Consider the following 55,734-nt stretch of genomic DNA (forward strand, 5'->3'; position numbering starts at 1 on the left):
GTCGACCGAGTATTCGCCGCTTGTGGGCGGCACGCGTTCTCCATTGATTAGCAGATCATGCTGTTGAAGGTCGGATTCAATGCCCATGGTAGTACTCCTTGCAAAGACAAGTCCCGGGCCTACCGAAGCGTCGGATTTTTTAAGCTTGTCTGGACGTACGCAGCGGCGCTGCGTTGCCGGATGCGGCCGGCGCAGGCGCGACCGGCGCGGATGCGGCCGGTGCGGGCTCGGACGACGCATGCCCGTCGGCGCGCGTCGCACCGGATGCGCGCCCCGATGCGCGGCCGCGGTCGCAGAAAAGCGACCACACAGCCTCGGCATTGGGCCGCAACGTCCGGTTGCGGTGCCGCACGAGCATCGTCGTGAACGATACTTCGGGCAGCAAGGGACGCGCCACGAGCCGTGCGGAGGGCGCCGGCCAGTGCGCGCCGATCGGCAGCACGCCGATTCCGAGCCCCAGTTCGATCATACGCATCACGGCCGCGACATGCCCGCATTCCTGCATGCGCCGCACGTGCACGCGATGCGCGCCGATCGCACGCTCCAACGCGGCACGGCTGCCGGCGTCGGCATTGAGCGTGACGAGCGATGCGTCGCCGAGCGCGCTCCACATCAGCGTCGTGCCGCGGGCGAGCGCATGCGTGTCCGGCAGGACCGCGCAAAGAGGGGTGGAAAAGAGGGGTTGTGCAAGCAACGTGTCACTGCTGTATGCGTCGACGTCCGAGACGACGCCGAAATCGACATCGCCCTGCTCGACACTTGCCAGCACGGCGTCTTGCGATTCATCTTTGACATCGACGACAAGACCGGGAAAGGCCGCCGCGCAGCGGGCGATGCATTCCGGCACCCAGCTCGACGACAACACCGGATTGCTCGCCACGGTGACGACACCGGTATGACCATGGTGCGCCGCGCGCTCTTCGCGCAGCGTCAGGTCGATTTCGTCGAGCAGTTGCCCGATGCGGCGCGCAAGACTCGCGCCGGCCAGAGTCAGCTCGACCTGGCGCGTCGTGCGATCGAAAAGTCGCAACGAGATCGCTTCTTCGAGTTCGCGAACGCAGCGGCTGACCGCCGACTGCGTCAGATCGAACTCGCGCGCCGCGCGGGTAAAGCTGCGCTGGCGCGCGACAGCGACGAACACCTTCAGTTGCTGCAATGAAACGTTCATGTGTACGCCGCTATGCTCCTGAGAGGCCAGGCGGCCGGCCTGTTATTGCTGCCCGTGTGTCATACCGGGTTGCAGGCCGGCTCATCTGCCTCGTCGTTATTCGCCCGTTTGCTCGGGCCACGTGCTCAGTCGTGACGGGCCACCACTTTTGGTGGCGTCACTCACGAGCGGGTCGCTCGCCTCGATCCAGCGTGCACGCATCGGTGCAAGCACGAACTTCGCCGATACGCCGGCCGCGATCGTAATCACCGCCGACACGATAAACACGAGGTTCCAGCCGCCCGTGACAGCAAGCACCGATGCGATCGGCACGAGCAGCGACGCGGTGCCCTTCGCGGTGTACAACGTGCCTGCGTTGGACGCTGCATACTTGCTGCCGAACGTGTCCGCGCAAATAGCCGGGAAGATCGAGAAGATCTCGCCCCAGAACAGGAAGATCAGCGCGGCAAACGTCATGAACGCATACGGATTCGTGCCGTATTCCATGAGCCCGAGAAGCGCGAGACCTTCGCCGATGAAAATCGCGAACATCGTGTTTTCACGGCCGATCTTGTCCGAAATGAAGCCGCACAGCGGACGCGTAAAGCCATTGCAGATGTTGTCGATCGACAGCGTCATCGTAAGCAGCGGCAGCGTTGCACCGAACACCGTCACCGGAATCTTCGCGAGACCGAAGTCCTTCGCGATCGGGCCGATTTGCGCGGTGGCCATCAGGCCGCCCGCCGCGACCGCGACGAAGCACAGGTAAATGACCCAGAACACCGGCGCCTTGATCATCTGGCCAGGCGTGTAGTCGGTCTTCGACACCGCGAACTTGCGCTTGATCGCCGGCCCCTTGTGCGCTTCAGGCTTCCTGAGCAGCATCGAGAGGATGAAGATCACCACACCCTGCAAGATGCCGAAGAACAGGAACGTATGCTCGTAGCCCTGCGCCGTGATCATGTTCGCGATCGGAATCACCGTCACGGCCGCGCCCGCGCCGAAGCCCGCTGCGGTCAGCCCCGCCGCGAGTCCGCGACGGTCCGGGAACAGCTTCAGCGCATTGCCGACGCAGGTGCCGTACACGCCGCCCGCACCGATACCCGCGATCACCGACGCGACGTACAGTTCGGGAAGCGTAGTCGCAAACGAATTCATCACCCAGGCAAGACCCGCGCAAAGCGCGCCGACCGCGACCACCGGGCGCGGACCGAACCGGTCGACGAGATAACCCTCGAGCGGAACGAGCCAGGTTTCGGTCAGGATGAAAATGGAGAACGCAAGCTGAATCGAAGCCTGGCCCCAGTGATGACGCGCATTCATCGGTGCAACGAACAGCGTCCATGCATATTGCAGATTGGCGACCAGCGCCATGCACAGAACGCCGATGATGAGTTGGCACCAGCGGTTCCGCCAGAAGGCGGGGGCCGGAGCCTGTCGAGAAATGTCTTCCATTGCTTTGTCTCCGATATGTTTTCTGCAACCGGCCGGATTGCCGGATTACATGCATGCCACCTTGTAGTGCTACCCCGATCGATACGCCGGGTCTGAAAACGGCAATTGCCGGTTCACTGCCATACAAAAAACGGTTTAGCGCGATGCGTCATTCCGTTAGTCCAACAAATCAGCGACTAAAGCAAAAGGCGGCATCAGGCGACCTGTCCTTCCGCTTTAGCTCATTCATTCTGGGCCTAGGCGTTAACCCGAGCATCAAGCAAGCTGTAAACCACATGTGCACAGGCGGACGCCGCCATTTACATCGATGCTAGGGTCATTGCTGAATTACGGATAATTAAATCTTGTTACCATGTCGATTCATTCCAGCTTATACATCGGCCATGACGATGAGAAACGCGACACTCCGCCAATTGAAGGTGTTCGAGACTGTCGCCCGGCATTTGAGCTTCTCGCGCGCCGCGGAAGAACTGCATCTGACGCAACCCGCGGTATCCACCCAGGTCCGCCAGCTTGAAGAGCACGCCGGCTTGCCGCTCTTCGAACAGCTCGGCAAAAAGATCTACCTGACCACGGCCGGCAACGAGATGCTTCACTACAGCCGCACCATCATCCAGCAGTTCCACGAAGTGGACGAAGCGATGAGTCAGCTCAAGGGCATCTCGGGCGGCAAGCTGAACGTCGCGGTGATCAGCGCCGGCGATTACTTCTTTCCGCGGCTGCTCGCCGAATTCACGCACCGCTATACCGGTGTCGAACTGAACCTTGCGGTGCATAACCGCGACGAACTGCTGCACCAGCTCGCGACGAATCAAACCGACCTTGCGGTGATGGTGCGCCCGCCGCACGAAATGGACGCCATCAACGAAGCATTCGCGCCGCACCCGTATGTGATCGTTGCGCCGCCCAGCCATCCGCTTGCGGGCAAGCGTCACATCAAGATGGCCCAGCTCGCCGAAGAAGCGTTCATCGTGCGCGAGCGCGGCTCGGACACGTGGAATTCGATGGAAGAAGGCTTCGCGGGGCGCCTCACGAACCTGAAGATCGCGATGGAGATCAAGAGCACCGAGACCATCAAGCAGGCCGTGATCGCCGGCATGGGCATCGCGTTCCTGTCCGCGCATACGATCAGCCTCGAACTGCAGGTCGGCAACCTCACGGTACTCGATGTCGAGGGGTTTCCCGTGATGCTGAACTGGTACGTCGTCCACAGGAAAAACAAGCGCCTGCCCCCCGTCGCGGTTGCGTTCAAGCAGTTCCTGATGGAAGAAGGCGCGAATCAGATCGAGGAGATCACGCGCGTCACGCGGCTGATCACCCATAAGTGATTCCCTATGGAATCCAAATAAAACTTTAACTATTGCAAATCCATCAGGGCTTCTATGCTTGAGTCGAGTCTTATCACTCGCCAGCTCAGGAGTCCCGTCATGAATCACACTTCGGTTGCCATGCTCACCGCTTCGCCCGCTGCTCGCGTCGCCGCGAACAGCCCCGAAGATCCCAGCCTGTGCGCGTATAACAGCGCCTTCAGCGATCTCGGCCTGCGTTTTCGCTGGGACAGCGAAACGCTTGACGTGCTGAAGCAGGAGTTCAACAGCGAAATCGCGCGAATCACCGCTTATATCGAACGGTTCCATGCGCATCTGCTGAAGGCGTACGACGCCGACTTTCTCGCTCAACTGATTTTCCAGAAGAAAACCGAGTTTTACCGCGAAGCGGCCGCTGAATGAGGTGGCCAGCACTGCGCGAGCATCGGTGGGCAGGTGCGCTATGGTGCGCACCAGTCCACGCCGGGTGAATTCGCGCAGGCATCGCTTCATCGTGCGACGCTCCGCTGGTGTATGCGTGCGTGGCCACGCGTCGGGTCGTTATAGCGTTGCCCACCATGACGTCGTGCGCGATCGCGTGTCATGCCGTTGATGTTTACGCCGCTTCGGCTGCGCTTCGACGCAACAGTGAGTGTCCAGCGCTGCGTGAAGTCATCGGCGGGCCGCATGTCCATTGCATCGGCACGCCATTCGACACGAAACAGCGTCTCGCGCCGGCTCGGCATGCCGCAACGCGCGCTCGCTGTTCGATGCGAGGCACGCTGCCCACGTCCATTGGCCACCGCGTGCAGCAATCCGTAGCGGTCATCGACCGTCACCGCGAGATGCACACCCAACGCGGCAGCGAGTCCGCCCGCCGCCAGCAGAACCGCCAACCCGATTACGGGCGACGCTTCGGTCACAAAGCCATAGCCAAGCCAGATACACAATAGCAAGGCGGCGAAATCGACGACTGCACAACCCGGACATGCGCTGATATGCGCATGCACCGCGTCGCGCATCGTATTACGTAGTCTGAAGAATGCGATGGCCGATGCGGCCAGCAGTAACGCGCCGGCAAACACCGCGACGTAAAGACCGATCCGTTCACCGCTATCTTTTGCCGCCAGCACCGACGCCGAAGAAAAATATCGCGCGAAGGCACCAGCGAGCGACACGAGTCCCACGCCGCAGCAGCCGATCGTTGCGAGCGCAACCATCGACTGCCGCCGCCTGCCGCTCAATTCACCGATGCCACGCTGGCCGGAACCGGTCACTCCATTCGGCATGCTGTCTCCTCGATCCGTGTTACCGGTCTTCTGTTCATGCCGTATCAGACCGCGTTTGCAGCGGCAAGCGTTGCTTGCCGCACCGTATTGCCCGCCGCGGTGAGCCTGTTCGTCAAGGTGCCGATCCCGTCGATCGTGATCGACACCGACGTGCCGTCCTTGATCGAGCCGACGCCGAGCGACGTGCCGCAGGCGATCACATCGCCGGGTTCGAGCGTCATATCCTGGGAGATCAGGCTGACCTGCTCCGCCGGCGTGAACACCATGTCCGATAGCGGATAGTTCTGACGTTCGACACCTTCGAGTGTCGTCACGACGTGCGCCGACCGCCAGTCGAAATCCGTCGCGATCGCGGGCCCGATACAACAGAAAGTATCGAAGCCTTTCGCTCTGCACCATTGAGGAAAGTGCGGATTTTCGTTAAGCAGTTCCGCGGCTGTCACGTCGTTGACGATCGTGTAGCCGAAGATCGATGCGGCCGCTTCTTCGACGCTCGCATCGCGGCAACGCTTGCCGATCACGATACCGAGTTCGCCTTCGTAGGCGATCTTGCCGGCGTAGTGCGCCGGCCGCAGAATCGGCTCTTCAGCGCCGATCACCGATTCAGCCGGCTTGATCAGAAACAGCGGATGCGCAGGCACCGGCTTTTCGAGTTTCGCGGCGAGCGCATGGAAATTGTTCCATAGCGCCACCACTTTTCGCGGCACGCATGGCGCCAACGGTCTAAGCGCGCGCACGGGCAGCACCGCGCCGGTCGGCACCGGATGCTCGAGACTCAGGTGCTCATACAAATTTCCGCCTTCCACCTTGCCGAACACAATACGATCGTCGCTCGACAAAAAACGCATCCACGTTTCCATACAGACTCCGTTGCGCAACCGGCGCGGCCTCTATAAGCGAGAGCGCCGCGCCGCCGCTTGTTGCATACACAACGATCCAGCGCGCGTCAGATTTTCCCTGCGCCACGCGCCCACTTGTACTTCGCGCCGAGTACCGCCACCGGAATTTCAGTCGAATACGTGCAGGCGGGCACGCCGTGCTCGTACAGGTATTCGGCCGCTTCCTCGACCTGCACGTCGCCGGCGAGCGACGCAACGATCGGCTTCTCAATGCCCTTCGCTTTCATCTCCACCTTCACCACCGGCTTCTTCTTCGACACGCGCGCTGCCGCTTCCGCGAATGCGCGGCCGTCTTTCAGATCCTCGCAGTGCTGCGCGAAGATCTCCGTGTGATCGTCCTGTTCGAAGAAGGTCAGCAGATCGTCTTCGTCGATATCCGATTTATTGCCGAGGCCGACAATCGCGGAAACGCCCATCTTCGCGGAGCGCGAGAAGCCGATAATCGCCATGCCGATGCCGCCCGATTGCGACGACAGCGTGGCCTTGCCCCGCACGTCATACGGTGTACAGAAGGTTGCGCACAGATTCTTCGGCGTGTAATAGAAACCGTAGCGCTTGGCGTTGTCCATGACCGTCGCGAAGCCGTGTTCGACTTCGGCTTCGCTTGTCACGCCGACCAGCACGTCACCGGCCTCGGTCTTGTGCAGAATCTCGGGCGAGACGAATTTCAGCACCACTGGAAAACCCATTTGCGCCGCGATCTGCGCGGCCTCGCGCGCATCGGTCGCAAGCCCTTCCTTCGGCACGGCAATACCGTAGACGTCGCACACGAGCTTGCCTTCCGGCGCCGTCAGAGACGTTCGGCCTTCCGCTTTCACGTTGCCGAGGATGTGCTGCACGACCGCCTTGTTCGGTTCGGCCGCGCCGTGCGACAAGTGAGCGCCGCCGCGTTCCCGCAGCGAAAGGGAGTCTTCGTAGGCCATATCGTGTCGTCTCCGATTCTGGTTATGAAGCCGCCCGGCCTGTCAACTGCCGGTTGAAGCACCAACAGGCGACACGTAAAACACGCGCGCCTGTCGGCCTCCTGCCATCGAACCTCGTGCATCGAACCGCGCACCACTACCGCTCAGATCGCGCCCGCGGTGCGCAACGCCGCGATCTGTTCCGCCGAATAACCGAGCTCGGTCATCACTTCGTCGGTATGCTCGCCCAGCAGCGGCGAACGTGTCACATCCGTGGGGCTATCCGACAGCTTGATAGGATTGCCGACGGTCAGATACTTGCCGCGCACCGGATGATCGACTTCGACGATGGTGCCCGTCTTGCGCAGCGATTCGTCTTCGGCGATTTCCTTCATCGACAGGATCGGGCCGCACGGGATGTCGTACTTGTTGAGGATTTCCATCGCCTCGAACTTCGTCTTCGTCATCGTCCAGCGTTCGATCTCGGCGAAGATGTCCTTGAGGCGCGGCAGACGCGCATTCGGCGTCGCGTAGTCAGGATCGGTCGCCCACTCTTCCTTGCCGATCACGTTGCAGATCTTTGCCCACACGGGCGCCTGCGTGATGAAGTAGATGTAAGCGTTCGGGTCCGCTTCCCAGCCCTTGCACTTGAGAATCCAACCCGGCTGGCCGCCGCCCGACGCATTGCCGGCGCGCGGCACGGCCTCGCCGAACGTGCCGTTCGGATACTGTGGGTACTCTTTCATGACGCCGGTGCGTTCGAGACGCTGCTGGTCGCGCAGCTTCACGCGGCACAGGTTCAGTACGCCGTCCTGCATCGCGGCGAGTACCTTCTGGCCGCGGTTCGTCTTCGTGCGCTGGAACAGCGCGGTGACGATGCCGAGCGCGAGGTGCAGCCCCGTGCCGCTATCGCCGATCTGCGCACCGCTCACAACAGGCGGGCCATCGTCGAAACCGGTCGTGGAGGCCGCACCGCCCGCGCATTGCGCGACGTTTTCGTAGACCTTGCAGTCCTCGTACGGCCCGGGACCGAAGCCCTTCACCGACGCGACGATCATCTGCGGATTGAGTTCCTGAATATGCGCCCACGTGAAGCCCATGCGATCGAGCGCGCCCGGCGCGAAGTTTTCGACGAGCACGTCGCAGCTTTTGATCAGCGTCTCAAGAACTTTCTTGCCTTCGGGGTTCTTCGTGTCGATCGTCACCGACCGCTTGTTGTGATTGAGCATCGTGAAGTAAAGGCTGTCCGCATCGGGGATGTCGCGCAGTTGCTCGCGCGTGACGTCGCCGGTACCGGCCTTCTCCACCTTGATCACATCGGCGCCAAACCATGCGAGCAGCTGCGTGCAGGTCGGACCGGATTGCACATGCGTGAAATCGAGAATGCGCACACCGTCAAGTGCCTTAGCCATGATTTGTCTCCTTCCCTTGCTTCATCTGTTCATGGTCGGATGAAACGGGCAGCGCGCGATGCCGGGCTTCGATGCCGGCGTTGGGGGATAAAACGTCTGCGGACATAAGTCGTCTCCTATGCGTTATCTGGCGGTTATCGATGACGTAGCCGAACTTGCCAGGCCTCGTATATGACGCGCATCTCGCATGCCCCGGTCAATACGGTATGTGATATATCACAACGCATCAAGCGTATTTTGATACTGCGGCGCGCCAGTCCGAATCGCGTCAAGTCCTTTTCTGGCTTGGTTTTCCGCCCGCCTCGTCCGCGCTTTCGACGTCCGACCGAGGGAAAATACCGACCATCTCCATCTCTTGAACCATTCTGATATATCACATACCATATTTCACAGCCCGTCAAGAGAAGTCTTTCCCCACTGCCCCAATCCCGAAACACATCCAGTGAGGAGGAGTCTGTGAACATTCACGAATATCAGGCGAAGGAACTGCTGAAAGGCTACGGCGTCGCCGTGCCGAACGGCCGCGTTGCGTTCACGCCGGACGACGCGGCCGCAGCGGCCCGCGAACTCGGCGGCGCGGTGTGGGTCGTCAAATCGCAGATTCATGCGGGCGGCCGCGGCGCGGGACGCTTCGCGAACGATCTCAATGGCGCGGGTGGCGTGCGCGTGGTCAAGACAATCGACGACGTCGCGAAAAATGCGGCGCAAATGCTGTCGTCGGTGCTCGTGACGAAGCAGACCGGCCCCGCCGGCCGCGAAGTGAAGCGCGTCTATATCGAGGAAGGCTGCGCGATCGAACGCGAGCTGTATCTCGGCATGCTCATCGATCGCGCAACGTCGCGCATCACGGTGATGGCGTCGACAGAAGGCGGGATGGAAATCGAGGAAGTCGCGGCACACACGCCCGAGAAGATCCTGAAGGTGGCCGTCGACCCGGCCACCGGCTTGCAGCCGTTCCACGCGCGAAAAATCGCGTTCGGTCTCGGCCTCGCCGGCAGTCAGGTCAAGTCGGCCACGCAGTTCATTCTCAACGCGTACCGCGCCTTCATCGAACTCGATGCGTCGATCGTCGAGATCAACCCGCTTGTCGTGACCGCGTCGGGCGACATCGTCGCGCTCGATGCGAAACTCAACTTCGACGACAACGCCCTGTTCCGCCATCCGTCGATCGAAGCGCTGCGCGACGAAGCCGAAGAAGATCCGGCCGAGCTCGAAGCCGCCAGGCACGGGCTCAACTACGTGACGCTCGACGGCAACATCGGCTGCATGGTCAACGGCGCCGGCCTCGCGATGGCGACGATGGACATCATCAAGCTCTACGGCGGCGAGCCGGCGAACTTTCTCGATGTCGGCGGCGGCGCAACGAAGGAGCGCGTGGCGACCGCGTTCCGGCTGATTCTGCGCGACCCGAAGGTCGAAGCGATCCTCGTGAATATCTTCGGCGGCATCATGCGCTGCGACGTGATCGCGGAAGGCGTCGTCAGCGCCGCACGCGAAGTCGACCTGCGCGTGCCGCTCGTCGTGCGCCTCGAAGGCACGAACGTCGAACTCGGCAAGCAGATTCTGCGCGACTCGGGCCTGCCGATCCTGTCAGCCGATCATCTTGCGGATGCAGCCGACAAGGTCGTCACCGCCGCCGTCCAACACTCGGGAGCGCACTAATATGGCCGTTCTGATCGACCGCAATACCAAAGTCATCTGCCAGGGCTTCACCGGCTCGCAAGGCAGCTTCCATTCCGAACAGGCGCTCGCTTACGGCACGCAAATGGTCGGCGGCGTGACGCCGGGCAAAGGCGGCTCGACGCATCTCGGGCTGCCGGTGTTCGACACCGTCGCCGATGCCGTCGATGCGACCGGCGCGAACGCATCGGTCATCTACGTGCCGCCGCCCGTCGCCGCCGATGCGATTCTCGAAGCCGTCGACGCGCAAGTGCCGCTCGTCGTCTGCATCACGGAAGGCATTCCGGTCATCGACATGGTGCGCGTGAAGCGCGCGCTCGCCGGCTCGGGCACACGCCTCGTCGGGCCCAACTGCCCCGGCGTGATCACGCCGGGGCAATGCAAGATCGGCATCATGCCGGGCCATATTCACCGGCCGGGGAAGATCGGCGTCGTATCGCGCTCGGGCACGCTCACCTACGAGGCGGTTGCGCAAACCACCGCCGCGGGTCTCGGGCAAACGACCTGTATCGGCATCGGCGGCGATCCGGTGAACGGGACGAATTTCATCGACTGCCTCGAGATGTTTCTCGCCGACGACGACACGCACGGCATCATCATGATCGGCGAAATCGGCGGTTCGGCCGAGGAAGACGCCGCGCAATTCCTCAAGGACGCACGCGCGAAAAAGCCGGTCGTCGGCTTTATCGCCGGCACGAGCGCGCCGCCTGGACGCCGCATGGGTCACGCGGGCGCGATCATTTCGGGCGGCAAAGGAACGGCAGGCGCGAAGATCGATGCGATGCGGGAAGCCGGAGTGCATGTCGCGCAATCGCCGGCAGCGCTCGGTGAAACGATGGTGCAGGCATTGCGCGGGCATTGAACGACGCGTACGGCAGGTCGAGTCAGGCAGCAACGGCGCACACAAGATAAAACATGCGCCTTCTAAAAAAGATAACGAAACAAGCGGGTTCGCAGATGCAAAAAAGCCAGCGGGCGACGCGCCCGCTGGCTTTCCTTCTTTCCTTCAGCACCGTGGCGACCGCGACGCTACACGCAAGCGCCCTGCGGACGCTCAATCAAGAAAGTCGCAATTCGCCTCGACGAAGTCGGCAAGATCGAGCGAATGCTGGCGCACGAGCCGCTCCGCGAGCTCCGTATCGCGCTCTTCGAGCGCCTCGATAATGCGCAAATGATCGACGATCGAGCGCGACGCGCGGTCGCTCTGCGAAATCGTCAGCCGGCGAATCGCGCGCACGTGAATAAAAATATTCTTGATCGTCTCGAGGATGATCTGCGACCTCGACAGTTCGACAATCGCCTGATGAAACGCGATGTTGGCGTCCGAATACTCGGCGATGTGCTCGGCCGGCGTCGTGTCGCGGAAGCTGTCGAACATATGGCGCAGCCGCGCGATTTCCTCGTCCGTCGCGTGCAGCGTGGCGAGGCGCGCGGCCATGCTTTCAAGCGCCGCCCACATCTGGATCATCTCGACGATTTCGCGCTTGCTCTTGCGCACTATATAGATACCGCGGCGCGGCACCATACGCAGAAAGCCTTCCTGCTCGAGCAACGTCATCGCCTCACGCACGGGCGTGCGGCTCACCCCGAGCGTTTCGCTAAGCAAACGCTCGTCGAGCCGTATTTCGTCCTTCGACTGATAGATGTCCGCGTCGGCAATCGCCTGGCGCAGCATCGCATAGGCCTGGTCGCGCAGGCTGGCGCTTGCATTGATGGGCTGCAGCGCCAGCGTCAACGGCGAAGCCACTACGTTTTCAGTTTGAAGTTCCGACGACATTCATCGCCTCTTTCTTGACGGAAGCACGGACCGGAGCCGGCACAATCGCGTCGCCATAAGCGCCCGCAAGGCCAGCGTACCGGCCATGCTTCGCGGCGAGCGATGCAACATGCAACGGAATCATATTAGTCAGCAAAACGGTCGCGGCAGCGCCGAGACCCACGAAACCAACAGCAAGCAGCGCCAGAGAGACGAAATCCATTTCAAACTCCATACGATTGAGTGTTCACAATGACTCAATCATATGCTGCGCTGCCACATACGTCAATAACTTTGTATGTAGTATATCAAGCACTGTTGCTTTTTAAACTCGGTGAAAAACCTAACATGCCAGCGACGGGCGCGCTCGCGAAATTCAGCAAAACGCATCGACAAGTCACGGTATGCGAGATGTTTCGCTGCATCGCGAGATACTGGGATCGGGCACGTTGCTTATGCCTGACAGCCCTGACATACGCCGCCACGCATCACCGGAATTTCGCAGTGCGTCATGATCCGGACGCATCAGTTATATGTTTGCCGACCTCATATTGCCAACCACGACCGTACACAATATCGTTCCGCAAATCGGCACGACGGCGTTTCGCGTCGTACCGTCATATGTGCTCAACCTGCATATGAACGTCATGAGTTTTAAGTTCGCATTCTGGTCCGATAACAGGCCGTCCGCCTCAAAAGCTCAAGTTAAACAAGCTGACGACCGATAACGAACAAGACGCACCCCATCGGAGACCGACCACATGAGCAGTATTGCAAAACCCGGCGATAAATCCGGTTCGCCGTCCTTCTTTTCCAAGCAGGCCACCGTCGCCCGCCCAGGCTTCTCGCGCTGGATGGTGCCGCCAGCGGCCCTCGCCGTGCACCTGTGTATCGGCCAGGCCTACGCGTTTTCCGTGTTCAACGGACCGCTGACGAAGGTCATCGGCATTACGCAGTCCGCACCGGATGACTGGACGCTGACCACCCTCGGCTGGATCTTCTCGCTCGCGATCGTGTTCCTCGGCCTGTCGGCCGCGTTCGCCGGCAAGTGGCTCGAGCATGTCGGCCCGCGCCGCACGATGTTTACGGCGGCATGCTGCTTCGGCGGCGGCTTCCTCGTCTCCGCCGTCGGCGTGTGGACGCATCAGATCTGGCTGCTGTATCTCGGCTACGGCGTGATCGGCGGCATCGGTCTTGGCCTCGGCTACGTCTCGCCGGTCTCGACGCTGATCCGCTGGTTCCCGGACCGCCGCGGCATGGCGACCGGCATGGCGATCATGGGCTTCGGCGGCGGCGCGATGATTGCCGCGCCGTTGTCGGTCGCGCTGATGAACCACTTCAAGAGCGCCACGAGCATCGGCGTCGCCGAAACCTTCGTCGTGCTCGGCATCGCGTACTTCATCTCGATGACGATCGGCTCGCTCGCGATCCGCGTGCCCCCGGCGGACTGGAAGCCGGCCGGCTGGACGCCGCCCGCGACCACCACGACGAAGATGATCACGCGCAACCACGTGCATATCGACCAGGCGCTGAAGACGCCGCAGTTCTACCTGATCTGGCTCGTGCTGTTCCTGAACGTGACGGCCGGCATCGGCATTCTCGGTCAGGCCTCGGTGATGATTCAGGAGAGCTTCAAGAGCACGGTGACGGCCGCGGCCGCGGCCGGCTTCGTGGGCCTGCTGTCGCTGTTCAACATGGGCGGCCGCTTTATCTGGGCGTCGGCGTCGGACTGGGTCGGCCGCAAGAACACGTACTTCATCTTCTTCGTGCTCGGCGCGGTGCTGTACTACTTCGTGCCGACCTTCGCGGATGCGGGCAATATCGCGCTGTTCGTGCTGTCGTACTGCGTGATCCTGTCGATGTACGGCGGCGGCTTCTCGACCGTGCCGGCGTATCTCGCCGACATGTTCGGCACGGCATTCGTGGGCGGCATCCACGGTCGGCTGCTCACTGCATGGGCCGCGGCCGGCGTGGCGGGCCCGGTGCTTGTGAACTACATCCGCGCGTATGAAGTCGCGCACGGCGTCGCGAAAGCCGATGCGTACACGCTGACCGTGCACCTGATGGCCGTGCTGCTGGTGGTCGGCTTTATCTGCAACCTGCTCGTGAAGCGCGTCGACGACAAGCACTATATGACCGACGCCCAACTGGCGGCCGAGAAATAACCGAGGATCCTTATGAACACCACGACTCAGGAGCATCCGTCCAACAAGGGCCTGCTCGCCATCTTCTGGCTGTACGTGCTGATTCCGCTCGCATGGGGCGTGACCAACACGCTGTTGCAGGCGGTCAAGCTGTTTGGCTAGGCAAGCCTGATACTTCGCGCAAGCGAATGAAAAAAGGCCGGGCGCGCTGCCCGGCCTTTTTCGTTTGATTTTCGATTTGCGCGTCGCACATCAATCGACATCCGCCGCATCGTCCGTATCGAGCCGCAGCGGAAAGACAATCTCGAACGTCGTCCCCTCGCCCTCGTGCGACGCAAAGCGCAAGTCCCCGTGCAGCGTGCGGCACAGCTCGCGCACAATCGCAAGACCGAGCCCCACGCCCGGCACATCCTCCTGATTCGCGCGCTCGAATTCCTTGAACACGCGCTGCTGATCCGCCTCCGCAATCCCGACCCCGGTATCGGACACCCGCAGGCACCACTGCGTCTCGCCGCACAGGTGCATATCGAACTCGACCTCGCCCGCCTTCGTGTACTTGGCCGCATTGGACAGCAAGTTGAGCGCGACCTGCTTGAGCTTGAGCCGGTTCGACACGATCGTCCCGAGCTCGCGATCGAATCGTTGCACGAGGCGCAAGCCTTTCGCCTCCACCGTCGGGCCGCATGATGCGATCAGCTCGTCGAACAGCGCGCGCAGATCGATGGCTTCGGTGGCAAACGGATTCGTGTCGCCGAGCACGATCGAATATTCGACGAGCTCATCGACCAGCGTCTTCATATCGCCGACCTGCCGGTTCGCGAGCGCAAGCGCCGTATCGGTCTTCGCCGGCGCGCGCGCAATCATCTGCAGCGCCATCGAAAACACATTGAGAAAATTGCGCAGATCGTGCACGACGCTGCGTGTGAGCTGCATCCGCGATTCATACAATTCGCCGACGAGCTTCTGCTTGAGCAGCAGTTCCTGATTCGCGCGTTCGAGCTGGCCTGTGTATTCGTCGATCTTGCGGTCGCGCTCGGTCATGACCTCGCGAATCGAGGTGAGCGTCACGAAGCTGATCGCCTCGTCGATAAAATGCCGGGCGTGCTCCTCGTGCCGCCGCGTAAACGCCGGATACTGCTCCGCGTAGCCAAAAATCGCGCCCAGCAGCACCTGGCGCAGCAAATCGAGTTCGCGCACGAGTTCGTCGATGCGATAGCCCTGCTTCCAGCGCAGCCGTCCGTGCAGTTTCGCGTTACGTTCGATCGACGGCTCGACCTGATCGAGATCCTGATCTTCGAGCGCGCTGCAAAGCTCTTCGAGAATAGCGGGAACGTGATCGGCCAGTTGTTCGTAAGTAAGCCGGTCCGATTCCGACAGGTCCGCATCGTTGAACACCGCCTTCATCCATCGCTCGGTCAGATCGATGCGCTGTTCGCGCAGATGATCGGCAAAGAGGCGCAGCGGTCGTGATGGTTTGAGAGCCATGACGGCACCTCGCGACGGAGCACAGCGAAGGCGAACGGGCCGGCAACGACTGTGCCTGGCCCGCGACGAACGTCCATCGTACTACGACTTCAGACGGTAGCCCGTTTTGAAGATCCAGGCGATAACCACGAGAAACACCGCGAGAAATAGGGCCGTCATGCCGAGGCTGATGCCGACGCTCACATCGGCGAGCCCGTAAAAGCTCCACCGGAAGCCACTGATCAGATAGACGATCGGATTGAACAGCGCCACGATGCGCCAGCCCGCCGGCAGCATCGCGACCGAGTAGAAGCTGCCGCCGAGAAACGTGAGCGGCGTGATGATCAGCAGCGGCACGATCTGCAGCTTCTCGAAGTTATCGGCCCAGATGCCTATGATGAAACCGAGCAGACTGAAGGTAACCGACGTCAACACGAGAAACAGCACCATCCACAACGGATGCTGAATCTGCAACGGCACGAAGAGGCCCGCGGTCGCGAGAATGATGAGCCCGAGAATGATCGACTTCGTTGCGGCGGCACCGACATAGCTGATCACAATCTCGAGATACGACACGGGCGCCGAAAGCAGTTCGTAAATGGTGCCGGTGAAGCGCGGAAAATAGATGCCGAACGACGCGTTCGAGATGCTCTGCGACAGCAGCGACAGCATGATGAGCCCCGGCACGATAAACGAGCCGTAGCTGACGCCTTCGACTTCGCGAATCCGCGAGCCGATCGCCGCGCCGAACACGACGAAGTAAAGCGAGGTGGAAATGACGGGCGCGACGATGCTTTGCATCAGCGTGCGCCCGGTGCGCGCCATTTCGAAGCGGTAAATCGCGCGGATCGCATGCAGGTTCATGATGATTGGCCTCGCACGAGGCTCACGAAGATATCTTCGAGCGAGCTTTGCGATGTCTGCAGGTCCTTGAAGCGGATGCCCGCATGGTTCAGATCGTTGAGCAGCGCGGCGATGCCGGCGCGCTCGCGTTCCGAGTCGTAGGTGTAGACGAGTTCGGCGCCGCCGTTGGCGATTTCGAGCCCGTACTCGGCAAGCGCCGCAGGCACGGCCGCCAGCGGTGCTTCGAGATGCAGCCGCAACTGCTTCTTGCCGAGCTTGCGGATCAGTTCGCGCTTCTCTTCCACAATCACGATCTCGCCGGCGTTGATCACGCCGATGCGATCGGCCATCTCCTCCGCTTCCTCGATGTAGTGCGTGGTCAGCACGACGGTCACACCGCTTACGGTCAGCGAGCGCACGAGGCGCCACATATCGCGCCGCAACTCGACATCGACGCCCGCGGTGGGCTCGTCGAGAAACAGCACGCGCGGCTCGTGCGACAGCGCCTTCGCGATCAGCACGCGGCGCTTCATGCCACCCGACAGCGTCATGATGCGGTTATCGCGCTTCTCCCACAGCGACAGATCGCGCAACACCTTTTCGATATACGCGGGGTTCTTCGGCTTGCCGAACAGTCCGCGGCTAAACGATACGGTGGCCCACACGGTTTCGAACGCATCGGTGGTGAGTTCCTGCGGCACGAGGCCGATCAGCTCGCGCGCCGCGCGGTAATCGTGCTGGATATCGTGCCCGTCGACGACGACAGACCCGGCGGAGGCCCTGACGATCCCGCAGACGATGCTGATCAGCGTCGTCTTGCCGGCGCCGTTCGGCCCGAGCAGCGCAAAAATTTCCCCGCGCCCGATCGACAGGTTGATTCCTTTGAGCGCGTGGAAGCCGGATGCGTAGGTCTTGGATAGATTGGAGATCGATATGATTGGCGGCATGCCCGCGACGATAGCAGATATGGCCCTGCCATGTGCAAGGCATGCAAGGCAGTCATTGAAGATTTATCGTCGCACTCACGATGCGCATGGCCGCCCGCGCCTCACGCGCAGGCGCGAGCATCGCCGCAACCGTAGGGGTGCGCATTACTGCGGGAAGCCGAGCGACGTCGCCTTCGCGCGCAGATCGGAAAAGCGCCCGCCCGGCACACTCTGCTTGAGCTCGCTCGCGGCCGGCGTGCCGGACGCCGGCGTACCGGATGCAGCCGTGCCCGACGCCGGCGTGCCGGTCCGCTGCGCATTGTCGATCGAACCGATGCCGCTTCCGCCCGACGGCACGAGTGGGCACGCCGCGCCGAACGGCCCCTGCGCAACAGTAACCGTCGGCGCATCGGTGCGCGGCGGATTGGTCAGATCGAGCGCATAGGCAAGATTGAACGTAGTCGGATCGCTCGCGCGCACGCCGAGCGGATCGAGACCAAAACGCCATTGCAGCAGTTGATGGATCGAGCTCGGGTCGAACGGATAGCGGGCGACCTGGTTCGCGCTCACGCGCGGACCGAGCAGCATGCACGGCACACGAAAGCCCAGCCGCCCGTCGTTGCCGAGCGCCTGCTCCGCCGACGACACCGGCTTGACCGGCGACGCGACGTGCTCCATGAACCCGCCCCACTCGTCATAGACGACGATCATCAGCGTCGAGCTCCAGGTCGGGCTCGTGCGCAGCGCCTCGTAAATCTGCCCGAGCAGCACCTGCCCGTTGCGCACATCGGCATGCGGATGGTCGTCGTTCGAGATGCCCTGCTCTTCGCCGGCGAAGCTCGGATCGACCATGCAGAACGACGGCAGCGAACCGGCGGCCGCGTCCGACAGAAAATCGTTGAAGAGCTTCGAACGGCCCACATAACGCGCGCCGTAGAGCGCGGTAAACGGCACGTCGTGAAAGTAGTAAGCCGACGTGATGCCCTTCGCGTCGAGCCGATCCCAGATGGTTGGCAATTGCGACGTATCGAGCGTATCGCTCAGGCGGTCCGTTTCGCCGCTATGCAGATATACGCGATTCGGGAACGTCTCCGCGAGAATGCCGCTCATGTAGTAGTCGCAGACCGTGTAGAGCGGCACCGCGCCGCGATAGAAATCAAGATCCGTTTGCTGGAAAAAGCCGATCGGCAGCAGGTCGCCGCGCGTCTGGTTCGTATCGGGCGTCAGCAGGAAGCCGTTCATGGCACCGTTGGCCAGGTGCACCCGTCCGGCGTCGTACGCGTGATCGGGGTCGGCGAACGAGCAAGCCTGAAAACCGTACGACGGGTCGGCCGATAAGGCAAACGGCGTCTGCACTTCGCCGAATGCATCCGTGAATTGCCGCCCCGCGGGCATGCCCTCCGCGTTCGGCACCCAGCCGAGCAGATGATCGAATGAGCGGTTCTCCATCGTGACCAGCACGATATGGTCGATGCCCGACGCGCCCGGCGCCGGCAGCGCCGGGCGCGGAAGATTTGCGCGGTCCGGCGGGATCTGGCCAATGGCCTGATTCGGCGGCGTGCTCGACCCGGGATCGCCGCTTCCACCGCCTCCCCCGCCGCCGCATGCCGATAGCGCGAACGATCCGACGATCGCCGCGACGATTTGCCTGCGTACCAGATCGGGTTCGCCGGCGGCCTGCGCCGATTCGGTCTGCTTGTCGAAAGACGGCGCGCTCATCTTAAGTTCCTTTTGTGTGCTGACCGCGTGCGAAGCGCGAACGCAAGCGCACAGCGCGGGGGATCCGCGAACCCAGCATTTGACATACCTGCCCATGCGAACCGGACAGATCCGGTCGCTTTACGAAGAGCGTATGAACGGGCGCGCGTAAATGACGACACGTGACTTGAAGTTTGTACCGCACGGTTCGACGACTGTGGTTCGACCCCGCCCGCTGCGCCGATTTGCCGCGCAGATACGTGAAGCCCTTGCCGCGCGCCGGCCCCGCTTCTGTCGCACGCTCGCATTGGAACGGCCGTCGCTTGACACACGAGGTTGCGGAACTAGCCTTGGAATGGAGGACCTAAGTTTTGCCTGGATTCGAATTCGAGAATGCGCCTGAAGACGTGCTTGAAACGCACGCCAACCGCATGCCGAAAGCACGCAAAGCGCAAGGCACACGAACGGTGTTAAGCAGGACAGCGACAGACGTCACCGCCGAACCACCGACTTACTTCACGCGGAGGCTATATGCGTCTGTCGATTCTGATCAATACCCCCGACCCGACAGCGGGCCACGACTACGCGGTGCTGTGGCTCGACACAGTGAATCGCGACTGGGTCGTCGATGCGCGCCGCGGCATCGAGTTGCCCGCCACGGGTGAAATGCGCGATATTGATGGGGTGCTCACACTATGCGAACACGGCTGCGATGAACCGTTCGTCACGCTGTACGGCATGCGTGTCGACCGTCGCGGCAATGTCGCGTCCGCGCAAGGCGCAGCACGCTGGCTGTCTGCGCGCATGCGGCATGAAACGGTCGACGGCTACTGGCGGCTGCGTGCGGTCGAACGGCCCGCCGGTGCGACGCACATGCCGTCGGCGGCCAGATTGCCGGGCACGCATGCGGGCGAATCGGACCGGCCGGGCGGCCGCTAGGATAGTACGCGGTGGCGGCAAATCCCCGCCACCGCTCGCGCGCCTGCTCGATCGTTTTACGCCGGCACTGTCTCGGCCATCGCGCGCCGCGACCACACGCGGTGCTGGCCCGCGGCTTCGATAAACTTCTTCAGCACGGCGTCCACGTCCCCGTCCCCGCCGGTCGCGACGCCATCGGCCTGATCGGGCAAATGCGCGGCCTTCAACACGTCGCGGCCCGCGCCGAGCGCCGCAATCGCCTTCAGATGCTTGAACGCTTCGAGCACGAAGTGCCGCGCATCGCCCGACTGCGCGAGCGCCTTCGCGCTCGCCTCGCCGCCGCACACGATCACCGCGTCGACCATGATCGATGGCATTCCCGCGATCGTCGCATCGGGATGCGCGCCGGCAACCGGTGCAAGCGTAGGCGCAATCAGCAGCGGCGCCGCGCCTTCGTCTTCGAGCTGCTTGCGCAGTGCCTTGAACGAAGCCTCATCGACACCCGGCGCCGCGAGGAGCGCAATCTTGCGTGTCCTGATGCCCGGCTTGACGCGATTCAGCAGGCTCAGCGCCGGTGACGGCTGCTGCCTGCCCACCGCTTTGGCGCCCTTCGCAGGCGCGGGAAGACCGAGCCCTTGCGCGACCTGCTTTGCGAGATCGAGGTCGTAATTTGCGAGGATTTCATTGACGACTCGCGCGCGAATCTCCGGCCGCGTCACCTTGCCGAGTTCGAACTGGTAGGCCGCCGCGATATGCTCTTTTTCGACGTCGCTCATGCTCTGATAGAACAGCGCCGCTTGCGAAAAATGATCGGCAAACGACTCGCTGCGCACGCGGATCTTCGTTCCTTCGACGGCCTCCGGATAACTCTCGAAGCCCCCATCGCGCGGTGCCGGATCGGTTTCCTTCGGCCACGCATCGTTCAACGAATTAGGCTCGTATGACGCCTGCCCGACGTCGATCGTCTGGCGGTGCATGCCGTCGCGCTGATTGTTCACGTTCGGCGAGAGCGGCCGGTTGATCGGAATCTCGTGGAAATTCGCACCGCCGAGCCGGCTGATCTGCGTATCGGTGTATGAGAACAAACGCCCTTGCAGGAGCGGATCGTTCGAGAAGTCGATGCCCGGGACGACGTGGCCGGGGTGAAACGCAACCTGTTCGGTCTCGGCAAAAAAGTTATCCGGATTGCGGTTCAACGTCATCTTGCCGATGATCCTGACCGGCACGATTTCTTCAGGAATCAGCTTGGTCGGGTCGAGCAGATCGAAACCGAGCGTGTGCTCGTCTTTCTCTTCGATCAGTTGCACGCCAAGTTCGAATTCAGGGAAATCACCGCGTTCGATCGCTTCCCACAGGTCGCGCCGGTGGAAATCCGGGTCCTTGCCGGCAATCTTCTGCGCTTCGTCCCACAGCAGCGAATATGAACCGAGCACGGGGCGCCAGTGGAACTTCACGAAACGCGCCTTGCCCTCGGCGTTCACGAAGCGGAATGTATGCACGCCAAAGCCTTCCATCGTGCGCAGGCTGCGTGGAATCGCGCGGTCCGACATGGTCCAGAGCACCATATGCGTCGATTCGGGCACGAGCGAGACGAAATCCCAGAACGTATCGTGCGCGGAGCCGCCAGTCGGCATTTCGTTCGGCGCCTCGGGCTTCACTGCATGAACGAAGTCGGGAAACTTGATCGCATCCTGAATAAAGAACACCGGCACATTGTTGCCGACGAGGTCGTAGTTGCCTTCGCTCGTATAGAACTTCACGGCGAAGCCGCGCACGTCGCGCACCGTGTCGGCCGAACCGCGCGGCCCCTGAACCGTCGAAAACCGCACATACACAGGCGTTTGCACGGCCGGGTCCTGCAGGAAGGCCGCTTTTGTAAATTCAGTCATCGGCTCGTAGACCTGAAATACACCGTGCGCCGCGGAACCGCGCGCATGGACGATGCGCTCCGGAATGCGCTCGTGATCGAAGTGCGTGATTTTTTCACGCATGATGAAATCTTCGAGCAACGACGGACCGCGCGCGCCCGCGCGTAACGTGTTCTGGTTGTCGGCGATCTTGACACCTTGATTCGTGCGAAGGGCCTCGTTCGCCGGTCGCACACGCGACGCTTCAAGGGCCTGCGATTTGGCATCTGCCATGGAAGAACCGGACCGGGCGTTGCGGGGTTTGCTTGCCATTCGATGTACTCCTTCTTCATGAGCGGGACGCATGCTGCGTTCAAGGGCGCAAAGCGGCTGAAGCGGCCCGCTGATCGCGCATCCACCGGTCGCGCCGCAACCGCTGTTCCCGGAAGACGATCTGCTAGGTGCGCGCGGCTTCCTCGAGCATGGGTTCGCTGACATCGAGCGTGGCAGTGCACCCGGCCGCCTGCCCCGCGTGTTGCGCATCGCGCGCCTTGTCGCGCACGATGCCGCACAGAAGCTCTCGCGCACGTACCCGGTCCGCTGTGCTCATCGAGGCATAGCGGGCCATGGTGCGCGACGCGAGCACGACGCTGAGCACACAGCGCGCATCGAGAATGTTCATTTCCGCCGCGGACTCGACCCACGACACCTGAATCGTCATCCGCCCAGCCGAATCGGCCAGATGCGTGACGGACGTCGACGGCGAAGCGAAGCGGCGCGACAGCGCGTGCTCGATTTCGGTCAGCCGTTGTTGCATATCGATCGATTGCTTCATATTCGATGCTCCGTAGCGAAGGTATGGCGAGTGCGGCACTGCGCGCCGCGCAACGGCCGTTCCCGCTGCCGTTCGGATCGACCCTGCAGGACCAACCCGCGAACGCGGCACACTGCTTGCACGATGAAAGGCGAGACGAGCACAACCGCTCGTGTTCATGAACCCTTCTGGGAGGATTCGACGATGAAAAGCACTGTGAGAAAGCTTCTTGCATCAGCGCTGGTGATGGCACTTTCCGGCGGCGTCTTTGCTCAAGCGGGTGGTGCGGGGGGCGGCGGCGCAGGCGGCGGGACATCCGGCGGCGGCTCTGCCGGTAACGGTTCGGGCGTCGGCGCCGGCGGCGGCACGACCGGCGGCGCAGGCGGCGTTGCCACCCCGGGCACTGTCCCCAATCGCAACATGAACCGCGGGACAGCGCCGGACGGCGGCTATGGCACCCCGGGGACGACCGGCACCGGCGGCGGCGTGGGCACGGGCACCGGCGCGACGCCGGCCCCGGCGAATCGCGGCATGGCGCCGGGCAACGCGCCGGGCAACGGCATGGCGCCCGGCAACGGCATGCAGCAGCCGGGTACGTCCGGCGATACGATGCGTAATGGACAATGAAGGCCAATGAAGGCCAAAGAGGCCAATGAGGCCAATGAGGCCAATGAGCGGGACGGGACGCCATAACGCCCGTTGAGATGCATCGAGCGATGTAACAGACACGGCGCGCCGCCTTCATGCGGGCGCGCCGCTTCATGTCTGCACATTGCAGTATCGATCGGCAGAACCGCGCGAACGAGGCGGAAATTTTGCCAACACTGTCAAGAATCAACGCTCGACCGAGACACAGGCACAATTACATCCATCACAGCTCGACCCCAATCCTAGATCGCGCAACGGAGAAGACGATTGGCCCAACCCGAAGACCTGATCGTCGCGCGCCCCGAAGGCCTTTATTGCGCCGCGGGCGATTTCTACATCGACCCATGGCAACCGGTCGACCGGGCGGTCATCACGCATGCGCATTCCGATCACGCACGTTTCGGCCATCGTCATTACCTCGCGTCGGCGGCGGGCGCCGGCGTGCTGCGGTCGCGCCTGCCGGGCATCAGCCTGCAGACGCTCGAGTACGGCGAGTCCATCGCAATCAACGGCGTCGACGTGTCGCTGCATCCGGCCGGCCACGTGCTCGGCGCCGCGCAGGTTCGCATCGAATCGCGCGGCGACGTGTGGGTCGCATCGGGCGACTACAAGCTCGACGCCGACCCGACCTGCGCGCCATTCGAACCCGTACGCTGCAATACATTCATCACCGAATCGACCTTCGGTCTGCCGATCTACCGATGGGATCCGCCGCCAGCCGTGTTCGCCGGCATCGACGCATGGTGGCGGCACAACGCGGCGCAACAGCGCGCATCGGTCCTGTTCTGTTACACGTTCGGCAAGGCGCAGCGCATTCTCGCGAGCGTCGACGCCGCGATCGGCCCGATCTTCTGTCACGGCGCGGTCGAACCGCTGAACCGCGTGTACCGCGAAGCCGGCGTGGGGTTGCCCGACACGCGCAGCGCGACGGACATCCCCGCGAAAAACAAGGCCATCTTCAACGAAGCGCTGATCGTCGCGCCGCCGTCGGCGCAAGGCAGCATGTGGCTACGCCGCTTCGGCGACTATAGCGACGCGTTCGCATCGGGCTGGATGCGTCTGCGCGGCACGCGGCGAAGGCGCGGCGTCGATCGCGGGTTCGTCCTGTCGGACCATGCCGACTGGCCCGCGCTGCAGACGGCGATCGCCGCAACCGGCGCGAGCCGCGTGATCGTCACGCATGGCCAGGTGGAACCGATGGTCCGGTGGCTGCGCGAACAGGGTCTCGATGCGGGCGCGTTCGCAACCGAATACGGCGGCGACAACGTCGAAGCCGACGCGCAGGGTGCAACCGACGACGCAGCCCCCGCCGCCATTTCCCCCTCCCAGCCGACCGGCCTGCCCGATTCGTTTGATGCGCCGGCCGGCGACGCCGGGAACACGGAGGCGCCCACGCAATGAAGCGCTTTGCCGCGCTCTATGCGGCGCTCGACGCGACGACATCGACTCGCGACAAACTCGATGCGCTCACAACCTATTTTTCTGCCGCGCCGCCGGAAGATGCCGCATGGGCGTCGTACTTTCTCGCCGGCGGCAAGCCGCGGCAAACGGTGCCGACTCGCCTGCTCGCCGAAATCGCCCGCGAGCGCGCGGGTTTGCCCGAGTGGCTCTTCGACGAGTCATACCAGGCAGTCGGCGACCTCGCCGAAACCATCGCGCATGTGCTACCGCCCGCCGCGCGCGCATCGGAACTCGGGCTCACGCAATGGGTCGAGGAACGCGTGCTGACCTTGCGCGGCGCATCGCCCGACACACTGCGCATGCGCCTCGTCGAATACTGGGACGAACTCGACTGGAGCGGCCGCTTCCTGCTCACGAAACTGATCGGCGGCGGATTCCGCGTCGGCGTCGCGCGGCAACTCGTCGTACGCGCGCTCGCCGACGTGGCCGGCATCGACCACAAGTTGATCGCACAACGAATGGTCGGCTGGACCGACACGCGGCAGTCACCCGACGCGGCGCGCTACCTGCGGTTGATCGCGCCTGCCGCGTCGCCCTCGCCGCCCTCGCCGCCCTCGCCGCCCTCGCCGCCCTCGCCGCCCTCACCGCCCTCACCGCCCTCACCGCCCTCACCGCCCTCACCGCCCTCACCGCCCTCACCGCACGGCGCGCAAACGGCCGACGGGACACAGGACATCGACAGCGACGGCGACCCGGGCGCCGCCGCAGCACAGAGCGCGCAAGCCGCCCAAGCCCTCCAGGCCGCGCATGAAGCCGAACGCGCGCTGCCCTACCCATTCTTTCTCGCGCATCCGCTGCAGGCCGCGCCCGAAACGCTCGGCGATCCCGCAAACTGGCTCGCGGAATGGAAGTGGGATGGCATACGCGCCCAGATCGTCAAACGCGACGGCCGCGTGTGGATCTGGTCGCGCGGCGAAGACCTGATCACGGAACGCTTTCCCGAAGTGGTCGCGCTCGGCGACGCGTTGCCCGACGGCCATGTGATCGACGGCGAAATTCTCGCGTGGCAGCCGGGCGCGCACGCGCCGCTGCCGTTTGCGCGACTGCAGCCGCGCATCACACGCAAGTCTCTCACCAGGAAGGTACTCACCGATTCGCCCGCAGCGTTTCTCGCCTACGACCTGCTCGAAGCGCACGGCGCCGATCTTCGCCTGACGCCGCTCGCCGAGCGGCGCGCGAAGCTCGATGCATTGGCCGACTCGCTTGCCGGCACGCTCGCGCGCGATCTGCTGCGCGTATCGCCGCCCGTCGATGCCGACAGCTGGTCCGCACTGGCCGAATTGCGCGCGCAAAGCCGCAAGCGCGGCGTCGAAGGTCTGATGCTCAAGGAGCGGCAATCGCGCTACGGTGTCGGGCGCACGAAAGCGGCAGGCACGTGGTGGAAATGGAAGATCGACCCTTATGCGGTCGACGCGGTGCTCGTCTATGCGCAACGCGGCCACGGCCGCCGCGCGAGCCTGTATACCGATTTCACGTTCGCAGTGTGGGACGAAGCGAACGGCATCCGTACGCTAGTGCCGTTCGCAAAAGCGTACTCGGGCCTGACCGACGAAGAGATGCGCGAAGTCGACGCGATCGTGCGCAGGACCACGGTCGAGAAATTCGGACCGGTGCGCAGCGTCACGCCGACACTCGTGTTCGAAATCGGCTTCGAAGGCATCCAGGCGAGCACGCGGCACAAATCCGGTGTCGCGGTGAGATTCCCACGCATGCTGCGCTGGCGCACCGACAAGCATATCGACGATGCCGACACGTTAGCGATGCTCAAGGGCTTCATCGACCCGACAGCGCAATAACGGACTCGTAACGGCCGAATGCGCTTCAGATATGCGGTCCGCTGAATTCACATTCTTATGCGCGAAGCAAAAACGCATGGATTGATTGTGAAATGCGGTGAAATGAGGTGAAATGAGCTTTGCGCATTTTCGCCATCAATGTCAAAATACGAGCGTATCCGTTCGCCCTAAGAGGAAAGCCATGGCAGGAGTCCGACAGTTCGATGAAGACACCGCGTTTTCCGACGCGTTGGAGGTTTTCTGGCGCAAGGGTTTCCGTGCGACGTCGATGCTGGATCTCGCGGAAGCCACCGGCGTGCAGCGCGGCTCGCTGTACAACGCGTACGGCGACAAGGAAGAAATTTTCGTCCGCGTGTTCGAGCGCTACACGGGCCGCTTTCTCGCGGATGCGCGCAAGGCGCTCGACAAGCCGGACCTGCACGACGCGCTCGTGTCGTTCTTCACGTTTGCAATCCGTTCGATCTCGCAGGGCACACCCACGCGCGGTTGCCTGTCCACGAAAACGGCTGTCGAGATCGACCCCGATTCACCGCGTTTGCGCGAAGCAGTGCAAACCATGCTCGACGATCTCGAAACCACCTTGCTCGAAGTGCTGAACACGAAGGAAGCACGTGCGCGGCTCGCGGTGCCGCCGCAGCAGGCAGCCACGGTCATCGTCACGATGACGCGCGGAATCGCAGTCATGGAACGCGTCTATGAAGATCCGAAGCGCTTGCGCCAGACGGCATCGGCCTTCGTCGATGCACTTGTGCCGCGCCGCTGATCGCGCTCAGCCAAGCATCCAGGGAAGCACCCAGATAAGCGCTCATGCGAGCGCGGCCGGCAACGCAGCTGCGCTCGCACGAAAAGCTTAACGCCCGAGACCTTGAACCCGAGGTCTGAAGCGACCTTGAAAGCGGCATAAAAAAATGGCCCACCAACTGGTGAGCCCGAAAAGCGCCTGGACGCGGGGATCGCGCCCGGGTTACTACACCGTTCTACTTCCTGCCGGCCGCTGCCTGAGGCACGCCCGACTGCGCGCGCTTTGCCGCCCCCGCCACCACATTCATATTCGATTCCGCCGTTTCGACCGCCTGGCGCGCAGTCTTGAACAGGCTGTCGTACCACGAGCTGGTTGCATGGATCACCGAGTTCAATGCGGCCACGGCTGCCTCGGACCCGACCGGCGCACTCTTCGCCGCTTCGTCGATGCCCGATTGCATCTTGAGTGTCTGACGTTCGTATTGAGCGCCGGCCTGCTCGGCCAATGCGGTGTGCGTATTCATCAGGATATCGAACACTTGCCGATTGTAGGCGGCGGCGCGTTCGACAAAAGGCTGCATCCCTTCCGGGGTCTCGAAGAACGCCTGCGCCCCTTTGCCCGACAACGCACTTTGCCAGCGCGCCGCATTCACATCGAATGAGGTCTTTATGGTTTGCATGTTCAATGTCACGAGCTTTTCGAAACTGTTGAACGCCTCGAACGCCAACCGATACATTGCATCGACATTCGCCTTTTGGGCATTCGCGAATTGCTCGGGGGAAATGTAAGTCATCTGGCTATCCCTCATCAGTGCGCTTCATCATTTCGACACCGCTCTTCCGGCACGGCATCGCCATCAGCCGTTTAACGGAGCGCGTGAAAGCGCGCGAGCAATGCATGACCGCGGTCGGTCACGCGCGGCAACAGGTCGGTTGCACAGGCGCCGCTATCGAATTCGACGAGCTTGCGCTCGACGAGCGTGCGAAGGTCGGCGCGGTCAAAATCAATCGATTGTTCGGCGTGCTTGACGAGCATGAGCGTTGCAAACTCATGGGGGCTTAGCATGCGAGTCTCCTATCGATGGTTGCGTCGCGGGGCGAGGCCGGCTGCGACAGTAACCATTTAAAACTGACGATACGGCTGTCCGTAATACTTCCGAACCGGACGGTCGTCGTCACCAGGGACCCCATCCTAATGCGGCGGATTGGTTATTTCAATTGGTATGCCTCCATCTTCATGCATCTTTTTTGCGCCATTTCGTCGCGTCGGAAACTCTTGCATTGATCTGCATACCGATCCGGCAATTCATGCCACGGTGCAATTCATTCGTTAAGCACTGCTGTCACGACACGGACACAAGATTATGGAGCGCCGCTTTAAATTAGATGGAATCCTTACGGTCCAGGGTTTGCTGGATCTTCGAGGTGCACGAACAGGGAGATCGATGTGGAAACGCTACCAGCCACCCCACCGAAAACGGTCGTCCATGAAGGCGGCTGCGCATGCGGCGCCTGGCGCTTTCGCGCGCGAGGCGCACCCAAACGCGTCGGCATGTGCCATTGCATGACATGCCGCCGCGTTCACGGCTCGGCATTCGGCTCCTATGCGATCTACGAGCACGGCGATGTCGAGTGGTCCGGCACGACCGAAGCCTGGCAAAGTTCGCCATTGGGCCGCCGTCATTTCTGCCCGGTATGCGGCTCCGTCGCGTTTATGGAGTACACGGACCGATCCGAGATCGATATGCCGCTTGGCGCATTCGACGTCACCGGCCTCTTCGAGCCGACGTATGAACTTTGGTGCTGTCATCGCGAGCCGTGGCTGCCACACGGCGTGCGCGCCGAATTCGAACGGGACCGCGACTAACACGGCGCCGGCACTACCGTTGAACAGATTAAAGCGGCAGTGCCCCGCTCGGCGCTTTACCTCACTTGCGGCTCTTCTTCGGAATCTTCGCGCCCGACTTGCGCGCCTCGTTCAATGCAATCGCAACGGACTGCTTCTGCGATTTACCCTGCTTCTTTTCCGTCTTGATGTTCTCGCTGACGGTTTCCCGCGACGTACCTTTTTTCAGCGGCATGCTGCCCTCCTGTTGCGCGACATAGCGTGAGCGAAACGACATCGCTCGATAGACGCACGGCAACCGCTGCCGACGCATTGCGCATCGAGCAACCCCCATTCCCGCGACGCATACCGCGCCCCAAGCCTCGCGCCATGGCCAGCGCTTGCTTTATGCTGGCGACTGCCCGCATCGCAACGACCCCGAGCGACGCCCCCGAGGAGACAGACATGTTCGAACAATGCGAATGGCTGAACGAACCCGCGAACTGGACGCTGAAGAACGAGCGCCTGCAAGTGACGACCGACCGCGCCACGGACTTCTGGCGCGAAACCCACTATGGCTTTACGCGCGACACCGGGCACTGCTACGGCGCGCGCACCGCGGGCGATTTCACGGCGCAGGTTCACGTGCAGGGCCAGTTCGAAACGCTCTACGATCAGGCGGGCCTGATGGTGCGCATCGACGCGACGCAATGGGTCAAGGCCGGTGTGGAATTCACCGATGGCGCATTGGTGTTGAGCAGTGTGCTAACGGTCGGCCAGTCCGATTGGGCGATCGCCACGCGTATCGACGGTGCAAACGGCTTCTGGCTGCGCGCGAGCGTCGCCGAACGCGTGCTGCGCTTGCAGTACTCGGTCGACGGCGCACACTGGCCGCTGCTGCGCCTCGCGCCGTTCCCGCATGCGCTCCGCTACTTCGTCGGCCCGATGTGCTGTACACCCGAACGAGGCGGACTGGTCGTCGAATTCGATTCGTTTAGCGTCGGCGCACCTTCGGACAAGGCGCTGCACGATTTGACCTAGATCCGTTCGCCACCTCTTGCGCCGCCCGGCGGAATTTTGCACGGCATCGATTGTTATCCCAGCGGAAGCGGCCCGCGCGCAACGTCCATTCCGGCGCGCCGGCTTCGCATTGAACGATTGATTACCGATCCAATTCGAGCATGCCGATCATTCACGCCAACGGTATCGACCTCAATGTATCGATGGAAGGCGCAGGCCCACCGCTACTGTTACTTCATGGCCTTGGCGACCGCCTGCAGCATTGGGAAGAAGAGGTGCGGCATTTCAGCCCATTCTTTACGACGGTCGCATTCGACGCACGCGGTCATGGCGCTTCAACCAGGCCCGCGCAGTACACACTGCAGGATCATATCGACGACGTGATCGCGCTTGCCGACACGCTCGGCTACGGCGAAATCAACGTGATCGGCGCATCGATGGGCAGCTATGTCGCGCAAGGCGTCGCGGCCGCTCAGCCGGAACGCGTGCGCAGCCTCGCGCTGATCGTACCGAAGAGCCATGGCACGACGTCGTCTTCGGCACGCCTGCTGGCCGAGCACGCAGACGAACTCGCGAACGCAAGCTTCGAAGAAAAGCAGCGCTTCCTGCACGACCGGTCGTTCGGTCCTTACGCCAGCGAGGAACTGAAGCAGGCGGCCGCGCAAAGGGTTTTCAGCGCGCCGCTCAGCGAATCGGAAATGGCGGCCGCGGTCGGCGCGCTAACGAATTTCGATCTGCGCCCGCTGTTGCCCAATATCAAGGCGCACACACTCGTGATGTCGGGCAAGCACGACCTGCTGAACTCGGTGCAGGACGGACGCGATTGCGCAGACCGCATCACGGATTCGGAATTCGTCGAAATGAAGCGTTCAGGCCACTATCCGAATCTGGAGGAAGCGCAGCTTTATCTGACCGTCCTCGGCGAATTCCTCTCGGCGTGGTGAGCGACATGAGTGACGACAATGAGCCACCCGGATACGCGCATCCATCAACGCCGCTACTCCGGGTCATAAGGCCTGATCAGCGCCGCGAACCGGTCCGCGAGCGTCGGCCGCGCGCGCGCCGGCCAGATCGCGCTCAGTTCGAAGCGCGGCAACGCATCGCCATCGGCAATCTCGCATAAGCGCACGCCGCTGAATTGCAGCGTGCGCACCGACCTCGGCAGCAGCGACACGCCGCAGCCCGCAGCCACGCACGCGAGCACGGTCAGCGACCGGTTCGCGTTCTGCACGATCTCGATCTCGCAGCCGGCCTGGCGAAACGCGCTCAGAATGCCGGCGCGAATCACGGGCAGCTGATCGTGAGGAAACCAGACGAACCCGTGCGGCGCGAGATCGCGCAGCAGCAAAGGCGCATCGCCGTTACGCGGAAACGAATCGGGCAGCACGGCGAGCAGCCGTTCGCGTGCGATCAGCTTCTCCTTCATCTTGCCGCTGACGGCCACCGGCGTATGCAACAGCCCGAGGTCGATCTCGCCCTTCTCGAGCGCGTTGACCTGTTCCGCGTTGCTCATCTCGCGCAGCACGAGCTCGACGCCGGGCACCGCTTCGCGCAGCGCCGCAATCGTACGCGGCAGCACATCGAACAGCGCAGCCGATGCGAAGCCGATCGTCAGCCGCCCCGCACGGTCAGCGCCGATCGCATGCGCACGCAACGAAGCCGCGTCGATACGTGCCACTGAAAGCCGGATGTCATCGACGATCGCGAGCCCCGCGGGTGTCAGCGCGGCACCGCGCCGGCTGCGCTCGAACAGCTTCACGCCCCACTCTTTCTCCATGCGCGTCAGCGCCTGGCTCAAGGCGGGCTGCGCGATGCCGAGCAAATCGGCGGCACGCGTCACGCTGCCCGCATCGGCAATCGCAAGAAAGTACTTGAGGCTGCGCGTTTCCATATCGTCGCAATATGAATATTGATCGCTTTCATAATACAACGATATCCAACGGGTCCCTAGAATGCGGGGCATGGGCGGCCGCTGTGCAACGCGCGGCCGTTACTCTTCTAACAATGCAATGTCCGGCCGCAACCTGCGGTCGGCGCTGCCTGGAGACGCGATGAACTGGTATCGGGAAATCTCGCCAACGGAAAAGCGCACCCTATGGACATGCTTCGGCGGCTGGGCACTCGACGCGCTCGATACGCAGGCATTCAGCCTTGTAATTCCCACGTTGATCGCGAGCTGGGGAATCGGCAAGGGTCAGGCGGGCCTGATCGGCGGCGCGACGCTCGTCGCCGGCGCATTGGGTGGCCTCTTCGCCGGTGTGCTGTCGGACCGCTTCGGCCGCGTGCGCGCGCTGCAGATCACCGTGCTCTGGTTTTCGCTCTTCACGCTGCTGTCCGCCTGCGCGCAAAACTACGAGCAGTTGCTCGTGCTCAAGTCGCTGCAAGGGCTCGGTTTCGGCGGCGAATGGACCGCGGGCTCCGTGCTGCTGAGCGAAACGATACGCGCGCAGCATCGCGGCAAGGCGCTCGGCATCGTGCAAAGCGCGTGGGGCTTCGGCTGGGCCGGCGCGGTGCTGCTCTACGCCGTCGTCTTCTCATGGGTATCGCCGGAATGGGCGTGGCGCCTGCTGTTCGCGCTCGGCGCGATCCCGGCCGTACTCGTGCTGTACGCGCGGCGCAACGTGCCCGAGCCGCCGCGCGACACCGCGAGCGGCACGGCGAACGACCAGACACGCAAGCTCGACGCGAAGCTGCCCGTGCTAGGCATCTTCGATCGCTCGGTGATCCGCACGACGATCGTCGGCGGTCTGATCGGCCTCGGCGCGCACGGCGGCTATCACGCGATCACCACCTGGCTGCCGACGTATCTGAAAACGCAGCGGCATCTGTCAGTGCTCGGCACCGGCGGCTATCTCGCAGTCGTCATCGTCGCGTTCATTTGCGGGTGCTTCGTGAGCGCATGGCTGCAGGATCGCATCGGCCGGCGCCTGAATCTGATCCTGTTCGCGCTCTGCTGCGCCATCACCGTCAACCTGTACGTCTTCCTGCCGATCGGCGACAGCGCGATGCTCGCGCTGAGCTTCCCGCTCGGCCTCTTTTCGGCCGGCATTCCGGCCACCCTCGGCGCGCTTTTCAACGAACTCTATCCGCAAGGCGTGCGCGGCACCGGCGTCGGTTTCTGCTACAACTTCGGCCGCATCGTGTCGGCGGGCTTTCCGGTGCTCGTCGGCCATATGGGCAATTCGATGCCGATCGGCTCCGCGCTCGGTATCGACGCGGGCGCGGCCTATGGACTCGTCGTCGTCGCCGCGCTGCTGCTGCCCGAAACGAAGGGCCGCAAGATCGCCGACGCCGGTTCGCCCGGCCACCCGGACACACAAGGCAAGCACCCCGATGCGGCGCACGTGGCGAACCCGTCGCACAAGGCGCACGGGGCCCGCGAAGAAGCCGCCCAGGCGCATCGCGCATAGCCGGCGCGCCGCGTAACACCGTTGTCAAAGATCTCCATGAACAGCAAAGCGATCGAATGCCCGTCCTCTCTGCTGCAGGCCGCGTGCTCCGGCGCGCAGACGCCGGCCGGCGTCCCGCCCGGCTGGCTTGGCGCAACCCGCCCGCCGCTCGTCGCGGTGGACACGCATGCACATGTATTCGTGCGCGGCCTGCCGCTTGCCGCGCAACGCCGGCATGCGCCCGAATACGATGCAACGGTCGAAGCCTATGCGAGCTATCTGGCGCCGAACGGCCTCTCGCATGCCGTGCTGGTGCAACCGAGCTTCCTCGGCACCGACAACCGCTTCTTCGTCGACGTCATGCGGCGCTACCCTCACCGCTTGCGCGGCGTGGCAGTCGTCGCCCCCTCGGCCGGGGACGCTGAACTCGACGCGCTCGCGCAGGCGGGCGTTGCCGGCATCCGGCTCAATCTGATCGGCCTGCCGGTTCCGGACCTGACGCAGCCCGAATGGCGCAACCTGCTCGCGCACGTCAACGCGCTCGGCTGGCATGTCGAAGTGCATCGCGAAGCGGCGGACCTGCCTGCGATTGTCGGCGCGCTGCTTGCGCATCGCTGCACGGTCGTCGTCGATCATTTCGGGCGGCCGTCGCCCGAACTCGGCGTCGACGATCCCGGCTTCCGTTATCTGCTTTCGGTGGCGTCGACGGGGCGCGTGTGGGTCAAACTCTCCGGCGCTTACCGAAGTGTGAACTTCGCCGGCGCAACCGCGGAACACGAGCGCGACAACGACGGCACCGCACTCGGTGCGCGACTCGCCGCGCCGCTGCTCAAGGCATTCACGCCCGAGCGGCTCGTATGGGGCAGCGACTGGCCGCATACCGAACACCGGCAGCATGTCGATTACGACGCCACGCGGATGGCGCTCGACGTCTGGGTGCCGGACGCCGCGCAGCGCGAGACGATCCTCACGCGCTCGCCGCAAACGCTTTATCGGTTCGACGCGAGCCCCGCCGCTTTCCCCAGGCACTAGAATAAATTTGTCCAGGCCGACGCCCGGCAAGCAGCACACGCAACGTGCGTCGTCCCGCTTGCCGCAGCCACCGCGCCCATGCCGTGCGTTTCTTCCACGGCTCTGCCGCCTCTCCCGCCCGTTTCAGCAGGAGGTTTGCCATGCCGACCTACGAGTACCGCTGCGAACAGTGCGGCGAAAAATTCGAGCACGCCGAGCACATCAGCGAGCACCCGACCGCCCACCCCGCCTGCCCCAAATGCGGCAGCGAGAAAGTTCAGCACCTGCCTACACAATTCGTCGCGAAGACCTCGCGCAAGAGCTGATTCAATATCGCCGCGAGCCGCGCGCAGCAAGGCTCGCGCGGCGCTGACATCGCTCGACATAATTGATCGATGGCGGCCGCGAAGTGTGTCGACCATACTCGCTTCCGCGTGCCGGCCCAGTGAAAGCGAAAGTGCAGATCCGATCAGGCGAGTCACGCAACAGGTGACATCGCCCCAATCATCGGACGATACGTGCAAGCCCTTCATCGCACTCTTTCAACGCACTTTTACGCACCATTCACAGGTCAGCCCATCATGTTCACGACGCTCAAATCCATCGGCACGAAAACCGCTCGCCACGCTTCGTCCGCCCTGCTGTTCAGCGCCATCCTGCTGACCGGCTGCGCGAGCGGCATCACCAACGTCGCGAACGCAAGCCCGAGCCCGGCCCTGCGGCAAACCCAGATGCGGCCCGACAACATCTACGTGTATTCGTTCGCGAGCAGCGCCGAACAGGTCAAGCTCGACAGCGGCGGCCTCGCGCACAAGCTCATGTCGCGCATGGCCGGCAGCTCCGACGAGCCGCAGCAGGCTGCCGACGCGGTTCAGGTTCAGCAGCAGGTCGCCGACGAAATCGTGCGCAAGCTGCAATCGATGGGTTTGCACGCGGTACGCACCGACGCGCCGCCGCCCGCCGATCAGAACGTGCTGCTCGTGCAAGGCAGCTTCGACAAGATCGACGCCGGCAATCGCCGCCGCCGCACGATGATCGGCTTCGGCGCCGGAGAAAGCGATGTCGGCACCACCGTGCAGGTGCTGTACAAACCGGCCGGCGGCATGCCGACGCTCGTGCAGAGCTTCGATGCGAATGCGGATAGCGGCAAGGCACCCGGCGTCGCCGACACGGCGGGTATCGGCACGGCGGCGGGACATATCGCGACGTCCATGGCTGTGGGTGGCGGCCTGCACGCGGTGTCGGAAACGAAGCATGACACCGTTGGCGAAGATGCGAAGCGCCTCGGCGACAAGATCGCGAAGCAGATTGCGGACATCGGCGTCAGCGAAGGCTGGTTGCCCGGCAGTACGGTCCGCTAACGCCGGTCAAGCCGGTTAGCAACACGAACCGAACGCAACCTTTTCAGCGGACCAGCCTCCACATGCGCCGCGCGGGAGTCAGCCTCACTCCTGCGCGGCGAGGCCGTTCAGATCGGGATGCTGCTGCGCCAGCTCGCTGACCCAGCCGGTAAACGCGCGCAGCCGCGAACTCAGGTTACGGCGGTGCGGATAAACGATCGACAGCGGCGTGGACGGGCTCGTGAAATCGCCGAGAATTTCCGTGAGCGCGCCCTTGTTGATCAGATCGGCCACCATGAAGCGCGACGGCTGGATAATGCCGTGCCCGAGCGCAGCGGCGCCGATATAGACACTGCCGTCGTTGACCGCGAGCACGCCCTTCATCTGCACCTTGACGATCTCGCCTGCCACTTCGTATTCGAACGGGAAGGTCTTGCCGCTGCGCGCCGACACGTAGTTCACCGCGCGATGCTCGTTCAGATCGTCGAGCGTTTTCGGCGTGCCGTACTTCTCGAGATACGCGGGCGCCGCGCAGGTAACGATGCGCGCATTGCCGATCCGGCGCGCCACCAGGCTCGATTCTTCGAGCCGGCCCATCCGGATCACGCAATCGGCGCCGTCCTGAATCAGATCGATATTGCGGTCCGCGAGCCCGAGCCGCACGTCGATTTGCGGAAACTTGCCGTAGAAATCGTCGAGCGCCGGCAGCAGCAGCGCGCGCGCCAGCGTGCCCGACGTATCGACGCGTATCGTGCCCGCCGGCGTCTCGCGCTTGTTCGACAGCGACGATTCCGCATCGGCGACGTCCGCGAGAATGCGCACGCAGCGGTCGTAAAACAGCGCACCGTCTTCCGTGACGTTCACCTGGCGCGTCGAGCGGTTCAGGAGGCGCACGCCGACATGCTCCTCGAGCGCCTGAATGGTTCGGCTGACCTTGGCCCGCGGCAATTCGAGCGACTCCGACACCTTGGAAAAACTGTTCGCTTCGACTACGCGCGTGAATATCTCCATTGCCTCCAAACGGTCCATTTATCTGCCCTATCGTTGATGTGCGCCATACGCGTATTGATCCGGAAAAGCCGGACGCTTCGATAAAAACTCGCTCCCACCGGAACCGGATGGAAGCGGTTTCATCTCTTATCACGCAAGATCTTACGCCAGCATGACAAAAAACTCATGACCCGCGCGGGCGGGCGCAGCAGGGCGGCATCCCGGCAAGTGGAACCCGCCCCGCGGCGCCCCAATGCAGTGCGCCCCATTCCGGCTCATCAGTGCACTAAAAAAGCTTAAAGGAAATACCTTTCGCACACGCCGGGTGCGGCAAAAAGGCCGGTGAACGTTTTAAAGCGAAATTTATTCAGGGAAGCTTAAGTATTCAATTCGGCTTGCCGTAAACGGCGTTTAAACAATCGAGACGTTTCAGAGCGCTCAATCTTCCGCAACCGGATTCCCACTATGTCCACCCTGTTGGAAAAGCGTCATCAATCGTCACATGGTTCGGCGATCGCCGAACTCACGCGCGAAGTCCGCAAGATCTCGCGAGACAAGATTTCGGATATCGATCTGATCAACCGCGAAGCCACCTATCTCGCGATCAACGCGCTGATCGAAGCGGCGCGCGCGGGCGAAGCGGGCCGCGGCTTCGCGGTGGTCGCGAACCAGGTGAAAAATGTATCGGGCCGCATCGGCCAGCTGACCGGCGAGCTCGGCAAGGAGCTGAACGGTCTCTCCGAAAGGATGGTGACGGAGCTCGAGCGCCAGCAGGGACAGCGTCTGACCGACCTCGCGCTGAACATGATCGACGTGATCGACCGCAATCTCTACGAGCGCTCGTGCGACGTGCGCTGGTGGGCCACCGACGCCGCCATTGTCGATTGCATGATGAGCGGCTCCGACGAAGCGGCCGCCTATGCGTCGAAGCGCCTGTCGGTGATTCTCGACAGCTATACGGTTTATCTCGACATCTGGGTGCTCGATCTGCAAGGGCATGTCGTGGCGAACGGGCGGCCCACGCAGTTTCCGGTCGCGGGCGCGGTCGACGCGGCGCAGCACGAATGGTTCGCCGCCGCGCTGCGCACCCGTTCCGGCGACGAATACGCCACCGCAAACGTCGACACGCTCAAGCAGTTACAAAGCGCGCAGGTCGCGACCTACGCGACCGCGGTCCGCGAACACGGCGCGGCCGACGGCCGCATCGTCGGCGTGCTCGCGGTATTTTTCGACTGGGCCAAGCAGGCCTCCGCGGTCGTCGACAGCGTGCGCCTCACCGATGAAGAACGCGCCCGCACGCGTTGCATGATCGTCGATGCGAGCGGCCGCGTGATTGCGGATTCGAAGGAAGCGAGCCGTGAAGCCGCGCGCTTCGATCTGCCGCCGAACCGCGAAAACACGGGCAACTATCGGAACGGCAACGGCTCGCTGGTCGGTTATGCGCTGACGCCCGGCTACGAGACGTATCGCGGCATGGGATGGTACGGCGTCATCGAACAGCAGACGAATACGGCGGCCTGAACGCATCAGGACCGCCATCAGGACCGCTGCCAGTCGTGCCACAGCCGCACGCCCGCGTCGCGCGAGACGAGCACCGCGATGGTCAGCGCCTTCAACGCGCACTCGACGGTGGACAGCGCAAAACCGATCGGCTCATAACGGAATTCGCTCGGTAACGCGGGCACGATCGCGAGCACGCTCGCGCCACAGACGAACAGCGCAATGAGCCGCGCGAACGGCGCAATCGACGCGCGGCTGCACGCCCCCGCAATCAGGATAACGAGCAGCAGCTTCGAAAACACGAGCGCCGCGCTCTGCACGCCCGACACGCACGCCGCGAGTTCGAACGGGGTCTCGATCAGCGACCACACGAGCACGGCGCCAAGCACCGTGCGCAATGCGGTCAGGCCGCGGCGATTTTCATGGTTCAACGACAGGAACATGGACAGCCCCTCCGGATGATTGCGCGCACGTCGCTCGCCGCCTGTTTACCGTCTCATTGCAATGTTTTATTCCGCCGGCATGACTGTTCTCCGACGAGCGTGGCGGTGCGTGCCGCCGGGAACCTCGTTGCGGATCCCGTCGATATCACAGTAGGACGAGAATGCCCCTCGCGATTTTTCACGCGCCACGCAACTTCACAATTTGCACGACAGCATTGCTATTTCCACGTCTTGTCGAGGGTAAGGGTCGGCACAAGGTCGAGAGGAGCACACATGGCGAACGCGCGAAGCAGCACAGCGTATTCGTCACCGGTGCCGACCGGTGACAGCGGGCATTTGCGAAACGCAGATTTCATTTGCGCAACGATGTCCGAGCCATGCGTTCAACATCAGCATATCGCTTTGTACCGGCCCGCTTCTTGCGTGTGCATGTGCAACAAACCCGGAGACCTACATGGATATCCTTAAACTGGCCCAGCAGTCCGGCATGCTCGTCGTGCTGGACGCGCGCATCGGCAACGCCGAATATCACAGCGTGCATGGGTCCGTGTCGTCGCTCGTCAACTTCGCGCGGGCGATCGTCGAGCAACGAGTTCGCTGTGAAGATCTTCCCGCGCCGCCGGGCAGCCGCGACGTGAAGGATTGCGCACCGGCCGAAGATACGGTTTCGTAGGGCCGGCCGTTTCAGGCGGTGCGGCGCGTCCCTGTCGGTCGGACACCTACGCTTTCATAGACGAAAACCTATCGTATCCATGAAAAACATTAACTGTTATCTTGGGTAAGCCGCCCTAGTCTTCAGTCATTGCCGCAACAAAATGCGACGCGGCAAGCGCGCCGCGCCCATCGACGGTGCGCGGCACGACTGAAGAAGGAGGTCGTCATGAAGAGCGGCGAAACATGTCTGCATCGGCTCGTCGACAAATGGCTCGCACCGGCTACCGTGCTGAACGTGCGCGTCGTGCGGTCGGGGCGCATGCCTGCACAGCGCGCGCGCTTCGTCTTTATCGAAGCGCTCACGCCGTCCGGTACGCGCGGCATGTTCTTCTTTCGTCATCAGGACGGCGGCTGGCGCGTCTTTCCGCCGCACGAGGTGCGTCCGTCGCTAGGCGTCGACGCGCTAGCGGCGTGAGCGGAAAACTCGCGATCGACGCCTTGACCCCCACGGAACACACACGGAACACCCGCAGAACGCACACAACACTCACGCGACACGCTATGGACACCGATCGGTGCGAATCTCAAAGCAAGCGTGCAGCGCCAAAAGACGCGAACGGGCGCGCGGACGATACTGCATGCAACGCTGCCCGTCACGCTGCGCCTGACGGGCAACTGAAGCCTGCTTAAGAAGCACAGCAAGCTCAGGAAGCGCATGTCACACCTGACGCGTCGCTTCCAGCGCCTTGCTGCTTCTGCTTCAGAGCCTTAGCGCCATGCTGGTCGAGATGGACTGGAGAAGGATCATGGACACACGCCGATTCGCCTTGTTTCGCCGCGGGCTGTTTTTTAGCGCGGCGTGTGTCGCGGCCGGCGTCTATGCCGGCATGCCGACCGGTTTTGCCGATGTGTTCAGCAAGGTCGGCGCCGACGCGCAAATGCCGCTCGAAACGCTCGCGGTCGAACAGGTCAAAGTGGATGACGATGCGGTGACGGCCATGCGCCGTGAAACGCGCGTGCGAAAACTCGCTCGCGCCCCGTCGCACAACGCTTCACCGGGCGACGCTTCGCCGTTGCGGCCGTTGCAGACGCCGCGCCGGCAATCATTGGGTTCGGCGCAAGACGGGCCGCATCATCAGGCAATCGGGGAATCGAAAGACGCGTCGGCGGCGCGCGAGACCGGCAGCGGCGCGCGCGAGCGCACGCCCGGCGTCGTGCGCAAGATCCGCTACGAAGACTTCAAGCACTGGACCTGAGCCATACCGCAAAACCAGCAGGCCTCGCAGCCGTCAGACCTCGAAGCCTTCCTGCTCACCCACTTACGCTCAAAGCCAGCACCCCGGCGGCGGCGCGGGCATCGCCTTGTTCACCGCGCTCGCCAGCATCATGGCCTGCGAATTGGTGGGCATCAGCTTCGCGGCGCGCGGGCGGAAGATCGGGTCGCCATACGAAATCGGCTGGCCGCTTAGCGCGCACACGCCATCGCGCCGCGCAATCGCCACGACCCACGGTTGATCGGGATAGCAGCACGACGTCGGATCGCTCCAGCTAACCGTGAGCAGCCGCTCGCCGACCCGTTCGACGAGCCGCGCCGTGCCCGTGCACGGTGCATCCGCCGACAGTCGCAGCGGGCCGCATCTGACCCGGCGCGCGCGCGGCAAGCCGCTTGCGCCTTGCGACAGCGAAGACAACAGGCTCAAAGTTTGGGACCACGGATCACAACGGGCAACGTCTGACATTTTCCAAGCTCCTGGCGGCCGCCGCGGTGACGCGGCACTGCCTTGTCACATGTCATCACAGCGACGCCCGGCCGCGACGCGGCCGACGTCAGAGCGCCGGCGGCCGGGCGGACCGCAGCGGCATCGAGCACGCCTTCTCTCGTCGAAAAGACGCACAAGACAGGATTCCCGACGATGGGCGGCCCCATATGCTGCACGGGCTGTATGCGCCGAAGGGCCGAGCGCGCCGCAGCGAGCGCGGCTCAGCCAGCGCAGGACGTCACGCGCCTGCATGTTGCGTGTCCCTCCAGCGCTTCGGCGTCGAGCCCACCATGCGCTTGAACACCGTCGTGAAGTGCGCCTGCGAGCGAAAGCCCGCGAGCTGCGCGGCATCGAGCAACGAATACTCTTCGTCGGCGAGCAGTTGCTGCGCGCATTCGATGCGCCGCCGCAGCAGATACTCATGCGGACGCAAACCCGTCGCCGCGCGGAACTGCGCGGCAAAGTGCATGCGCGTGAGGCCCGCCGCATTCGCGACGTCTTCAAGACCGATCGCTTCGGCAAGGTGCGCGTCGATATACTCGACCGCGCGCTTCAAGCGCCATTTCGGCAAGGCGGACTTGCGCATCTTCGGCTGGCCGGGCTGGCCGCCCGCCGGTGTGCGCAAGCGCAGTTCGAGCAGGCGGCTCACGAGCGCGAGGTTGACGCTGTCGACATACATCTGCCCGAACGACGTGAACGCTTCGTCGGCAAGCAACAGCGCCTGGCCGAGCCGCTCGATGCAGGGATCGTGCGAGACGGCCGGGTCGTCGATCAGCACACTCGTGGCCGACTCGTTACCCGACACCTCGCGGTGGCACGCATCGAGCACCGCCTGCGGCACATACAGATGCAGCACATCGCACGCCGTATGAAACACCGCGCGCGCCGAATGGCCGGGAGACGTGACCTGGAACATGCCCGGCATGACGCGGCCCTCGAACGTGAGGCGGCCGTCATGCAGGAATGTGATGTCGGTCGAACGCAGATTCACGCCCACCGTATAGCTGTCCGCCGGCGTCGTGGCCGAGAGCTCCTGCGCGGGCAAACCCGCGCCGATGCCCGCCACGGCCCAGCGCGACAACGCCAGGTGCGCGGACACCGCCGAGGTCGCCGTGCCCGCCGTTGCCGGCAAGCGCCACGCGTCCTCGTTATGTATGTAGGATTTCAGAGAATCCGCCAGCGAACCGCCGGCGGGCAGAGAGGATGCTTCCATGATCCACGCTCCTGGTATCTTCCACTATCGAATGCCGTAGCGGGAAGGAATCGCTTCACCGCTGTATGGCATCAAAGGTAGTGGAGAAAAGCGTGGCGCTCTATCGTACAAAGGTTCCTTGCATCGGTGTATAGGTGTCATCGACCTATACTTTGGTGCCATCCAACGCAACTGAAATGACAGAAGAGGAATTCGGGAGCACGAAGCTCATCGTCGCACCGCCCCCCGGTTGCGCGTACGCACGAATTTTGCCGCCGTGCGACTCGACAATCGAACGGCAGATCGACAGCCCCATTCCCATACCTTCGGCGCGCGTCGTGAAGAATGGCTGAAACAGCCGCTGCAAATCCGCTTCCGCGATGCCAGGGCCGCTGTCTTCAACCTCCACCCGCACTTCGCTTTCCTGCGGGCGCGATGAGCGCACGGCAAGACGCCGCGGCTTGCCCGCCGTCGACGCCATCGCCTGAATGGCGTTCATCATCAGATTGATGACGACCTGCTGCAACTGCACACGGTCGCCGACAATCGAGAGCCCGCCTTGCGCAAGCTCGAGGCGAAGCTCGATCGCATGCACGCCGGTCTCGCGCTGCACGAGCACCGCCGATTCCTCGATCAGCGCATTAAGGTCGAAGGGCACGCGATTCGGTGCGCTCTTTTTTGCCAGCGCACGGATGCGCTGCACGATGCCGCCCGCGCGCCGCGCATCGCGCAGCATGTTGTTGAGCGCTTCGCGCACTTCGTTCAACTGCGGTTCGTCGCGCTCGAGCCAGCGCATGCCCGCATCGCCGTTCGTCATGATCGCGGCGATCGGCTGACTCACTTCGTGCGCGATCGATGCGGACAGTTCGCCGAGCGTCGTCACGCGCGTCACATGCGCAAGCTCCGCGAGCGAGCGATGCAGTGCGTCCTGCACGTTGCGCGCTTCGGTGACATCCATCAATGCGCCGCGATATTCGCTCTCCTCCGCGCCGGCCTCATGGACGTGCGCGGCCCCATCAGCGACCGCGTGCGCGACGAGATGCACGCGTTTGACATCGTCGTCAGGCATCAGCAAACGGAACTCCGCATCGATATCCTGCCGATCGGCAGCCGCGATTTTCATCAGCGACGATACGCGCGCGCGATCGTCCGGATGCACACGCGCGAGCATCGCCTGCAGCGACGGCTCGGCCTCGTCCGGATAGCCGAAAATCCGATACGCCTGCTTCGACCAGAACATCTCGAAGCGCGGCATCGAAAAACCGATACTGCCGGTCTGACTCAGCGTTTCCGCTTCGGCGAGGAACGACTCGCTGCGCGCCAGCGCCTCGGCCGCGCGCTTGGGCTCTTCGATATCGGTCGTTACGCCGTACCAGCGCACGATGCGGCCTTGATCGTCGAGAAGCGGCGTGGCGCGCAACAGCGACCAGCGCCATGTGCCGTCGCCGCGCCGTACGCGCGATTCGTTTTCGAGCGACGTGCCGGTCGCGAGCGCGTGGCGCCAGTCGTGCTGCATGCGGGGCAGATCGTCGGGATGCACGAGCGTATGCCAGCTGTCGCCGATCCGGTCGAGCGGCACGCCGAACTCCGACCAGCGTTCGTTGACGAACACCGGACGCCCGTCCGCCGACGACACCCACACCATCGCCGGAATCGCGTCGATCGCGGCGCGAATCTCCTGCTGCTGGCGCGCGATCTCGATCTCCATCCGCTTGCGCTGCGTGATGTCGTTGTTCGTGACGAGCACCGCGAGCGGCGCGCCCTGCGCATCGCGCTGCAGCGTCCAGCGGCTGGCGACGATCAGCTCGCGGCCGTCGCGACACGTTTGCGCCAGCTCGCCTTCCCAGCGCCCCGTGCGCAACAGTTCGGCGAGCATCGCGGCCAGCGGCCGTTCAAACGCGGTGCGCACCACTTCATGCGGCGCACGGCCGATCGCTTCTTCGGCGGACACACCGTAGAGCGCGTGCGCGCCGCGGTTCCAGAAACAGATGCGGCGCTTCATGTCGTAGACGACGAGCGCATCGCTCGTCAGATCGAGCAGCGTCACCTGTTCGCGCAGCACGTCGGTGGCCGCGATGTTCTTCAGCGTCAGAAAGCCGGTGATGCCGATCGCCGCGAGGCTGACGATAAAGCGGCCGACCGGTGCGACCCCATACGTGCCGCCGTGCGACATCGCGAACGCGATCACCGTCATCGACATCAGCGCGCAGCATACGGCGATCATCGAGCGCCGCGAACAGATCGGCGCAACGATCAGGACAACGACGACATAGAGCACCGCCACGGCGATATCGAGCGGCGTCAGCGCATCGAGCGTGAAGATTCCGGCAGCGATCGCCGCCGCGATGGCGATGCGCGAGCGGCTCCTGCGCGGCGAATCGGGCTCCGGACTCTGGCCGCGCAGGCGCGTGCCGCCCGGCATCTGGCGCTGCGTCTGCGCCGCCGCGTTCGTGCCGTCCGGCCCGGAAGCGGTGCGGCGGCCAGAACCGGCGCGGGATAGATCAGACATGTTTTCGGCGTCTCCAGAATTGTCGAGCGCATTGGCGCGCGACGTTCGCATGCTGGATGCGCGCGACGATCAGACATGCGAAGATACTGCCGCAGCCAGTTTTCGCCGCACCGGTTTTTTCCCTGCAACACGCGGCCCGAACCGCACGGGCGGGCGTCGCGCATAGTGCACTTGCACGCAGCCCCTTAAAGCCAACTGCGGCCGATTGCGGTCAACGGCGGCCCACGGCGCCGCGTGCGAGCGAATCCAAACGCGAATTCAATTATGGCCCAACTTCCCCATGCAACCGCGAAGGCCGCCGCATCCCGCGACGGCAACGGCACGCCGATCGACCCCGACCCGGTCGTCTTCGTCGTCGACGACGACGATTCGTTTCGCGGCGCGCTCACGAACCTGCTGCGCTCGGTCGGCATGCACGTCGAAGCATTCGCATCCGCGCAAAGCCTGCTCGCCACCAACTGGCCCGATGCCCCCGCCTGCATCGTGCTCGACGTGCGCCTGAAAGCGGACAGCGGGCTCACCGTGCAAAACGACCTGGCCCGCGCCGGCGTCGAGCTGCCGATCATCTTCATGACGGGATATGGCGATATCCCGATGACCGTGCAGGCGATGAAAGCCGGCGCGGTCGACTTCCTCACCAAGCCTTTTCGCGACCAGGACCTGCTCGATGCGGTCACGCGCGCGATCAGCAACGACCGCGCACGGCGCGAGTCGCAGAAGTCGCTTACCGGGCTCAGGCAGCGATTCCAGTCACTGTCGGCACGCGAACAGCAGGTCATGACCATGGTCGCAAAGGGCCTGCTCAACAAGCAGATCGCGGCCGAACTCGGGCTAAGCGAAATCACCGTGAAAGTTCATCGCGGTCAGGCGATGAAGAAGATGGGCGCGCGCACGCTCGCCGACTTGCTCCACCAGGCAGTGGTGTTGAAAATCCGCGAAGAGCAGGCATGACGCGCAGCGTCGCACGGCAAACACTGCGCTGCACTTATACCTATATATAGTTGTGAAGCGAAGCGCGTCCGGTAACCTGTGATGGCTCGTTGCGACAGCAACGGTATTTTTTTGTAATCCAGGTTCGCAATGCCGAGTTTGCTTCCCTCCCAGGTGGTGTCGATCATCGACGACGACGAATCTGTGCGCCTCGCCACCGCCAATCTTCTCCGCTCGTTCGGCATGCAAAGCCGCACGTTCATATCGGTGGAAGCGTTTCTCGCGTCCGGCTGCATAGACGACACCGCGTGTGTGATTTCGGACATGCAGATGCCCGGCATGAGCGGCATCGACTTGCAGACCGCGCTACGCGAGCGGCAGTTGCCGATTCCGATGGTGTTCATCACCGCGTTTCCCGACCACGAGCTGCGCAGCGTCGCCGAAGCGAATGGCGCAACCTGCTTTCTGACGAAGCCCGTCGACGGCGAAACGATTCTCGCGTGCATCGATCGCGCGATCAATCGTCGAAGCTGCAGCGGCCACTAGATTCGCAGGCGCCCAACCCCATGCAAAGCGTCTGATGCGGCGCGGCTGTCCTATACATTGGTATAGACGCATCGTCTTCGCATCGAGGCAAGCATTGCGTTGCCACGCGTGGCGGTCGCCCAGGTCGGCGCGGTCAAACCACGCTACACACAGCGTGACGGCTTCAACGCCGCGAGATACACGATCGACTGCTGCAAGTCGAAATGCTCGAACGTCAGACCGAGCCCCGCGAGCAGCAGCATACCGACTGCCACACCCTGCCAGATCGGCGCCATCGTCACGAGCAGCATCATGACCGCGATGCACGCGACGCCCGCGAGCGCGACGTGATAGTAGCGATAGCGGTCGATCCTGCGCTCCATGCGCGCGGCTTCCTGCTTGACCGAGAAGCTGTCGCGCACGCGAACCATCGTGCCGGCGCCGGTCGTACCGCGAACCGCCAGCGTCGCGCACGAGCCGCCGCCGGCCAGCGCGATCACCATCAGCACGACGGACAGGCCGCGCATGAACGCGTCGCCGAACCACAGCATGGCGAGCGCCGCGGCAAATATCAGCAGCGCGACGACCGAACCGATCGTGCCGGCAAAGCGTTGAGCGTGAAAATAGGCGTTGATCGCGGACTCGAGCGTCTCGTAGGTATACATGCGCCGTGCTCCGAAAATGCAAACGGCCGCGACACTTGCCCGTTTGGGTCGCGCCTCTATAGCGCGCGTCGCGTATCGATGTTTATCGTTGAAATAGTCCGGAAAGGATTCGTCCGTTGTCCGAAAGGCAAGCGACGCGTATCCGGTTCGTTATTTGCGCCGGCTATAACGCGCGCGCCGGATGCGCGCGCGTCGTGCAGGACCCGCAACGTTTGAGCCAGGATCTGATTCGATGTACCGATCGATTCATGCAATCTCCGTTTCGTTGTGGTTTTCTGCGCATGATCGGCGCGCAGCGCATGTTCGCGGTACGCGTAAGCGAAAAATCTTCCACGTGGACGAACGGTCGCCGTCGCTTCGCTTGCGAAGCAACCGGCCGAAGCCCGAAGCGGGTCATGTTCGCGCGAACCGATCGAGTAGACTGGCGGGCATATCGAACCCGGACATCAACACGCAGTGGACCGAACCCGTGCCCTTACGCTCTTTCTCGCGGTCGTGCGCGCGGGCAGCTTCAGCCGCGCCGCCGTCGAAGCCGGCCTCACGCCGCAGGCGATGAGCAAGGCGGTACGCCAGCTCGAAGCGCATCTGAACGTGCGCCTGCTGCATCGAACCACACGCAAGCTCAGCATGACCGACGAAGGCTCGCGCCTGTTCGGGCTCGCGGACCCGGGCATGCGCATGCTCGACGATGCGGTCGAACAGGTGCACGCAAGCCGCGAAGCGGCGGGCGGCACGATCCGCGTCGCCGCGCCGCCGTCGCTGGGCGGCAAGCTGCTCGTGCCGCTGATTCGCGACTATCAGCGCTTGCACCCGTCCGCGCGTTTCGACGTGCTACTCGACGATCGCTTCACTGATCTCGTCGAAGCGCGCGTCGACGTCGGCTTTCGCATCGGCACCTCCGCCGAACGCAACGTGGTCGCGCGAAAACTGCGTGAGGTCCGGCTCGTGATCTGTGCATCGCCCGCGTATATCGAGGAAAACGGCAAGCCCGCTTCGCTCGCGCAATTGCTCAAGCATCGTTGCACCGGCTTTCGCCACCCGAACACCGGCAAAACGATCTTGTGGGAATTGCAGAAGGGCAACGAGATCGTGTACCAGGAGGTGCCCGCGATCGCGACCTTCAACGATGTCGCCACCGAAGTCGAAGCGGTGCGCAATGGAATCGGCATTGGGCAACTCGCGACTTACATGATCGGGCGCGACCTGAACGACGGCACACTCGTGCCGCTTTTGCCGCAGCTATCCACGGCGCGTCTGAGCATATTCATGTACTACCCTCAGCGTGCGCAGATGCCGTCGCGCGTGCGGCGCTTCGTCGATTTCGTGATCGACGCGAGCCGCCGGTGAGGGTGTTCGAAAGCACTTGCGCCGCGTGCATGGGTCGCGCTATTATTGAGCCCACACTCATTTATTAATGGCAGCGTTTCAGCATGGCCCGACCGAGAAGCGAAGACAAGCGCAATGCCATTCTTGCCGCCGCGATCGACGTGATCGCCGAGCAAGGGCTCGGTGCGCCCACATCGCGTATCGCGAAGCTGGCGGGTGTCGCGGAAGGCACGCTGTTTACGTACTTCGATACCAAGGACGATCTGCTCAACCAGATCTACCTTGAACTGAAGGCCGAGATGCGCGAGGTGATGATGACGCAATATCCGAAGGCAGGCAGCCTGCAAACACGCACGCGCCATGTGTGGCAACGCTTTGTGGAATGGGGCGTCGCCCACCCGGCCAAGCGGCGCGCGCTCGCGCAGCTGTCGGTGTCGGAGCGCGTCTCCGAACAGGCGAAGACGGCCGGCATGCAGGCGTTCGCCGACGTCAATCTGCTCGTGCAGGAAAGCATTGCGAAGGGCGTGCTGCGCGACCACCCGCCCGCGTTTATCTCGGCCATCATGAGCGCGCTTGCGGAAACCACCATGGATTTCATGACGCGCGACCCCGCTCACGCGGAACGCTACCGCAACGCCGGCTTCGAGGCGTTCTGGAATGCAATTTCGAAGTGAGCATTTTTTTTGTCGTTTTAATTGAGTGAGTACACATTCATATGGAGGTTGAGAACATCATGTCGATCGAGACCCCGTCTACCGCGGCCCGGCCTACCGCGGCTCGGCCTAGCGCGGCTCGGCCTAGCGCGGCTCGGCCCAAAGTCTGGCTGATTACCGGAAGCGCACGCGGCCTGGGCCGCGCAATCACCGAAGCCGCACTCGCCGCCGGCGAATACGTCGTGGCGACCGCACGCGACCCACGCACGCTCGCGGAGCTGACCGAGCGCTACGGCGAACAGATGCGCGCCGTCGCGCTCGACGTCACCGACGCGCTCGCCGCCGCGCATGCGGTGCAAACCGCGCTCGATGCGTTCGGACGCCTCGACGTGCTCGTCAATAACGCGGGCTTCGGCCATATCGCGCCATTCGAACAGACGCCGGCCGCGGACTTCCGCGCGCAGATCGACACGAACTTCTACGGCGTCGTCAACGTGACGCGCGCGGCGTTGCCGGTGTTACGGCGACAGCGCGCGGGGCACATTTTCCAGATCTCGTCAGTCGGCGGGCGCGCGACCGCAGCCGGTCTTTCGGCCTATCAGGCGGCGAAGTGGGCAGTCGGCGGCTTTACGGAAGTCATCAGCCAGGAGCTCGCGCCGTTTGGCGTGCATGTCACCGCGCTCGAACCCGGCGGCATGAAAACCGACTGGGGCCACGAAGCGGGCCGCGCGATTCCGCCGCTCTTTGCCGAGTACGAACCGTCGGTGGGCAGGCTGCTCGATCTGCTGCGCGATCATGTCGGCAACGAAACGAGCGACCCCGCCAAAGTCGCGCAACTGATCTTGCGGCTTGCGTATCACGACCATTTGCCGCCGCATCTGCTGTTGGGCAGCGACGCACTGCATTACTGCGGCGCGGCGGAAGACGTACGTGCGGAACATGCGGTGCGTTGGCGCGAAGTCAGCGCATCGACAGACTTCGCCGCGAACGGCCCGCAACCGGCGTTGCCGGTGCCCGCGTAAAAGCGCGCACGATCGTTGAACCGCTATTGTCGAACCGCTAGTGAGCCGCTAGTGAATCGTTATGCCACGAGGCCCGAAGGAGGCCCGCCATGAGAATCCTGATATTCGGCGCGACCGGCATGGTCGGCCAGGGTGTATTGCGCGAATGCCTGCGCGCGCCCGACGTGCAGTATGTGCAGACCGTCGGCCGCACGCCGACCGGCCAGCTCGACCCGCGGCTCTACGATCTCGTGCATCGCGACTTCACCGACTTCCGTTCGATCGAAGGCTCGCTGCGCGGTTTCGACGCGTGTTTCTTTTGCCTCGGTATCTCGTCGGTGGGAATGAGCGAAGCGGACTATACGCGCATCACCTACGACTTCACGATGGCCGCCGCACAAACGCTCGCACGCCTGAATCCGCACATGACCTTCGTGTTCGTGTCGGGTGCGAGCACCGACAGCACGGAGCAAGGCCGCACGATGTGGGCACGCGTCAAGGGCCGCACCGAAAACGCGCTACGGCGTTTGCCGTTCAAGGCCGTGTATCTGATGCGCCCCGGTGTGATTCAACCATTGCACGGTATTCGCTCGAAAACGCGCATCTACCGCACGATCTACGCGTTGCTCACACCGCTGCTTACGCCATTGCGCGTGCTCTTGCCGAACCTCGTGCTGTCGACGCAGGACATCGGCCTCGCGATGCTGACGCTTGCGCGCGAAGGCGCGGCGCAACAGGTGCTCGAAACACGCGATATTCGCGCACTGAGCCGGCATCTGGCGCAAGCCGTCGCTGCCTAGCAGGCAGGCGGACAGGCGCGAGCGGCGCGCCCACCGTGCGCGGCGCGAACGACCGCGTCAAGGTACGCGCGGCAACGTGGCGTCGCGCGACAACGCGCGGTGATACCATCGATCCACATCGAGCACGCCTTACCCGCCCTGCCCCGACCGATAGAATCCGATGCCCGACGAAGCCGCTCAAGCCGAAGAAGCCGCCAGCACGCGCGCAAACAGCCCATCAGCCGAGCCGGTCGAACAGCGCGTATTCCGCGCGGGCCATCTCTCGATCGGCCTGACGTTGCCGCTGCTGCCGGCCGGCCAGATCGTCGCGGACTTCAACGAACAGATCGCACTCGCACAACGCGCCGACGCGCTCGGCTATCGCGCGTTGTGGGTCCGCGACGTGCCGCTCAATAGCGCCGACTATCCGGACCCGGTCGGGCATCTGGACCCCTGGGTGCTGCTCGGCGCGCTGGCATCGCATACCGCGCGCATCGCGCTCGTCAGCGGCGCGATCGTTCTGACGCTGCGTCATCCGCTGCATATCGCGAAGGGTGCGATCTCGGTGCAAACCTTATCGCGCGGCCGCTTTATTCTGGGCCTCGGTTCCGGCGACCGCCCGCCCGAATATGCGGCGTTCGGCGCCAACGGCGACGAGCGCCGCGACCTGTATCGACGGCATTGGGAAACGGTCGCGGCCGCGCTCGGCCCTCGATCGCGCGTGATGCCCGACCAAGCGCCGCCAGGCGCGCCCGACTTCATGCTGCTGCCGCAGCCGCCGCGGGCCGTGTCGCTGCTCGCGGTCGGGTCGGGCGGACAAAGCGTCGACTGGATCGCGCGTCATTCGATCGGCTGGATGACCTACCATCGCGAGCCCGACGCGCAGCAGGCGCGGCACAGCATGTGGCGCGCCGCCGTCGAACGATGGGCGCCCGGCGAGTTCCGCGCATTCGGCGCGGCGCTGCGGCTCGAACTCAGTGACAATCCCGACGAACCCGCGACGCCGGTCGCGCTCGGCTATCGCGCCGGACGTCATGCGCTCGCGGCGTTATTGCGCGCGATGCGCGAGCACGGCACGCATCATGTGTCGCTGAATCTGCCTTCGTCGCCGCGCGCGCCGCGTGAGGTGATCGAAGAACTCGCGGCATACGTGCTGCCCGAGTTTCATACGGAAAGCTGACACGCAGGCACTCGCCTCAAGCCGTCCGCCACAACTTCGCCAAGGGCCCATTGCGCCCCGTCAACGGGTCCGACGCCGGAAACACCACCTGATGCATCGCCTGCAACTGCGCCGCGGATAAACCAGCACGGCTGATACCGATATCTTCATCGGGCGGATACGCGCCGACCACCAGAAAATCCGCGCTCGCCTCGAGCTTGCAATGACCGGTGCCGGCCGGCAGCACCACGACATCGCCGGCATTCACGCGCACCTCGCGCCCGATCGGTTCGGGACCGCCGAGCACGAGCCGCGCGCTGCCGCCCGCGAAGCCGAGCACCTCGTGCGTGGACGGATGGAAATGGTGGAAGCTGTAAATGCCGTTGCGCCATTGCGGCGGCCAACCGTTGCGCGCGAACGCCTGTTCGAACGATGCCGCGGGGTCGCTGCCCGAAATCGGCACGGCCGCACGATAAACGAGCACCGGCAAACGCTGGTTATTCGGAATCCAGCCGTTGGGCTCGAAGTTCAAGGTTTCAGGCTGCACGGGATGCGTGGAAAAAGACTGGCCGCCCGATGTGTCGCTCGCCGCGTGACTCAACGCTGCCGGTAACAGACCGCCGGCGAGACTGCCCGTGATACCGCCCGCGGCGAGGGCGGCGCTGACGCGCCGACGCTTCGTGTCCGTCATGCGAAGCCTCCTTGATGGTCGATCAGGACGAGTCAGCTTAGACGAAAAATATCGGGGCCGTCGCCGACGCGGGCATGCGTTCCGGCATGCATCATGCTTAAAGCATCGCCACGTGCGATTTGTACCGATCGCGCGCACATCGCGTGCACATCGATCGCACGCTTTCACTATTGTTGAAGTTGCACTGGCATCCCGCCCGCAGCGTACCGACACGCAAACGACATGACCCAACTTTCCCACGACACGGCAAGCGCCCAAAGCGCGGCCAAACGCGCAGCCGACCATGTCGACCCCGCGCGCCTCATCGACGCGATCGATGCGCTCGCAACGATCGGCGCGCGCGGCGACGGCGGCGTCGACCGCCCCGCGCTATCGGCACTCGATTTCACCGCACGGCGCGGCCTGATCGAACGCGCAGAAGCGCTCGGCTGCACCGTCTCGACCGACGCATGCGCGAACCTGTTTTTCCGCCGCGCCGGCGACGAAGACCTGCCGCCCGTCATGACCGGCAGCCATATCGACACGCAGCCGACCGGCGGCCGGCTCGACGGCGCATACGGCGTGCTGGCCGGTTTCGAATGCCTCGCCGCGCTCGCCGATGCGAACATCCGCACGCGCCGGCCGCTCGAGGTCGCGATCTGGACCAACGAGGAAGGCTCGCGCTTTCAGCCTGGCGCGATGGGCTCGAGCGCATTCGTCGACCCTTCGCGGCTCGACAGCTATCGCGCGGTCAGCGACGCGGCCGGCATCACGTTCGGCGCCACGCTCGATGCGCATCGCACCGCGTTCCCCACGCTCGCCACGCGCGCGCCGGGCGACGCCCATGCATTTATCGAATTGCATATCGAACAGGGCCCGCTGCTCGAACTGGCCGCCACGCCGCTTGGTGTGGTAACCGGTATTCAGGGTGTGCGCTGGCATTCGGTCCGCTGCACCGGCGCGGCCGCGCACGCGGGCACCACGCCGATGCAGGTGCGCCGCGACGCGATGACGCTCGCGGTCCGCGTGCGCGGCGCGATCGAAGCGTTCGCGCTCGAACTCGGCGGCGCGGCGGCGCGCATCACCTTCGGCAGCTGGCATATCGAGCCGAACTCGATCAACACGATTCCGTCCGAGGTCACGTTCACGGTGGACTTCCGTCATCCGGAGCCCGCGGTGCTCGCACGCTTCGACGCGGCGCTCGCCGATTGCCTCGCGCAACACAGCGCCGACGTGCATCTCGAACCGCTGTTCGAGCATCCGCCCGTGCATTTCGCCGACTCCGCCATCGCGCGCGTCCGCGCGGCCTGCGATGCATTAGGCGCACGCTCGCAGCCGATCGTCTCCGGCGCGTTTCACGACGCCCTGCATCTCGCGAAGCGTTGCGCGACCGCGATGATTTTCGTTCCGAGCCGCGGCGGCATCAGCCACAACCCGATCGAAGCAACCGATGACGAACACCTCGTGCTAGGCACGCGCGCACTCGCGCATTGCCTCGTCGAGCTTTGCAACGAAGCGCCGTAACCCGCTCGTCCACACACGCTCCTCGCACCCAACACCACCCGCACAAAGGAATCCGCGATGACCACTACGACCCTCGCCGCCACCGAGGCGCAAACGCAAACCCACGCGCACCCGCACGACGACAACGGCACCGCGCTCGGCGAAAACGCAACGCTGCACGAGCCGATTTCCGCCGACGGCACGCCCGAACCCGGCCGCACCTATACCGTTCCGGCGCGCTGCGGCCGCGCAGTGCGCGTGAAAGCAGGCCAAACGATCCGCGTGACGAATACGCACGGCACGCAGGTCTGCGACACATGGATCTTCAACGCCGCGCATCTGAACGAGTTTCTGTCGTTCGAGCACACGCGCGCGTATATCGACAAGGTGATTCCGCAGGTCGGCGATCCGCTCGTGACGAACCAGCGCCGCCCGATCGCCGAACTGACCGCGGACACGTCGCCGGGCGTGCACGACACGCTGATCGCCGCCTGCGACCTGTACCGCTACCGGAATCTCGGCGTAACCGGCTATCACGACAATTGCGCCGACAATATGCGGCTCGCGCTGAAGGCGATCGGCCTGCGCGCACGCGAAGTGCCGCAACCGTTCAACCTGTGGATGAACATTCCGGTCAAGTCCGATTATTCGATCGAATGGCTGCCGGCCGTATCGAAGGCCGGCGATTACGTCGATATCAAGGCCGCGATGGATTGCGTGTTCGTGTTTTCCGCGTGCCCGCAAGACATCGTGCCGATCAACGCGCTGCATCCGGTAGAGGTGGAATTCACCGTGCTCGCATAACGTCGTAGCGTCGCCGCGCGGCTGCATAATTACCCAGCCGCGCATTCAGCCGCGCATTCAGCCTCGCACCCGGCGCGCACTCAGACGCGCAAATGCTTACCGATCAATCCTGCGGCAACCGGAACGGCACCACGCTGTTCTCGTTGTTCGCCTCGACGAGCCGGATCAGTTGCAGCATGAACAGCTCGCGCTCGCCCGGCGGCAAATGCTCGATCGTGCGGTCGTGCGCACGCTGCACCGCCGGCGCCATTTTCGCGACGAGACGTTTGCCCTGGCGCGTCAGCTTGACGAGCTTCACGCGCCGGTCGTAGTCGGCCTGACGGCGCTCGATCAGCCCGCGCCCTTCGAGACGCGGCATCACTTCGGCCACGCTCGAACGCTCGAGCCCGATTTCGATGGCGAGCGAGTTCTGATCGATCTCGCCAAGTGCGTCGAGCGCCGTCAACAAGCTGTATTGCACGGGCGTCACATCGAATTGCGCCGTTTCCTCGGCAAACAGAAAGCCGTGAATCTGATGCATGCGGCGAATCAGAAAGCCGGGCCGGCTAAAGAGCGGCGAGCGCGCCTGCCATGCGCGCAATTCCTCGCTCACCGAACGCGTGGCGGGTTCATCGTTGATCGTGGTCGACATAGGTCCTTGTCCTGGAGAGCGCGCTGGCAACTGCGCTGAAAACGCGCCGGTAAACGCACTAACAAGCGCACTAACAAGCGCACTAGCAAGCGCACTAGCAAGCGCGCAAACGCCGCAACACCGAATGCGCTGCATTCTAGCGAATTCGCGGGCGCGAATAAATAATCGGGGTACACCACACAATTCACCATAATCATGCGCGACGCCTTGATCCGGTGCGCGACCGCACCACACAGGCGTCGGCCGCAAGCCCGCAGGCACGCCGAGCCTCATCCATGCAAATGCCGTGCGGACCCCTCGAGTCCCGC

58 protein-coding genes (1 of these 58 only partly in view) are annotated in these 55,734 nt (G+C 63.5%); 31 read left to right on the top strand and 27 right to left on the bottom strand.

Annotated elements, in window-relative coordinates; all coding sequences use genetic code 11:
* From ACYPXD_RS05200 to oxlT, 3 genes are all read right to left on the bottom strand, one after another.
* On the bottom strand, positions 1–87 hold the 5' portion of the coding sequence (locus ACYPXD_RS05200) for an aldehyde dehydrogenase family protein (protein WP_459708215.1). It extends 1,365 nt beyond the left edge of the window; the window shows 87 of its 1,452 coding nt (coding positions 1–87); the start codon lies at positions 85–87; its stop codon lies beyond the left edge, outside the window.
* A gap of 52 nt (positions 88–139) precedes the next feature.
* Positions 140–1,168, bottom strand: a complete 1,029-nt coding sequence (locus tag ACYPXD_RS05205; protein WP_459708217.1) for a LysR family transcriptional regulator — start codon at positions 1,166–1,168, stop codon at positions 140–142.
* Positions 1,169–1,264: 96 nt separating this feature from the next.
* Positions 1,265–2,602: an oxalate/formate MFS antiporter gene (oxlT, locus tag ACYPXD_RS05210; RefSeq protein WP_459708219.1), complete on the bottom strand. Its 1,338-nt coding sequence runs from the start codon at positions 2,600–2,602 to the stop codon at positions 1,265–1,267.
* 383 nt (positions 2,603–2,985) lie between these two features.
* On the opposite strand from oxlT, the gene ACYPXD_RS05215 reads away from it, so the two are divergent.
* Both ACYPXD_RS05215 and ACYPXD_RS05220 read left to right on the top strand, forming a co-directional pair.
* Positions 2,986–3,930 carry a LysR family transcriptional regulator gene (locus ACYPXD_RS05215; RefSeq protein WP_459708221.1) on the top strand — a complete coding sequence of 315 codons (945 nt, stop codon included), beginning with the start codon at positions 2,986–2,988 and terminating at the stop codon, positions 3,928–3,930.
* A gap of 99 nt (positions 3,931–4,029) precedes the next feature.
* A complete protein-coding gene (locus ACYPXD_RS05220; protein ID WP_459708223.1) occupies positions 4,030–4,332 on the top strand; it encodes a hypothetical protein in 303 nt (100 codons plus the stop codon).
* Positions 4,333–4,418: 86 nt separating this feature from the next.
* Here ACYPXD_RS05220 and ACYPXD_RS05225 read toward each other — a convergent pair whose 3' ends face one another.
* The 4 genes from ACYPXD_RS05225 to frc form a co-directional block, all read right to left on the bottom strand.
* Positions 4,419–5,198 carry a hypothetical protein gene (locus tag ACYPXD_RS05225; RefSeq protein WP_459708225.1) on the bottom strand — a complete coding sequence of 260 codons (780 nt, stop codon included), beginning with the start codon at positions 5,196–5,198 and terminating at the stop codon, positions 4,419–4,421.
* Between the two features lie 44 nt (positions 5,199–5,242).
* Positions 5,243–6,058 carry a fumarylacetoacetate hydrolase family protein gene (locus ACYPXD_RS05230; RefSeq protein WP_459708227.1) on the bottom strand — a complete coding sequence of 272 codons (816 nt, stop codon included), beginning with the start codon at positions 6,056–6,058 and terminating at the stop codon, positions 5,243–5,245.
* A gap of 86 nt (positions 6,059–6,144) precedes the next feature.
* Entirely contained in the window at positions 6,145–7,020 is an 876-nt protein-coding gene (locus ACYPXD_RS05235; protein ID WP_459708229.1) for an acetate--CoA ligase family protein, read from the bottom strand.
* Between the two features lie 143 nt (positions 7,021–7,163).
* On the bottom strand, positions 7,164–8,411 hold the full coding sequence (gene frc / locus ACYPXD_RS05240) for a formyl-CoA transferase (RefSeq protein WP_459708231.1): 1,248 nt from the start codon (positions 8,409–8,411) through the stop codon (positions 7,164–7,166).
* A 456-nt stretch (positions 8,412–8,867) separates the two neighbouring features.
* On the opposite strand from frc, the gene sucC reads away from it, so the two are divergent.
* Positions 8,868–10,073 (top strand): ADP-forming succinate--CoA ligase subunit beta, encoded by a 1,206-nt coding sequence (sucC, locus tag ACYPXD_RS05245; protein ID WP_459708233.1) that lies wholly within the window; start codon positions 8,868–8,870, stop codon positions 10,071–10,073.
* Position 10,074: 1 nt separating this feature from the next.
* Positions 10,075–10,953, top strand: coding sequence for a succinate--CoA ligase subunit alpha (gene sucD, locus ACYPXD_RS05250; RefSeq protein WP_459708235.1), 879 nt, complete (start codon positions 10,075–10,077; stop codon positions 10,951–10,953).
* Positions 10,954–11,145: 192 nt separating this feature from the next.
* Here sucD and ACYPXD_RS05255 read toward each other — a convergent pair whose 3' ends face one another.
* A complete protein-coding gene (locus tag ACYPXD_RS05255) occupies positions 11,146–11,868 on the bottom strand; it encodes a GntR family transcriptional regulator (RefSeq protein ID WP_459708237.1) in 723 nt (240 codons plus the stop codon).
* On the bottom strand, positions 11,846–12,070 hold the full coding sequence (locus tag ACYPXD_RS05260) for a hypothetical protein (protein ID WP_459708239.1): 225 nt from the start codon (positions 12,068–12,070) through the stop codon (positions 11,846–11,848). Before ACYPXD_RS05260 ends, ACYPXD_RS05255 begins: the two co-directional genes overlap by 23 nt.
* Before the next feature lie 538 nt (positions 12,071–12,608).
* On the opposite strand from ACYPXD_RS05260, the gene ACYPXD_RS05265 reads away from it, so the two are divergent.
* Positions 12,609–14,012, top strand: coding sequence for an L-lactate MFS transporter (locus ACYPXD_RS05265; protein WP_459708241.1), 1,404 nt, complete (start codon positions 12,609–12,611; stop codon positions 14,010–14,012).
* Between the two features lie 12 nt (positions 14,013–14,024).
* Positions 14,025–14,153: an MFS transporter small subunit gene (locus tag ACYPXD_RS05270; RefSeq protein WP_459708243.1), complete on the top strand. Its 129-nt coding sequence runs from the start codon at positions 14,025–14,027 to the stop codon at positions 14,151–14,153.
* Between the two features lie 90 nt (positions 14,154–14,243).
* On the opposite strand, the gene ACYPXD_RS05275 is transcribed toward ACYPXD_RS05270, so the two are convergent.
* The 4 genes from ACYPXD_RS05275 to ACYPXD_RS05290 all read right to left on the bottom strand — a co-directional run bounded on the left by ACYPXD_RS05275 (position 14,244) and on the right by ACYPXD_RS05290 (position 18,943).
* Positions 14,244–15,476: a sensor histidine kinase gene (locus tag ACYPXD_RS05275; protein WP_459708245.1), complete on the bottom strand. Its 1,233-nt coding sequence runs from the start codon at positions 15,474–15,476 to the stop codon at positions 14,244–14,246.
* A gap of 81 nt (positions 15,477–15,557) precedes the next feature.
* Positions 15,558–16,319: an ABC transporter permease gene (locus tag ACYPXD_RS05280; protein ID WP_459708247.1), complete on the bottom strand. Its 762-nt coding sequence runs from the start codon at positions 16,317–16,319 to the stop codon at positions 15,558–15,560.
* The gene (locus tag ACYPXD_RS05285) at positions 16,316–17,245 is read right to left on the bottom strand and encodes an ABC transporter ATP-binding protein (protein ID WP_459708249.1); all 930 of its coding nucleotides are present in this window, start codon (positions 17,243–17,245) and stop codon (positions 16,316–16,318) included. Before ACYPXD_RS05285 ends, ACYPXD_RS05280 begins: the two co-directional genes overlap by 4 nt.
* Before the next feature lie 144 nt (positions 17,246–17,389).
* Positions 17,390–18,943: an alkaline phosphatase family protein gene (locus ACYPXD_RS05290; RefSeq protein WP_459708251.1), complete on the bottom strand. Its 1,554-nt coding sequence runs from the start codon at positions 18,941–18,943 to the stop codon at positions 17,390–17,392.
* A gap of 510 nt (positions 18,944–19,453) precedes the next feature.
* Between ACYPXD_RS05290 and ACYPXD_RS05295 the strand changes: the two genes are divergently transcribed.
* Positions 19,454–19,861, top strand: a complete 408-nt coding sequence (locus ACYPXD_RS05295; RefSeq protein ID WP_459708253.1) for a DUF3564 family protein — start codon at positions 19,454–19,456, stop codon at positions 19,859–19,861.
* Positions 19,862–19,917: 56 nt separating this feature from the next.
* Here the strand turns inward: ACYPXD_RS05295 and katE are convergent, their stop codons facing one another.
* Positions 19,918–22,230, bottom strand: a complete 2,313-nt coding sequence (gene katE, locus ACYPXD_RS05300; RefSeq protein WP_459708255.1) for a catalase HPII — start codon at positions 22,228–22,230, stop codon at positions 19,918–19,920.
* Positions 22,145–22,522: a DUF3022 domain-containing protein gene (locus tag ACYPXD_RS05305; protein ID WP_459708257.1), complete on the bottom strand. Its 378-nt coding sequence runs from the start codon at positions 22,520–22,522 to the stop codon at positions 22,145–22,147. Before ACYPXD_RS05305 ends, katE begins: the two co-directional genes overlap by 86 nt.
* A 183-nt stretch (positions 22,523–22,705) precedes the next feature.
* On the opposite strand from ACYPXD_RS05305, the gene ACYPXD_RS05310 reads away from it, so the two are divergent.
* The 4 genes from ACYPXD_RS05310 to ACYPXD_RS05325 all read left to right on the top strand — a co-directional run bounded on the left by ACYPXD_RS05310 (position 22,706) and on the right by ACYPXD_RS05325 (position 27,169).
* Positions 22,706–23,128, top strand: a complete 423-nt coding sequence (locus tag ACYPXD_RS05310; protein ID WP_459708259.1) for a hypothetical protein — start codon at positions 22,706–22,708, stop codon at positions 23,126–23,128.
* Positions 23,129–23,416: 288 nt separating this feature from the next.
* Complete coding sequence (locus ACYPXD_RS05315) at positions 23,417–24,550, top strand: ligase-associated DNA damage response exonuclease (RefSeq protein ID WP_459708261.1); 1,134 nt, start codon at positions 23,417–23,419, stop codon at positions 24,548–24,550.
* Entirely contained in the window at positions 24,547–26,406 is a 1,860-nt protein-coding gene (locus tag ACYPXD_RS05320; protein WP_459708263.1) for an ATP-dependent DNA ligase, read from the top strand. Before ACYPXD_RS05315 ends, ACYPXD_RS05320 begins: the two co-directional genes overlap by 4 nt.
* Positions 26,407–26,587: 181 nt before the next feature.
* On the top strand, positions 26,588–27,169 hold the full coding sequence (locus tag ACYPXD_RS05325) for a TetR/AcrR family transcriptional regulator (protein ID WP_459708265.1): 582 nt from the start codon (positions 26,588–26,590) through the stop codon (positions 27,167–27,169).
* A gap of 214 nt (positions 27,170–27,383) precedes the next feature.
* Here the strand turns inward: ACYPXD_RS05325 and phaP are convergent, their stop codons facing one another.
* Both phaP and ACYPXD_RS05335 read right to left on the bottom strand, forming a co-directional pair.
* Positions 27,384–27,941, bottom strand: coding sequence for a TIGR01841 family phasin (phaP, locus tag ACYPXD_RS05330; RefSeq protein WP_459708268.1), 558 nt, complete (start codon positions 27,939–27,941; stop codon positions 27,384–27,386).
* Positions 27,942–28,012: 71 nt separating this feature from the next.
* On the bottom strand, positions 28,013–28,213 hold the full coding sequence (locus tag ACYPXD_RS05335; protein ID WP_459708270.1) for a hypothetical protein: 201 nt from the start codon (positions 28,211–28,213) through the stop codon (positions 28,013–28,015).
* A 381-nt stretch (positions 28,214–28,594) separates the two neighbouring features.
* Between ACYPXD_RS05335 and ACYPXD_RS05340 the strand changes: the two genes are divergently transcribed.
* Complete coding sequence (locus ACYPXD_RS05340) at positions 28,595–29,014, top strand: GFA family protein (RefSeq protein WP_459708273.1); 420 nt, start codon at positions 28,595–28,597, stop codon at positions 29,012–29,014.
* Positions 29,015–29,075: 61 nt separating this feature from the next.
* Here the strand turns inward: ACYPXD_RS05340 and ACYPXD_RS05345 are convergent, their stop codons facing one another.
* Positions 29,076–29,228, bottom strand: coding sequence for a DUF6496 domain-containing protein (locus ACYPXD_RS05345; protein WP_459708275.1), 153 nt, complete (start codon positions 29,226–29,228; stop codon positions 29,076–29,078).
* 209 nt (positions 29,229–29,437) lie between these two features.
* On the opposite strand from ACYPXD_RS05345, the gene ACYPXD_RS05350 reads away from it, so the two are divergent.
* A complete protein-coding gene (locus ACYPXD_RS05350; protein WP_459708277.1) occupies positions 29,438–30,013 on the top strand; it encodes a DUF1349 domain-containing protein in 576 nt (191 codons plus the stop codon).
* A gap of 140 nt (positions 30,014–30,153) precedes the next feature.
* Positions 30,154–30,936 carry an alpha/beta fold hydrolase gene (locus tag ACYPXD_RS05355; RefSeq protein ID WP_459708279.1) on the top strand — a complete coding sequence of 261 codons (783 nt, stop codon included), beginning with the start codon at positions 30,154–30,156 and terminating at the stop codon, positions 30,934–30,936.
* A 53-nt stretch (positions 30,937–30,989) separates the two neighbouring features.
* On the opposite strand, the gene ACYPXD_RS05360 is transcribed toward ACYPXD_RS05355, so the two are convergent.
* Positions 30,990–31,883 carry a LysR family transcriptional regulator gene (locus ACYPXD_RS05360; RefSeq protein WP_459708281.1) on the bottom strand — a complete coding sequence of 298 codons (894 nt, stop codon included), beginning with the start codon at positions 31,881–31,883 and terminating at the stop codon, positions 30,990–30,992.
* 160 nt (positions 31,884–32,043) lie between these two features.
* Here ACYPXD_RS05360 and ACYPXD_RS05365 point away from each other — a divergent pair, with 160 nt between their 5' ends.
* The 4 genes from ACYPXD_RS05365 to ACYPXD_RS05380 all read left to right on the top strand — a co-directional run bounded on the left by ACYPXD_RS05365 (position 32,044) and on the right by ACYPXD_RS05380 (position 35,753).
* Positions 32,044–33,402 carry an MFS transporter gene (locus ACYPXD_RS05365; RefSeq protein WP_459708283.1) on the top strand — a complete coding sequence of 453 codons (1,359 nt, stop codon included), beginning with the start codon at positions 32,044–32,046 and terminating at the stop codon, positions 33,400–33,402.
* Positions 33,403–33,438: 36 nt separating this feature from the next.
* Complete coding sequence (locus ACYPXD_RS05370; protein WP_459708285.1) at positions 33,439–34,413, top strand: amidohydrolase family protein; 975 nt, start codon at positions 33,439–33,441, stop codon at positions 34,411–34,413.
* A gap of 140 nt (positions 34,414–34,553) precedes the next feature.
* Positions 34,554–34,718 (top strand): FmdB family zinc ribbon protein, encoded by a 165-nt coding sequence (locus ACYPXD_RS05375; RefSeq protein WP_459708287.1) that lies wholly within the window; start codon positions 34,554–34,556, stop codon positions 34,716–34,718.
* Between the two features lie 255 nt (positions 34,719–34,973).
* Entirely contained in the window at positions 34,974–35,753 is a 780-nt protein-coding gene (locus tag ACYPXD_RS05380) for a DUF4410 domain-containing protein (protein WP_459708289.1), read from the top strand.
* 84 nt (positions 35,754–35,837) lie between these two features.
* Here the strand turns inward: ACYPXD_RS05380 and ACYPXD_RS05385 are convergent, their stop codons facing one another.
* The gene (locus tag ACYPXD_RS05385; RefSeq protein WP_459708292.1) at positions 35,838–36,761 is read right to left on the bottom strand and encodes a LysR family transcriptional regulator; all 924 of its coding nucleotides are present in this window, start codon (positions 36,759–36,761) and stop codon (positions 35,838–35,840) included.
* Between the two features lie 426 nt (positions 36,762–37,187).
* On the opposite strand from ACYPXD_RS05385, the gene ACYPXD_RS05390 reads away from it, so the two are divergent.
* Positions 37,188–38,243 (top strand): cache domain-containing protein, encoded by a 1,056-nt coding sequence (locus ACYPXD_RS05390; protein WP_459708294.1) that lies wholly within the window; start codon positions 37,188–37,190, stop codon positions 38,241–38,243.
* A gap of 17 nt (positions 38,244–38,260) precedes the next feature.
* On the opposite strand, the gene ACYPXD_RS05395 is transcribed toward ACYPXD_RS05390, so the two are convergent.
* The gene (locus tag ACYPXD_RS05395) at positions 38,261–38,665 is read right to left on the bottom strand and encodes a hypothetical protein (protein ID WP_459708296.1); all 405 of its coding nucleotides are present in this window, start codon (positions 38,663–38,665) and stop codon (positions 38,261–38,263) included.
* A gap of 454 nt (positions 38,666–39,119) precedes the next feature.
* Here ACYPXD_RS05395 and ACYPXD_RS05400 point away from each other — a divergent pair, with 454 nt between their 5' ends.
* The 3 genes from ACYPXD_RS05400 (at position 39,120) to ACYPXD_RS05410 (ending at position 40,575) form a co-directional block, all read left to right on the top strand.
* Positions 39,120–39,338, top strand: a complete 219-nt coding sequence (locus ACYPXD_RS05400) for a hypothetical protein (protein ID WP_459708298.1) — start codon at positions 39,120–39,122, stop codon at positions 39,336–39,338.
* Positions 39,339–39,545: 207 nt separating this feature from the next.
* Positions 39,546–39,794, top strand: coding sequence for a hypothetical protein (locus ACYPXD_RS05405; protein WP_459708300.1), 249 nt, complete (start codon positions 39,546–39,548; stop codon positions 39,792–39,794).
* A 331-nt stretch (positions 39,795–40,125) separates the two neighbouring features.
* Positions 40,126–40,575 (top strand): hypothetical protein, encoded by a 450-nt coding sequence (locus tag ACYPXD_RS05410; RefSeq protein ID WP_459708302.1) that lies wholly within the window; start codon positions 40,126–40,128, stop codon positions 40,573–40,575.
* A gap of 69 nt (positions 40,576–40,644) precedes the next feature.
* Here the strand turns inward: ACYPXD_RS05410 and ACYPXD_RS05415 are convergent, their stop codons facing one another.
* The 3 genes from ACYPXD_RS05415 to ACYPXD_RS05425 form a co-directional block, all read right to left on the bottom strand.
* Positions 40,645–41,058, bottom strand: coding sequence for a DUF3331 domain-containing protein (locus ACYPXD_RS05415; protein ID WP_459708304.1), 414 nt, complete (start codon positions 41,056–41,058; stop codon positions 40,645–40,647).
* Between the two features lie 259 nt (positions 41,059–41,317).
* Positions 41,318–42,292 (bottom strand): helix-turn-helix transcriptional regulator, encoded by a 975-nt coding sequence (locus ACYPXD_RS05420; RefSeq protein WP_459708306.1) that lies wholly within the window; start codon positions 42,290–42,292, stop codon positions 41,318–41,320.
* A 145-nt stretch (positions 42,293–42,437) separates the two neighbouring features.
* Positions 42,438–44,780: a sensor histidine kinase gene (locus ACYPXD_RS05425; protein WP_459708308.1), complete on the bottom strand. Its 2,343-nt coding sequence runs from the start codon at positions 44,778–44,780 to the stop codon at positions 42,438–42,440.
* Positions 44,781–45,041: 261 nt separating this feature from the next.
* On the opposite strand from ACYPXD_RS05425, the gene ACYPXD_RS05430 reads away from it, so the two are divergent.
* Positions 45,042–45,731, top strand: coding sequence for a response regulator transcription factor (locus tag ACYPXD_RS05430; RefSeq protein ID WP_459708444.1), 690 nt, complete (start codon positions 45,042–45,044; stop codon positions 45,729–45,731).
* Positions 45,732–45,860: 129 nt separating this feature from the next.
* A complete protein-coding gene (locus ACYPXD_RS05435; protein ID WP_459708310.1) occupies positions 45,861–46,256 on the top strand; it encodes a response regulator transcription factor in 396 nt (131 codons plus the stop codon).
* A 143-nt stretch (positions 46,257–46,399) separates the two neighbouring features.
* Here the strand turns inward: ACYPXD_RS05435 and ACYPXD_RS05440 are convergent, their stop codons facing one another.
* Positions 46,400–46,900: a hypothetical protein gene (locus ACYPXD_RS05440; protein ID WP_459708313.1), complete on the bottom strand. Its 501-nt coding sequence runs from the start codon at positions 46,898–46,900 to the stop codon at positions 46,400–46,402.
* 456 nt (positions 46,901–47,356) lie between these two features.
* On the opposite strand from ACYPXD_RS05440, the gene ACYPXD_RS05445 reads away from it, so the two are divergent.
* The 5 genes from ACYPXD_RS05445 to ACYPXD_RS05465 all read left to right on the top strand — a co-directional run bounded on the left by ACYPXD_RS05445 (position 47,357) and on the right by ACYPXD_RS05465 (position 51,839).
* Positions 47,357–48,247 carry a LysR family transcriptional regulator gene (locus tag ACYPXD_RS05445; protein WP_459708315.1) on the top strand — a complete coding sequence of 297 codons (891 nt, stop codon included), beginning with the start codon at positions 47,357–47,359 and terminating at the stop codon, positions 48,245–48,247.
* A gap of 83 nt (positions 48,248–48,330) precedes the next feature.
* The gene (locus ACYPXD_RS05450; RefSeq protein WP_459708317.1) at positions 48,331–48,900 is read left to right on the top strand and encodes a TetR/AcrR family transcriptional regulator; all 570 of its coding nucleotides are present in this window, start codon (positions 48,331–48,333) and stop codon (positions 48,898–48,900) included.
* Between the two features lie 149 nt (positions 48,901–49,049).
* Positions 49,050–49,901: an SDR family NAD(P)-dependent oxidoreductase gene (locus ACYPXD_RS05455; RefSeq protein ID WP_459708446.1), complete on the top strand. Its 852-nt coding sequence runs from the start codon at positions 49,050–49,052 to the stop codon at positions 49,899–49,901.
* Positions 49,902–49,990: 89 nt separating this feature from the next.
* Positions 49,991–50,680, top strand: coding sequence for an NAD-dependent epimerase/dehydratase family protein (locus ACYPXD_RS05460; protein ID WP_459708319.1), 690 nt, complete (start codon positions 49,991–49,993; stop codon positions 50,678–50,680).
* 160 nt (positions 50,681–50,840) lie between these two features.
* Positions 50,841–51,839: a TIGR03571 family LLM class oxidoreductase gene (locus ACYPXD_RS05465; RefSeq protein ID WP_459708321.1), complete on the top strand. Its 999-nt coding sequence runs from the start codon at positions 50,841–50,843 to the stop codon at positions 51,837–51,839.
* Between the two features lie 16 nt (positions 51,840–51,855).
* Here ACYPXD_RS05465 and ACYPXD_RS05470 read toward each other — a convergent pair whose 3' ends face one another.
* Positions 51,856–52,509 (bottom strand): cupin, encoded by a 654-nt coding sequence (locus ACYPXD_RS05470; RefSeq protein ID WP_459708323.1) that lies wholly within the window; start codon positions 52,507–52,509, stop codon positions 51,856–51,858.
* Positions 52,510–52,731: 222 nt separating this feature from the next.
* On the opposite strand from ACYPXD_RS05470, the gene ACYPXD_RS05475 reads away from it, so the two are divergent.
* Positions 52,732–54,012 carry a M20 family metallo-hydrolase gene (locus ACYPXD_RS05475; protein ID WP_459708325.1) on the top strand — a complete coding sequence of 427 codons (1,281 nt, stop codon included), beginning with the start codon at positions 52,732–52,734 and terminating at the stop codon, positions 54,010–54,012.
* A 57-nt stretch (positions 54,013–54,069) separates the two neighbouring features.
* The gene (locus ACYPXD_RS05480; RefSeq protein ID WP_459708327.1) at positions 54,070–54,795 is read left to right on the top strand and encodes a DUF1989 domain-containing protein; all 726 of its coding nucleotides are present in this window, start codon (positions 54,070–54,072) and stop codon (positions 54,793–54,795) included.
* 103 nt (positions 54,796–54,898) lie between these two features.
* Here ACYPXD_RS05480 and ACYPXD_RS05485 read toward each other — a convergent pair whose 3' ends face one another.
* The gene (locus ACYPXD_RS05485; protein WP_459708329.1) at positions 54,899–55,426 is read right to left on the bottom strand and encodes a MarR family winged helix-turn-helix transcriptional regulator; all 528 of its coding nucleotides are present in this window, start codon (positions 55,424–55,426) and stop codon (positions 54,899–54,901) included.
* Positions 55,427–55,734 lie beyond the last annotated feature (308 nt).

The sequence above is a fragment of the Paraburkholderia sp. 2C genome, from assembly GCF_054589215.1.

Coding starts and splice junctions, on each gene's coding strand:
- ACYPXD_RS05205 (WP_459708217.1), bottom strand. CDS start 1,168: ATGAACGTTTCATTGCAGCAACTGAAGGTGTTCGTCGCTGTCGCGCGC.
- oxlT (WP_459708219.1), bottom strand. CDS start 2,602: ATGGAAGACATTTCTCGACAGGCTCCGGCCCCCGCCTTCTGGCGGAAC.
- ACYPXD_RS05215 (WP_459708221.1), top strand. CDS start 2,986: ATGACGATGAGAAACGCGACACTCCGCCAATTGAAGGTGTTCGAGACT.
- ACYPXD_RS05220 (WP_459708223.1), top strand. CDS start 4,030: ATGAATCACACTTCGGTTGCCATGCTCACCGCTTCGCCCGCTGCTCGC.
- ACYPXD_RS05225 (WP_459708225.1), bottom strand. CDS start 5,198: ATGCCGAATGGAGTGACCGGTTCCGGCCAGCGTGGCATCGGTGAATTG.
- ACYPXD_RS05230 (WP_459708227.1), bottom strand. CDS start 6,058: ATGGAAACGTGGATGCGTTTTTTGTCGAGCGACGATCGTATTGTGTTC.
- ACYPXD_RS05235 (WP_459708229.1), bottom strand. CDS start 7,020: ATGGCCTACGAAGACTCCCTTTCGCTGCGGGAACGCGGCGGCGCTCAC.
- frc (WP_459708231.1), bottom strand. CDS start 8,411: ATGGCTAAGGCACTTGACGGTGTGCGCATTCTCGATTTCACGCATGTG.
- sucD (WP_459708235.1), top strand. CDS start 10,075: ATGGCCGTTCTGATCGACCGCAATACCAAAGTCATCTGCCAGGGCTTC.
- ACYPXD_RS05255 (WP_459708237.1), bottom strand. CDS start 11,868: ATGTCGTCGGAACTTCAAACTGAAAACGTAGTGGCTTCGCCGTTGACG.
- ACYPXD_RS05260 (WP_459708239.1), bottom strand. CDS start 12,070: ATGGATTTCGTCTCTCTGGCGCTGCTTGCTGTTGGTTTCGTGGGTCTC.
- ACYPXD_RS05265 (WP_459708241.1), top strand. CDS start 12,609: ATGAGCAGTATTGCAAAACCCGGCGATAAATCCGGTTCGCCGTCCTTC.
- ACYPXD_RS05270 (WP_459708243.1), top strand. CDS start 14,025: ATGAACACCACGACTCAGGAGCATCCGTCCAACAAGGGCCTGCTCGCC.
- ACYPXD_RS05275 (WP_459708245.1), bottom strand. CDS start 15,476: ATGGCTCTCAAACCATCACGACCGCTGCGCCTCTTTGCCGATCATCTG.
- ACYPXD_RS05280 (WP_459708247.1), bottom strand. CDS start 16,319: ATGAACCTGCATGCGATCCGCGCGATTTACCGCTTCGAAATGGCGCGC.
- ACYPXD_RS05285 (WP_459708249.1), bottom strand. CDS start 17,245: ATGCCGCCAATCATATCGATCTCCAATCTATCCAAGACCTACGCATCC.
- ACYPXD_RS05290 (WP_459708251.1), bottom strand. CDS start 18,943: ATGAGCGCGCCGTCTTTCGACAAGCAGACCGAATCGGCGCAGGCCGCC.
- ACYPXD_RS05295 (WP_459708253.1), top strand. CDS start 19,454: ATGCGTCTGTCGATTCTGATCAATACCCCCGACCCGACAGCGGGCCAC.
- katE (WP_459708255.1), bottom strand. CDS start 22,230: ATGCGCAACACGCGGGGCAGGCGGCCGGGTGCACTGCCACGCTCGATG.
- ACYPXD_RS05305 (WP_459708257.1), bottom strand. CDS start 22,522: ATGAAGCAATCGATCGATATGCAACAACGGCTGACCGAAATCGAGCAC.
- ACYPXD_RS05310 (WP_459708259.1), top strand. CDS start 22,706: ATGAAAAGCACTGTGAGAAAGCTTCTTGCATCAGCGCTGGTGATGGCA.
- ACYPXD_RS05320 (WP_459708263.1), top strand. CDS start 24,547: ATGAAGCGCTTTGCCGCGCTCTATGCGGCGCTCGACGCGACGACATCG.
- ACYPXD_RS05325 (WP_459708265.1), top strand. CDS start 26,588: ATGGCAGGAGTCCGACAGTTCGATGAAGACACCGCGTTTTCCGACGCG.
- phaP (WP_459708268.1), bottom strand. CDS start 27,941: ATGACTTACATTTCCCCCGAGCAATTCGCGAATGCCCAAAAGGCGAAT.
- ACYPXD_RS05335 (WP_459708270.1), bottom strand. CDS start 28,213: ATGCTAAGCCCCCATGAGTTTGCAACGCTCATGCTCGTCAAGCACGCC.
- ACYPXD_RS05345 (WP_459708275.1), bottom strand. CDS start 29,228: ATGCCGCTGAAAAAAGGTACGTCGCGGGAAACCGTCAGCGAGAACATC.
- ACYPXD_RS05350 (WP_459708277.1), top strand. CDS start 29,438: ATGTTCGAACAATGCGAATGGCTGAACGAACCCGCGAACTGGACGCTG.
- ACYPXD_RS05355 (WP_459708279.1), top strand. CDS start 30,154: ATGCCGATCATTCACGCCAACGGTATCGACCTCAATGTATCGATGGAA.
- ACYPXD_RS05360 (WP_459708281.1), bottom strand. CDS start 31,883: ATGGAAACGCGCAGCCTCAAGTACTTTCTTGCGATTGCCGATGCGGGC.
- ACYPXD_RS05365 (WP_459708283.1), top strand. CDS start 32,044: ATGAACTGGTATCGGGAAATCTCGCCAACGGAAAAGCGCACCCTATGG.
- ACYPXD_RS05370 (WP_459708285.1), top strand. CDS start 33,439: ATGAACAGCAAAGCGATCGAATGCCCGTCCTCTCTGCTGCAGGCCGCG.
- ACYPXD_RS05375 (WP_459708287.1), top strand. CDS start 34,554: ATGCCGACCTACGAGTACCGCTGCGAACAGTGCGGCGAAAAATTCGAG.
- ACYPXD_RS05380 (WP_459708289.1), top strand. CDS start 34,974: ATGTTCACGACGCTCAAATCCATCGGCACGAAAACCGCTCGCCACGCT.
- ACYPXD_RS05385 (WP_459708292.1), bottom strand. CDS start 36,761: ATGGACCGTTTGGAGGCAATGGAGATATTCACGCGCGTAGTCGAAGCG.
- ACYPXD_RS05390 (WP_459708294.1), top strand. CDS start 37,188: ATGTCCACCCTGTTGGAAAAGCGTCATCAATCGTCACATGGTTCGGCG.
- ACYPXD_RS05395 (WP_459708296.1), bottom strand. CDS start 38,665: ATGTTCCTGTCGTTGAACCATGAAAATCGCCGCGGCCTGACCGCATTG.
- ACYPXD_RS05400 (WP_459708298.1), top strand. CDS start 39,120: ATGGATATCCTTAAACTGGCCCAGCAGTCCGGCATGCTCGTCGTGCTG.
- ACYPXD_RS05405 (WP_459708300.1), top strand. CDS start 39,546: ATGAAGAGCGGCGAAACATGTCTGCATCGGCTCGTCGACAAATGGCTC.
- ACYPXD_RS05410 (WP_459708302.1), top strand. CDS start 40,126: ATGGACACACGCCGATTCGCCTTGTTTCGCCGCGGGCTGTTTTTTAGC.
- ACYPXD_RS05415 (WP_459708304.1), bottom strand. CDS start 41,058: ATGTCAGACGTTGCCCGTTGTGATCCGTGGTCCCAAACTTTGAGCCTG.
- ACYPXD_RS05420 (WP_459708306.1), bottom strand. CDS start 42,292: ATGGAAGCATCCTCTCTGCCCGCCGGCGGTTCGCTGGCGGATTCTCTG.
- ACYPXD_RS05425 (WP_459708308.1), bottom strand. CDS start 44,780: ATGTCTGATCTATCCCGCGCCGGTTCTGGCCGCCGCACCGCTTCCGGG.
- ACYPXD_RS05435 (WP_459708310.1), top strand. CDS start 45,861: ATGCCGAGTTTGCTTCCCTCCCAGGTGGTGTCGATCATCGACGACGAC.
- ACYPXD_RS05440 (WP_459708313.1), bottom strand. CDS start 46,900: ATGTATACCTACGAGACGCTCGAGTCCGCGATCAACGCCTATTTTCAC.
- ACYPXD_RS05450 (WP_459708317.1), top strand. CDS start 48,331: ATGGCCCGACCGAGAAGCGAAGACAAGCGCAATGCCATTCTTGCCGCC.
- ACYPXD_RS05460 (WP_459708319.1), top strand. CDS start 49,991: ATGAGAATCCTGATATTCGGCGCGACCGGCATGGTCGGCCAGGGTGTA.
- ACYPXD_RS05465 (WP_459708321.1), top strand. CDS start 50,841: ATGCCCGACGAAGCCGCTCAAGCCGAAGAAGCCGCCAGCACGCGCGCA.
- ACYPXD_RS05470 (WP_459708323.1), bottom strand. CDS start 52,509: ATGACGGACACGAAGCGTCGGCGCGTCAGCGCCGCCCTCGCCGCGGGC.
- ACYPXD_RS05475 (WP_459708325.1), top strand. CDS start 52,732: ATGACCCAACTTTCCCACGACACGGCAAGCGCCCAAAGCGCGGCCAAA.
- ACYPXD_RS05480 (WP_459708327.1), top strand. CDS start 54,070: ATGACCACTACGACCCTCGCCGCCACCGAGGCGCAAACGCAAACCCAC.
- ACYPXD_RS05485 (WP_459708329.1), bottom strand. CDS start 55,426: ATGTCGACCACGATCAACGATGAACCCGCCACGCGTTCGGTGAGCGAG.